General features: G+C 49.4%; 36 protein-coding genes and 1 riboswitch (1 of these 37 running past the window's edge). Of the genes, 3 read left to right on the top strand and 33 right to left on the bottom strand.

Annotation, left to right across the window (positions count from 1 at the left end):
- On the bottom strand, positions 1-212 hold the 5' end (the start) of the coding sequence (locus M3629_RS18710) for a GNAT family N-acetyltransferase (protein ID WP_090924180.1). It extends 286 nt beyond the left edge of the window; only the first 212 of its 498 coding nucleotides appear in the window; its start codon is at positions 210-212; the stop codon falls past the left edge of the window.
- A gap of 351 nt (positions 213-563) precedes the next feature.
- Between M3629_RS18710 and M3629_RS18705 the strand changes: the two genes are divergently transcribed.
- Positions 564-1,703, top strand: a complete 1,140-nt coding sequence (locus tag M3629_RS18705) for a methyltransferase domain-containing protein (protein ID WP_251509324.1) — start codon at positions 564-566, stop codon at positions 1,701-1,703.
- Between the two features lie 118 nt (positions 1,704-1,821).
- Here M3629_RS18705 and M3629_RS18700 read toward each other — a convergent pair whose 3' ends face one another.
- The 7 genes from M3629_RS18700 to M3629_RS18670 all read right to left on the bottom strand — a co-directional run bounded on the left by M3629_RS18700 (position 1,822) and on the right by M3629_RS18670 (position 14,752).
- A complete protein-coding gene (locus M3629_RS18700; RefSeq protein ID WP_251509323.1) occupies positions 1,822-5,220 on the bottom strand; it encodes a GH36-type glycosyl hydrolase domain-containing protein in 3,399 nt (1,132 codons plus the stop codon).
- A gap of 300 nt (positions 5,221-5,520) precedes the next feature.
- Positions 5,521-6,510: a LacI family DNA-binding transcriptional regulator gene (locus M3629_RS18695; RefSeq protein WP_251509321.1), complete on the bottom strand. Its 990-nt coding sequence runs from the start codon at positions 6,508-6,510 to the stop codon at positions 5,521-5,523.
- A gap of 654 nt (positions 6,511-7,164) precedes the next feature.
- Complete coding sequence (locus tag M3629_RS18690; protein ID WP_251509319.1) at positions 7,165-8,082, bottom strand: class I SAM-dependent methyltransferase; 918 nt, start codon at positions 8,080-8,082, stop codon at positions 7,165-7,167.
- A gap of 207 nt (positions 8,083-8,289) precedes the next feature.
- A complete protein-coding gene (locus M3629_RS18685) occupies positions 8,290-9,513 on the bottom strand; it encodes an MFS transporter (RefSeq protein ID WP_251509671.1) in 1,224 nt (407 codons plus the stop codon).
- Positions 9,514-9,679: 166 nt separating this feature from the next.
- A complete protein-coding gene (locus M3629_RS18680) occupies positions 9,680-11,743 on the bottom strand; it encodes a molybdopterin-containing oxidoreductase family protein (protein ID WP_251509670.1) in 2,064 nt (687 codons plus the stop codon).
- 535 nt (positions 11,744-12,278) lie between these two features.
- Complete coding sequence (locus tag M3629_RS18675; RefSeq protein ID WP_251509317.1) at positions 12,279-13,136, bottom strand: formate/nitrite transporter family protein; 858 nt, start codon at positions 13,134-13,136, stop codon at positions 12,279-12,281.
- A 254-nt stretch (positions 13,137-13,390) separates the two neighbouring features.
- The gene (locus M3629_RS18670) at positions 13,391-14,752 is read right to left on the bottom strand and encodes an FAD-dependent oxidoreductase (protein ID WP_251509315.1); all 1,362 of its coding nucleotides are present in this window, start codon (positions 14,750-14,752) and stop codon (positions 13,391-13,393) included.
- A 523-nt stretch (positions 14,753-15,275) separates the two neighbouring features.
- Between M3629_RS18670 and pelA the strand changes: the two genes are divergently transcribed.
- Positions 15,276-16,472 carry a pectate lyase gene (gene pelA, locus M3629_RS18665; protein WP_353056756.1) on the top strand — a complete coding sequence of 399 codons (1,197 nt, stop codon included), beginning with the start codon at positions 15,276-15,278 and terminating at the stop codon, positions 16,470-16,472.
- Between the two features lie 152 nt (positions 16,473-16,624).
- Here the strand turns inward: pelA and M3629_RS18660 are convergent, their stop codons facing one another.
- The 10 genes from M3629_RS18660 to M3629_RS18615 form a co-directional block, all read right to left on the bottom strand.
- Complete coding sequence (locus M3629_RS18660; RefSeq protein ID WP_251509313.1) at positions 16,625-17,104, bottom strand: glutathione peroxidase; 480 nt, start codon at positions 17,102-17,104, stop codon at positions 16,625-16,627.
- A 65-nt stretch (positions 17,105-17,169) separates the two neighbouring features.
- Positions 17,170-17,988 (bottom strand): ferric iron reductase, encoded by an 819-nt coding sequence (locus tag M3629_RS18655; protein WP_251509311.1) that lies wholly within the window; start codon positions 17,986-17,988, stop codon positions 17,170-17,172.
- 102 nt (positions 17,989-18,090) lie between these two features.
- Positions 18,091-18,975 (bottom strand): ABC transporter ATP-binding protein, encoded by an 885-nt coding sequence (locus tag M3629_RS18650; RefSeq protein WP_090924170.1) that lies wholly within the window; start codon positions 18,973-18,975, stop codon positions 18,091-18,093.
- Positions 18,976-19,520: 545 nt separating this feature from the next.
- Positions 19,521-22,766, bottom strand: coding sequence for a hypothetical protein (locus M3629_RS18645; protein WP_251509310.1), 3,246 nt, complete (start codon positions 22,764-22,766; stop codon positions 19,521-19,523).
- On the bottom strand, positions 22,763-24,022 hold the full coding sequence (locus M3629_RS18640; RefSeq protein WP_251509308.1) for a TRAFAC clade GTPase domain-containing protein: 1,260 nt from the start codon (positions 24,020-24,022) through the stop codon (positions 22,763-22,765). The genes M3629_RS18645 and M3629_RS18640 overlap by 4 nt, the downstream gene beginning before the upstream one ends.
- A gap of 126 nt (positions 24,023-24,148) precedes the next feature.
- A complete protein-coding gene (locus M3629_RS18635; RefSeq protein WP_090924167.1) occupies positions 24,149-24,841 on the bottom strand; it encodes a beta-mannanase in 693 nt (230 codons plus the stop codon).
- A 21-nt stretch (positions 24,842-24,862) separates the two neighbouring features.
- Positions 24,863-26,146, bottom strand: a complete 1,284-nt coding sequence (locus M3629_RS18630; RefSeq protein ID WP_251509306.1) for a vWA domain-containing protein — start codon at positions 26,144-26,146, stop codon at positions 24,863-24,865.
- A 178-nt stretch (positions 26,147-26,324) separates the two neighbouring features.
- Positions 26,325-28,898 carry a transcription initiation factor TFIID gene (locus M3629_RS18625; RefSeq protein ID WP_251509304.1) on the bottom strand — a complete coding sequence of 858 codons (2,574 nt, stop codon included), beginning with the start codon at positions 28,896-28,898 and terminating at the stop codon, positions 26,325-26,327.
- A gap of 13 nt (positions 28,899-28,911) precedes the next feature.
- Positions 28,912-32,301: a tubulin-like doman-containing protein gene (locus M3629_RS18620; protein ID WP_251509302.1), complete on the bottom strand. Its 3,390-nt coding sequence runs from the start codon at positions 32,299-32,301 to the stop codon at positions 28,912-28,914.
- A 239-nt stretch (positions 32,302-32,540) separates the two neighbouring features.
- Positions 32,541-34,334, bottom strand: a complete 1,794-nt coding sequence (locus tag M3629_RS18615) for a vWA domain-containing protein (protein ID WP_251509300.1) — start codon at positions 34,332-34,334, stop codon at positions 32,541-32,543.
- A gap of 409 nt (positions 34,335-34,743) precedes the next feature.
- Between M3629_RS18615 and M3629_RS18610 the strand changes: the two genes are divergently transcribed.
- Complete coding sequence (locus M3629_RS18610; protein ID WP_251509298.1) at positions 34,744-35,679, top strand: hypothetical protein; 936 nt, start codon at positions 34,744-34,746, stop codon at positions 35,677-35,679.
- A 903-nt stretch (positions 35,680-36,582) separates the two neighbouring features.
- Here the strand turns inward: M3629_RS18610 and M3629_RS18605 are convergent.
- The 15 genes from M3629_RS18605 to cobJ form a co-directional block, all read right to left on the bottom strand.
- Complete coding sequence (locus M3629_RS18605; protein ID WP_251509296.1) at positions 36,583-38,172, bottom strand: DEAD/DEAH box helicase; 1,590 nt, start codon at positions 38,170-38,172, stop codon at positions 36,583-36,585.
- Between the two features lie 991 nt (positions 38,173-39,163).
- Complete coding sequence (locus M3629_RS18600; protein ID WP_154984476.1) at positions 39,164-40,639, bottom strand: SulP family inorganic anion transporter; 1,476 nt, start codon at positions 40,637-40,639, stop codon at positions 39,164-39,166.
- A gap of 658 nt (positions 40,640-41,297) precedes the next feature.
- Entirely contained in the window at positions 41,298-42,968 is a 1,671-nt protein-coding gene (locus M3629_RS18595; RefSeq protein WP_251509295.1) for an ABC1 kinase family protein, read from the bottom strand.
- Positions 42,969-43,352 (bottom strand): phasin family protein, encoded by a 384-nt coding sequence (locus tag M3629_RS18590; protein WP_090924158.1) that lies wholly within the window; start codon positions 43,350-43,352, stop codon positions 42,969-42,971.
- Between the two features lie 72 nt (positions 43,353-43,424).
- Positions 43,425-44,063 (bottom strand): ThuA domain-containing protein, encoded by a 639-nt coding sequence (locus tag M3629_RS18585; RefSeq protein ID WP_090924157.1) that lies wholly within the window; start codon positions 44,061-44,063, stop codon positions 43,425-43,427.
- Between the two features lie 424 nt (positions 44,064-44,487).
- On the bottom strand, positions 44,488-46,122 hold the full coding sequence (locus M3629_RS18580; protein WP_251509293.1) for a cobyrinate a,c-diamide synthase: 1,635 nt from the start codon (positions 46,120-46,122) through the stop codon (positions 44,488-44,490).
- Positions 46,123-46,266: 144 nt separating this feature from the next.
- Positions 46,267-47,355, bottom strand: a complete 1,089-nt coding sequence (locus M3629_RS18575; RefSeq protein WP_251509292.1) for a cobalt-precorrin 5A hydrolase — start codon at positions 47,353-47,355, stop codon at positions 46,267-46,269.
- Complete coding sequence (gene cobM / locus M3629_RS18570) at positions 47,348-48,145, bottom strand: precorrin-4 C(11)-methyltransferase (protein WP_154890305.1); 798 nt, start codon at positions 48,143-48,145, stop codon at positions 47,348-47,350. Before cobM ends, M3629_RS18575 begins: the two co-directional genes overlap by 8 nt.
- Complete coding sequence (cobI, locus tag M3629_RS18565) at positions 48,145-48,867, bottom strand: precorrin-2 C(20)-methyltransferase (protein WP_251509290.1); 723 nt, start codon at positions 48,865-48,867, stop codon at positions 48,145-48,147. Before cobI ends, cobM begins: the two co-directional genes overlap by 1 nt.
- Positions 48,868-48,957: 90 nt before the next feature.
- Complete coding sequence (gene cbiE, locus M3629_RS18560) at positions 48,958-50,247, bottom strand: precorrin-6y C5,15-methyltransferase (decarboxylating) subunit CbiE (protein WP_251509288.1); 1,290 nt, start codon at positions 50,245-50,247, stop codon at positions 48,958-48,960.
- Positions 50,210-51,364 carry a cobalt-precorrin-5B (C(1))-methyltransferase gene (locus M3629_RS18555; RefSeq protein ID WP_251509286.1) on the bottom strand — a complete coding sequence of 385 codons (1,155 nt, stop codon included), beginning with the start codon at positions 51,362-51,364 and terminating at the stop codon, positions 50,210-50,212. The genes cbiE and M3629_RS18555 overlap by 38 nt, the downstream gene beginning before the upstream one ends.
- 623 nt (positions 51,365-51,987) lie before the next feature.
- Complete coding sequence (locus M3629_RS18550) at positions 51,988-52,635, bottom strand: precorrin-8X methylmutase (protein WP_090924152.1); 648 nt, start codon at positions 52,633-52,635, stop codon at positions 51,988-51,990.
- Between the two features lie 81 nt (positions 52,636-52,716).
- Entirely contained in the window at positions 52,717-53,487 is a 771-nt protein-coding gene (gene cobK, locus M3629_RS18545; RefSeq protein WP_251509284.1) for a precorrin-6A reductase, read from the bottom strand.
- Positions 53,484-54,710, bottom strand: coding sequence for a sirohydrochlorin chelatase (locus M3629_RS18540; RefSeq protein WP_251509283.1), 1,227 nt, complete (start codon positions 54,708-54,710; stop codon positions 53,484-53,486). Before M3629_RS18540 ends, cobK begins: the two co-directional genes overlap by 4 nt.
- Positions 54,711-54,980: 270 nt before the next feature.
- Complete coding sequence (gene cobJ / locus M3629_RS18535; protein WP_251509281.1) at positions 54,981-56,921, bottom strand: precorrin-3B C(17)-methyltransferase; 1,941 nt, start codon at positions 56,919-56,921, stop codon at positions 54,981-54,983.
- 338 nt (positions 56,922-57,259) lie between these two features.
- Positions 57,260-57,448: riboswitch (cobalamin riboswitch) on the bottom strand.
- Positions 57,449-57,671: the final 223 nt, after the last annotated feature.

Below are 57,671 nucleotides of genomic sequence, written 5' to 3'. Positions count from 1 at the left end.
GGATGGAAGCCCACGTATCCGCATACCTGATCCTCTTGTACCGCAATGAGCTGACTGCCAGGAGGACAATATTGCAAATACTGCTGTCTGGATCTCCATTGCATCGGTGCAGGCGAGGTGGATGCATTCCAGACCAGCATATCCAGCTCCATTAGCTGGTTTGCATCCTTCATCTCAGAAGCACGGATTTGATACGTATGACTGGTGAACATGCTGATTCAACCTTTCGATATCTTCATTCAATTTTTTGATTCGCTTCATTTAAATATCTTTTTCCTAGCTTGATTACGCTATCTTTATCATGTTCTTTGTTCTGTTATCTATTGTAGCATAGCCGCCGGGAGGACTAAAATTCCACCTTCGTTTGACCAAATCATGAAAGATTAGAGCACAAATAAAACGTATCTAATGCTCACAAATGGTACACACCAGAACCACAGATTAGAAGATGCGATGCCAGTGTATTGCAAAAAACACTTCACCTTGCCGTAACGTCATACTTTATACTGATTCCATGGTAACAATTATAGATACGGTTCAATAAGGTAAGGAGGTACATCCGATTGAATATCAAAGAAGCCGCATCTCGGCTTGGGATATCGGCAAGGGCCATTCGTTTTTATGAGGAAAAAGGGTTAATTCAGCCTGCCAAGCAGTCCGGCAATGGATACCGCACTTATACGGAGAATGATATATGGCGTTTGCAGACAATAGCGGCGTTGCGCGAGATTGGCATGTCTTTGCAGGACATTACTCAAGCTCTCGCCGAGATAGATCAAGGTAACCAGCAGGGGTTAGAGGAATATTTGGAACTGCAACAAGCAGTCATGTATGCCCAGTGGATAGAGCTGAAGCGAATGATGGATACGACCCAGCGTATGATCGACCTGAACCGTCAGGACGGTTCACTGGATGTCAGCCATTTGCATGATCTGGCTGGCAGTGCACGCCGTCTGCGGGAAGCAAGACAGAACTGGCATGACCGCTGGAATTATGATCAGCAAGCGGCCCTCCATGATCAGCGGGTTCAAACTATGACAGATACAGAGGATTACACTCCACAAGCAGATTCAACCCTATCCACGACTGCGTCCTCAGGCCACGTACAAATAACAGCAGACAAACCATTTAACCTATACCGTAATTACGACGAAGCATTAGAACAGACCTTGCAGTCTATTGCTCCTCAGCCTGGAGAAACTGGCTTGGACATTGGCACTGGGACAGGCAATTTGGCTGGCAGAATGCTGCGTCAGGGTGCTGTCATGACCGGGATCGATCAATCACGGGAAATGCTGCGAACATGCCGCCTCAAGTATCCTCAGATGCAGGTGAAGCTTGGTAATTTTCTGGCCTTGCCTTTTGCCGAGCAATCCTTCGACTTTGTTGTATCCAGCTTCGCCTTCCATCATCTGGGCCCGGATCAGCAACAGCTCGCTTTGGAAGAAATCCAGCGTGTGCTCAAAGCCTGCGGCACGAGCAGAATCTGCCTCACCGACCTGATGTTTACGGACTCTGCCCATCGTGACGCTTACCTACGACATGCCAAGGTCACAGGCGACAAGGAACAACAACGCGCTTTGCACGAGCGCCATTTCCCATTGCTGGACGAATTACACTGCCGTCTGACTCACCTGGGCTACGAGACCAAACATGTCCGTCATAATGAATTATTGCATACCGTACTTGCGGTTCCGCTATAATAGCAGGTATCTGACAACAACCTCCTGCAAAACACGAATGATATAGGAAAGAGCCAACTCTCCGAAAGGAGGTTGGCTCTTATTGCTGGTCTCGCTAGAGAGGACAGCAATGACTAGTTTACATATAAATATCAACAATCGTACGCTCAGCCGCGCCGCTTACTTCTTTGAACGCATCCAGTGAGATGCGCACCCCGCCTTGACGATAACGGTTCACTGTACGCTCACCAGCCACGTCTTTGCCATTCACCGTTACACGGCTGACAGCTTTCTCATTCAGGTGGTAGATAAAGGTTACCGGTGTGCCTGCATATTCAAATTCAAATTGCATGCCGTCCAGCTCAGCTGGCAGTACCGGGTCAATCACCAGATTACCACCTTCCTGACGAATACCCAGTGCATTCGAGATCAGCTGATTCATGTAGATTCCAGGACCGCTGGAGTAGATTCTCCATCCGCCTTTTACCTCAACCGTTCCTTTACGCAGCTGGTCAAAATGTTCCTGCGCCTCGTAGCGGGTGTTGAACTTGCCGTCCGAACTACTGAAGTACGCATTCGCTTGGCGAATCTCCGCGTTAGGTACAACCTCGCGGATACCCACCGGATTGATCATCGCCAAACCGTTCCACACTTGATTCGTTTTACCCAGCTTCGCCATCGCTTCCACGTAACGGATGTGGGCATGCACGTATTGCAAACCGATCTCACGTCCGAAGTTGGACGCTTGCTCTGCACGTTTGAAGTGTGTGCTCACACCGCCTGCATATTGCGCCGGACGGTTCATCAGACGTACGCCATCCGGGCAGAGGAACTGCTCACGAATGAGTGCATAGTGTGACTCAGCCTGTTCTGCGTTCAGCAGTTCACCGATCATGCTGCGTGTCATTGGCAACAGACGATATTGGATACCAGTCTCGGTGTCTGTCGGGTGTAGCATCAGCTTCGCCCGATCCGCCTCTTCCATGTACACAAAGCCTGGAATTACATCTGTGCCCAACATGTAACGGTTGAAATCCTCGCGGATGCCCTGTGCCAGTTCGGCAAGCTCCTGCGCAAAAGCTTCGTCTTTGGACTTCAACGCCTGTGACAACACGTTCACGGACTGATACGTCAAGGCAACCGTCCAGCTACTCACCATGTATTGCTTGAGTTGTGCATTAGCTGGTTGCAGGGTATCATCCCAGTCTCCATCTCCATAGGAGGACAGGAACGTATCGTGCAGGAAGTGTGCACGGATATACTCGATCTCTTTTTTCGCGTGATCCAGTACGGTTGCTGTCTCTTCTGTGAATCCAAAGCTGTGTTTAACCGTATAAGGCACTTTCTCATCCAGAATGGCATAATCGCGTGTCGCAGTAAGGTAATCTGCCAGCACTTTCAGCGGCCATACGATGATATCGCCATGGCTCTCTTCCTGTTGAATCGCAAAGTACTTGTCAAACATAAACCATTGCGGCCAGTTACCATCATCTTCGTATTGGTGTGTGTACACCATTTTGATGATATCGCGAACCTGCTCATATTTTTGAGTGGCCATGAAATACTCCACCGGACCTTGGCACACATCACGTGTACCCCATGCCGCACCGCCGTATTGCTCCAGACCATGAGGCACAGAGTAGTGAACCAGCATATTATGCGTGTACCACCAAGCAAGGGCATTAACTTTGAACAAATCTTCTGCATTCTGGCTCTCGCCGCGGGACAAGCGGAAACCATTCATGACACCTGCAAAGAACTCACGGTATGCCTGCACTTCTTCTTCAAAAGAAAGAGTAGAAGTTGCTGTGTCAGCACCACCAGTCACCTGACTTTCCAGCATGCCCTGAACCTTCAGCGTCCATTCCGCAGTCTCTTCTAAGCTTAACGTTACAAGTGAAGCAGCACCACTGCGAACACCGCTGGCGAGCAGTGTTTCGTCCCCGGCTTGTACAGAGGCACCTTCAACCGTCATGCGGTACTCCAGCTCAGGATACGTTCCTGCACTCAGGGACTTCGAATCCGCTTTGAAAATCAATGTGTTACCATCCTGCGTCATGTGCAGTGGATATTCGTACTCATTCACGTTCATCGTAATCTGGTTCGTCACCAGGTAACGATAAGCTTTGCCACTTGTAGAGCGCACATTCATGCGTACTTCTGTAGCATGCGTCGTGGTGTAATTCGTTACGATGAGTGTATCGGACTCCATTTTGTATATCCAGCGAGCATAGTTAAACCCAATCTCGAACAAAGACGGCATCGTCAGCAGACGATATTGTCCATCGATCTCAACATAGATGCGTTGTCCGGCCGTTTTTGGCACGTTCAGAGCATTGCGGGCATTACTGATCATTTTATTAAAATTGGTGTTACCAATGACAAGCTGTGAGTTAAACATTCCGTACATATACGAGGTGGTTGTAATAACCTGTGCTCCAAGTTTTACATTACCGCCGCTCATCAGAATATGTCCGTGTGGACGCTCCACCATCAGTTCTTTGGCTTTCAATACGATATGCTCGTAGGATTCGGTAAAGAAGGACAACAGTTGATCCCCGCTACGTTCTTCCTGATGACGGTCAGGGTACAGCTGGTTAATCTCTTCCTGCGTCAGATCCAGTGCCGCCAGTGGCTCACCCAGAGATGAGGAAAGTTTCACCTGTTCAAATACTTCACCTTGTTCTGCGTTCAAAGCCTGTACTTCGTTCCATGCTGCTGCAACTTCATCTCCATACTCCAGTGCGGTAATACCCGATGCATGGTTAGGCTTCGCCAGTCCGTAGAAAACAACCTGTGCCTCACCGTTCAATTCCAACAACTCGGATTGCAATGCAGTATAAGCGAACTCATACTGGTAAGTTTCGTTTGCCAGAGACGGGCGACTCAGGCTTTCAGGTTGATTGGTTTCTTTGTAAGATAGTCCGAAGAACTGGAATCCATCTGTTGAGTAACCCACCGCTTTGGTCAAAGAGCCTTGTTGCATGTAAGGGAACACGCCGCCCTGTGGCTGGTTTTGACGTGAACATACCACATAGCCTTTTGCATCATCTTCAAATACCGTATGGTCGATATATTGCGACAGATAGGCTTCATTACTACGTACTGCGCCCGGATCAGCAAGTCCCACATCTTGTCCATACACCACATCAACACGCTGCTGTTGTCCTGTAATTTTCACATCCCAGAACCAGATTCCTTGCGGGGCAAGCGTAAATACAACTTTATACTGGATCGCCTGTCCTGCAGGGTTCGGTTGCACACTGCCTGTCCAGATCAGCTGACGGTCTGCATGTAATTTGCTCGTAGATACTTGGCTACCGGAATGCACGCCGAGGAGAGGGAAGGAAAGAATCTCCCCATTTTCTCCGTATACACGCAGGTATAGATTATTCAAAGACCCATCAATCGGGTTGCTAAGTAGTTGATTCAGCATGGTTGAGCCGGAAGTGGCTTGATACAAATCTCCACTGTTCAAAAAAGTAAATGTGACTTCTCCGGCTGCCAGACGAATCGTTTCATTCATGGTTGTTGCCATCTCTCTATCACTCCTTAAATTAGTTTACGACTTAAAATCGAAACGTTTCGATACTTTTGAAAAAGAATAGGGCTCCCTTTGAACCGGTCGTTCCCGACCCGTTCCAACGATAACCCTCATGCTGTAATACAAGTAACACATTGTGTTCACTTACAGATCACACTTCTCGTCGTTATGTATCCATCTTAGCCAAGTCTTGCTGTGATGAATACTTGCTGCCTTTTGCATCTACTGCCCCAGTTGCCACCAATATTACATACCATGATGCAAACTCGGTAACCTTATTTCCTACTCTCGACCTTAAGGAGACCCCACGGACCCGCGCTCTACCAGATCAATCGTTAATGTATAGGATGGATTAACACTCTCTCCATTCAACATCTGGAACAGCAGATGCCCGGCCAGTGATCCCGCCTCATGCTTCGGCTGACGAATCGTGGTCAGCGGTGGTTGAATATATTCAGACAGCTGGATATCATCGAATCCAATAACGGAAACATCTCTCGGCACCGAAATACCACTCTCTTCAAATGCCTTCAGTCCACCAATAGCCATCTCGTCATTCCCGTAAAACACTGCTGACGGCAGCTCTCCCTGCATAATCATCATCTTGGTCGCGCTGAAACCGCCCTCGCGCACAAAATTGCCGTTCAAACGCCACTTGGATTTTTCGGTAAGTCCTGCTTCCCGCATCGCTCGGAGATACCCCTGGTAACGTAGCGCATTATCATAGGAATTGGACGGTCCGCTGATATAAGCAATATTCTCATGCCCCGCTCTTATTAGACGGCGAGTCGCCAGATATCCTCCCTGCTCTCCATCCACCAGTACGCTAACAAGATGATCGCCAGATAGCTGTCGATCCATGACAATAATGGGGAATCGCGACCCGGCAGACTGAACCAAGATATCATCATCGATGTTATGAGCCAGAACAACGGCTCCGTCCACTCTTTTTTCACGCAAAAAACGTACGGCCGTTGAATCCCCTCCACCCATCGAGCTGCACGCAATCAGGTCATACCCGTTCGCCAGCGCCACATCCTGCACACTACGAATCAACTCGGAGTAATAAGGTCCCGACAAGTCTGTCAAGATTAGCGCGATGGTATTGGTCCGGCTCCGTTTCAGATCCATGGCAAAGCCGTTTTTACGGTAATTCAGTTCCCGTGCTGCCTCAAGCACTTTGGCTTTGGTCTTGGCACTAACCTTGCTGTCCCCATTCAATGCATAGGAAGCAGTGGAGAGTGCTACACCCGCCAGCTTTGCCACATCCTTGATCGTTGCCATTCCTAGTTCGCCCCTTCTTGCTTCACTCGTCCATGACTATTTCGTCCTGTTCTCTGTTCCATTATAGTTACTATTCATTGTGATGCATATATTTTGAGATGAGTTTCAGGGTACCTCTAAAGTATGTTATGGTTGTACTATTATTATAAATCTTTAGTTGTTTCTAAACCATTTCAATTATGGATCGAAACGTTTCGAGGTATTTCCAAAAAAATAATTCATGCTCAACCTTCTTGTCTCTCTGCTGAAGTACAAACAAAACTGTAGTCACGATTCGTTCCTTCGTAATCAAATTCTTCTTAATCATATAAAAAGAAATATTGAGAAATCTGCTCTACACAACAGATTGAAACGTTTCGACATTTTCATTATAGTCGCTAGTGATAGCGATTTCAACCATTTTATTTGATTTTCGCAGAAAAGAAGAACATATTCAATACGTTCATATCTCACTTTGAACCTCACACTGCCTTCAACGCTTATGTTCAGCATCGATTGTAAAAAGAAGACTTGCTTTATAGGAAAGCCTATACCTCAAATTGTCCCAAGATCAGCCTTAAAAATCCAACCTAAGATCAAAATAAAGATTATAGATAAATACCCATATAAAGCAAGTCAAACGATCTAAACGAATGAGACTTACACAGGATCAGATTACTTTTTTACCGCATGAATAAAATGAATCGTCTCAAAAGCAGACAAGTCATCTGTTCGTTGACTGAAATACCGCTCCTGTACTTCTTCAGGGGATAGATGCTCATAGATGAGAAGACCTGCTTTTTCCAGCAGATGCTCCATGTCTTCATACGTGAAGCAGGATAACATCGGTTCGCCCCCCATCGCAGCCATTTTGACCATATTTTCGACACGGTTATATTTGCCCTTTTCCTGAAAGAAATGTTCATCCGCATAATCAAACACGATTGAACTTCCAGACGGAAGAGGTGCAAAAGCGTGATGAATTAAACGACAGAGGTCTTCTTTGGGCAAATAATACGAAACGCCAAGCAGTGTAAACATGGTTCTCGCATTTCGGAATAGGCCGCTCCAAGAATCCGTACGAACCATCTCACGGGTAAAGTCCATGGGTACAAAATGAAGATTGCGTGGAATAACCAGCTCTGCCTGCCTCAAACGCTCTTTCTTTAACTGCTGTTCCGATGGGAGATCTACCTCGAATATGTCCAACTCATCCCCCAATTCCGGGTGTCTAAACGCAAACGTGTCCATACCGGCACCAAGAACAATCATCTGTTTCACGCCCAGCGCAGCTTCCTGCAGCATCACCTGTTCACTATAGGCAGAGCGAGCCAGCGTGATCGGTGACAGCTGGACTTGGGTTATCCATTTTAATATCTGATTTGAATCACCCCTGAACTGATGATCCGCATCCGGGTGAAAGAAATGAATGCCTCGTATCATGTTTTCGCTAATTGTTGCGAACTCTTCTGAAGTGATCAGTTTTCGACTTACAAAATCATTAAAGATAAGTGGTTCATCATGCTCCATATGGTAGGCTCGGGCAAATGCTGAAATCAGAGACGTTATACTGGACTCCTTCTTCTCGCTCATCACATGTTCCTCCCGTATCAACAAAAATAAGGTCCCCCTGGCCAGGAGAACCTTAGTATATACGGAAAGTTTTTATATGTAAATTATAGCATATAAAAACTTTTTTGTCAATCTCATTTTGAGATAAGTTCATTAGAATCTATATTATTTCAGTCGTCTCTGTTGTTTAGATTCAGTATGTTCATTTTGTCCGTTTCACTTGGAATCCTATGCGTCCAAGCCGTATTCTCGAGTCTCCCGGTTACGGTTCAGCGCAGCATGTAATACAAATCCAAGCAGGGCTATTGCAGCCGTCCCGGTTGCCAGCCATGCTACAGGGATTAAGCCCTGTCTATCATACATAACCCCCATCGCATACGGCCCAATTACACGTCCAACCGCTCCAATTCCGCCCGAGACACCGATGTAAAAAGGGGCTGCCCTCCCCGCATGCTCCGATATAAATGCCGGTGTTGCCGGTGAGATTAACATCTCTCCGAAAGTAGCGAGCACCATCGCAAGTACCATGCCCGGATAATTGTACATCGTGATCATAACAATGTAGGCGAGCCCATAAAATATGGCACTTGCTGTCATCTGGGCGCTGGAGGTACGAGCCATCGTACGTTTTACCCAACTGGTGAATGGTTGCCCCACAAAGATCAGCACCCCGTTAAGTGTCCAGAGCAGACCGTACATTCTTTTCTCCAATCCTTCTGAAATAATATACGGGGATACGCCTGTATTCCAAATCGAGTTTCCAAATAAAAGGAACAACACGCCCAGACTCATAAACAGATACAGCCGGGTGTTCCCCAGCAGTGTCCAGATGCCCGGACCGTCTGGTACGGTTTTGCGTTTCGTCAGCTGCACTTCTCCCTGCTCCGGCTCCGCCCGGGATAGATAAAACCAGAAAAACACTGCAAATCCTGCTGAGGTCACCCCGTTTAACACAAAGCTCAGATGATATGAAAAGTCAGCGAGAAATCCGCTAAGTGCCGTTCCAATCGCCACACCGATGTTGTTCGCCACATAAATAATGTTAAACAGTTCTCCGCGCCGTTCTGCAAACCGGAAGCCGATAAACGCTTGAATTGCAGGCAACGATAATGAACTGAATAACCCAATCCAACCCATTGCACAGATAAAAACAACCCAGTACGCGCTAATCCAAGGCAATGCGAACAATCCTGCCGCGTTTAGTGCAAGCGAACCAATGATTAGTTTTTTCACACCTACACGATGGTATAGAGAGCCACCAAGCAACTGTCCAAAAATACCACCCAGAGATTGAATCAAAATAACAAAACCTGCGTTTGCCATCGTGCGCCCCAGCTCGTCGAATACATACATAGTCGTCAGCGGCCACATGAGAGCACTACCCGTGGCACTCACCATGCTTGCCAGCAAAAACACTTTCACTTCTTTTGGATAGTTATCCAGCCATCTCAACATTTTACCCATACTCCTTACATCTTCTAGCCTGACATACCCTTACCATTGTCCGCACAAAAGGCTCCCGCACACGTGGCACAACTCGCCACGGCGGAAGCCTGTAAGTTAAAGATTTTATAATATGAATCTATATTACATCAAAACTATCTGGCTGCAAGCACATTCATTGCCGCTTCACTTCAACAGTGGCCGAGAAAAAGGTAGCACCGTTCCCCATATCCGACAAGCGGCTGGATGTCAGTGAATTAGAACGCTGTTTTTTACCCTCGCCGTCCCACCACAGTCCTTGACTGATGACCGTTCCCGGAAGCATGGCATCCGTCACTTTGGCGGTCAGTTCAATACGTCCGCGTTCATTCCATACCACAACGGCATCGCCATCCTGTACTTCGCGGCGAGCCGCATCCTCTGGATGAATTTGCAGTAGCGGCATCTTCTCCAAACGTTGATGTTTAGCTGAATTGCCAAAGCTGGAGTTCAGGAAATTATGGTTTGGCGGCGACACATACATTAGTGGGTACGCATGCTCTGGACCAGCAGGATTCTCTCCATCAAAACCTTCAACTAGCGCGGCGTATGTCGGTAATGGCGGTAGTCCCTTCTGCTGCATCTGCTCGGAGTATAATTCAATCTTGCCTGATGGCGTAGGCAGATGTTCCAGGAAAGATTCGTGGGCCGACATGTCCAGCTTCACAAACCGCTGTTGCTTCAGACGATCCAGTGTAATCCCGTTCATATACGGGTTCTCCGTGCCCTGAAGTGCATTCTCAATCATTTGCTCCGGCTTCTCACCAAAGATGTCCGCATCATAACCCATGGCTTGTCCAAGTAACGAGAACAGCTCCACATTGCTTTTACTCTCGCCGATTGGTACGATCACCGGCTCTTGTAGCTGGACATACTGGTGCCAGTAGGACAGGTATAGGTCTGTTGCTTCAAAAGATGATGTCGCCGGCAGCACAATATCTGCATATTTTGCCGTATCCGTCATGAACAGGTCATGAACCACAGTAAACAGATCTTCCCGTGCAAAACCTCGCTCCACTCGTTCCGTATCCGGTGCTACCACCAGTGGATTGCTGCAGTAAACGAACATAGCCCGGATCGGCTGCTCCGCCTCCAGCAATGTTTCGCCAATCCGGTTCATGTTTACGACCCGCGGATTGGCATTTTGCCTTAGGTCAGGCCGCTCCAACGCGTCACCGTTGGTGCTCCCGTAGCTGTTCGTGCGAACTGCACCGCCGCCGCGCTTCAGCCACTGCCCTGTAATTGCAGGCAAGCAGGCGATGCTGCGCACGTTCATGCCCCCATTGTCATGATGCTGCAAGCCATTGCCAATGTGAATATGAGCGGCCTGCGCTCTTCCGTAGAGCTGTGCCAGCTCTACAATCGTTTCTTCCGGCACGCCTGTAATGCGTGCTACGCGCTCCGGTGTGTAACTACGGACATGCTCGCGTAGTGCTTCGTGTCCCACGGTATATTTTTGCATAAACGCTTCATTCGTCAGTCCTTGCTCAAACAGCACATGCATCATTCCCAGTGCCAGCGCACTGTCCGTACCCGGATAGAGCGGGATGAACCAGTCCGCCCATTGTGCCGTACGATTTCGGTGAACGTCAATGACAACGATTTTGGCACCGTTCTTACGAGCCTTCTCCGCCAGTACAACCTGATGCATATTGGTGCTGACAATGTTCCCACCCCACACCACAATCAGATCTGCATGCTCTGTATCCTCAGGCAACGTGCCGTGGTTGGCTCCCATCGTATATTTCCAGCCTGTGTTACCGGCAGCATTACATATCGTCTGCTCCAGCACGCTTGCGCCAAGCGCATTGAAGAAACGCCGATCCATGCCGTCGACACCTAGCACACCCATATTACCGTAAAAACTATAAGGTAGAATGCTCTCAGGTCCATACGTTGCAGACAAGTCTTTGAACTTTCCTGTGATTTCCTGAATCGCTTCGTCCCAACTGATACGCTCGAACTTGCCTTCACCTTTGGCGCCGACACGTCGCATCGGATATTGAAGTCGCTCGGGATGATACACCCGCTCCGTCATATTTCGAACTTTATTACAGATTGCACCCTTCGTAATCGGATGATCCGGATTACCGGTGACCTTCGTAATTTTACCGTTTTCTTTATGTAATAGCAGACCACATGTGTCTGGACAATCGAGCGGGCATACCGCTGGAAATACACCATTCTCCTGTTCAATCATCATTGGGCTCCCCCTCTTTCAATAGCTATCCCTATATCATATCCCGTTCAGGGTTATAACGTAAAGAGAACAGAATGAATCGGCCAAATCTTCATCATTGCTGGGTAGCATGTTATGTGTGCAAACTGGTCATTCCATTCGAAAATTTTAATTTCGAAAAAAGTTTTCTGCCTATGATTCATTCCCTGAAACCGGGGGTAAATTAAGAACAAGGCATTAGGCTGGTGTTTCCCCACTTCCTCCTCATGCCATATCATGGACCACTCCCGAAATTCGCCATGCTCAGGTTTCGTTCCCCCGAACCTTGTCATGGCGAATTTAATTTTGGGCAAAAAAAAGATAACCCTATCTCATCTCCCCACGACCTAGCCTGTCGTAAAGCGATAAGTTGCATCATCTCACTTCGTATTCCGTATTCTTATCTGATAACTCCCCGTCCCCAACTTAATTCCGCGAGCCATTTTTGCTTAGACTCTGACTATTCATGCTTGCGAATAAGATGCACGATGCTCCTAAGTGTCGACTCTGTCATCTGTTACGCCTGTTTACTCCACAACGCTCTGCTTTCTGCTTCTACAGGAGAAGCTATAGCAGAAACAACCGTATCCGGCTTGACCGCTGGCTCTGTTTTACGCAGATAGACCATCCAATATGCAGCCGCCACGAACAACGCTCCACCCGTCAGATTACCCAGCCAAACCGGGATAAAATTCATGACATACTGACCCCAGGAATAATGCCCCTCAAAGATCGCCGCTGGAATAAGAAACATGTTGGCCACAACGTGCTGAAAGCCAATGGCCACAAACGCCATCGTTGGAAACCAAATACCCAGAATTTTACCGCTCATCGTATCGGCTGCATAAGACAGCCAGACAGCTAGCGCTACCAGCCAGTTACAGCCTATGCCTGAGATAAAAGCTTGCAGGAAGCTATCATGCAATTTATGTCCTGCCATATCGACCACTTTAGTCAGGTATACACCATCTGCGGTAAGCCCAAGGACATGACCGAAGAAAAATGCCACAAACAGGGCACCAAGCAGGTTACCCACCGTAACGAGTAGCAGGTTCTTCAACATAGTGGCTGGAGAGATTTTACGCGTGATTGCAGCGAGCGGTACAGCCATCATATTACCCGTCAACAGTTCTCCGCCGCCAATCAAAACCAGAATCAGACCTACCGGGAATACTGCCGCTCCGATAAATGTTGCTATGCTCCCCCACTCCGGTGGTGCAGATGCAATTACGCGAATATCGAGCAGAAACCCGAGCGCGATAAAGGCTCCCGCCAGGAAACCAAGAATCAGCACAGAAGAAACCGGATTCTGTGCTTTCTTAACACCAGCCTGCGCCGTATATTGTGCAACCTCTAAAGGCGTTTTGGTCGCCATATGTCATCCTCTCCTTTGTCTTCAATCCGTTCGCAGATATTGAATTCATCTATGGTTTTATTGTATCTCGACCTAACCGAAAACTTTGTGCAATTAATCACAAAGTAGTGCAAAGTTAATCCCATTTCCCACCTTAAATAAAAAGAAGGAAGACTGACGATATAATCGCCAGCCTTCCTTCTGTCTTTATTTTAGTTGTATCCAATTTTAATATCGTAGCTTGGCCGCCTACATTCATGACTCACCTGACCGATTTACACCAGCGCTGGCGCTTTGACTTCTACCGGAGGCAAGGCTTGCAGCCCTGCTGTGTTCAGGAAGTTCCAAGGTTTGTTGTAGTGCGGTTGGAAGAAGAAGTCGATAAACGCCAGCTCATCCACCGTCATGTTGTTCTGAATACAAACCGAGATCGTATTGATCGACTGCGTCAGATCCACTTGTGACATCACCTGCGCACCGACAATCCGGCGAGTCGCTTGTTCGTAAACCACTTTAAGCAACAGTTTCTCAGCCGTTGGCATGAACTCAGGGCGGTAGCTGTCTTCCAGAACAACCGATTCGACAACAAGCCCCTCTTCTTTCGCGGACATCTCGGTCATTCCTGTTCCTGCAATATTTTGCTCATAAATTTTGATGCCCGATGTGCCCTGTGTTCCCATATAAGGTGTCGTTGGACGAACCAGGTTTCTCGCTACGAGTGTACCCATCCGCACGGCGTTTGTTGCCAGTGGAATGTAAGCCGCTTTGCCGGTTGGATTGTAGTGGATCGCACAGCTGTCACCTGCAGCAAAGACATCTTCCTGACTAGTTTGCATATATTTATCGACGATAATTGCACCGTTTGGCAACATATCCACTTGGCCTTTAAGCAGCTCTGTATTCGGGCGGAATCCGATACAGAGAATAACCAAGTCCGTTTCAAATTCCCCTTTGGATGTGATGACTTTGGATACCTTGCCGTTCTCGCCTGCAAATTTCTGTACGGTTTGACCGAGAGCCAGTTTAATGCCTTTATTCGTGAGCGTATCTTCAATGCCATCCGTAAATTCAGGATCAAGGTATTTGTTCAAAATACGATCCACGCTGTCGATCAGCGTCACTTCTTTACCGTTCATCTGGAATGCTTCGACCAGTTCCACACCGATGTATCCTGCGCCGACTACAGTAACACGTTTCGCATCTTTGGCTTTTTCGATAATAGTGTTGGAGTGATTGTAGTTTTTGCAAAGCAGGATGTTATCCATCTCGATGCCTTCCAGCTTCGGTATAACTGGCCATGAACCTGTAGTCACGATCAGTTTGTCAAATGTATCTTCAAATTCTTCCCCGGTTTGCAGATTTTTAGCCCGCAAAGTGTGGCCTTTGGCATCCACTGCTGTAACTTCGTGAAGCATCTTGGTCACTACCCCGAGATCTGCCAATTGATTCGGCGAAGAGTAGAACAGGCCGTCAGGGTCTTTGACCACTCCACCTACGTAGAGCGCAATACCACATGACAGGAAAGAGATATTATCATTGCGTTCATATACGGTAATGGTGGCATCCGGGTATAATTTGGCGGTATTTACGATGGCTGCTGTTCCTGCGTGTGTACATCCGATGACTGCGATTTTCATGAGAGTTCCTCCTTGGAGTATATAAAATAATGAGTTTAATAAACATGGTTAAGGTTGTGAAACATTTCACTATTTATTCGGTAGATCACTTGTGATTTATTTCACTTTATACACTCATTATAATGTGATCTTTTTCACAATGCAATAGGTTTTGCAAAAATAAATTCAATTTCCTCATAAAACATGCGACAGTTCTACTTTTGTCTTAAGTTCTCCATAGATTTTTATACGTTATAAGTACGGACCCAATCTTATTTTCACTGCTTACATTTTCCCCGAGTTGCCTATTGCTTATGCCCTCCAAATCATTCAAATTCCGTTTTAGCGCAGTGCCAGCTATCTTCTATCGAACACACAATAGGCAGGATGAATGAACAGTATGCGAAAATGGATGCCATTTAAAATTAAAGGTTGATTTCTTTATTAGTAAGCGCTTACAATATATAGAATCCTTTTATTGGATTATATGATATATATGTTCCATATTTAGCTTGAAAAAATAATAGCTTTAGGAGGCGTTCACTTGAGTAAACTTAAATTGTTAGCACCATTACGCATCATACCCCTTGCACTTTCTATGGCCATGATCACTGCCGCATTAGTCACTCCACATGCCGCTGCTGCCGATGTTAATGCTTCCTCCGCCCCAGTGACAATTAAAACCGAAGTGTTGCCGAGCCAGAAATCCAGTTCTACCCTTGTAGATGTGTCCTCTTTGTTGCAGAAATTCAGGGATATAAGCAACTTCGCGACTGGGGATCTCGCCAAAGATACGGCTTATGCACTGAATATCGTATCCTGGCAGATGCCACACGGCGGCTTTTACAAAGACATGGAGAAACAATATGCTGCCCCTTGGGATGGTGTAACCGAGCGTTCTGGCTGGAAAGACCCGAATGGTGTTGAGCTTGGCACCTTTGACAATGATGCTACAACATCGGAAATCCGCTTCCTGACTGAAATGTATGTCAAAACCGGTAATCCGATTTTTAAAGACAGTGTCCGCAAAGCCGTTGATTTTATTCTCATGTCACAGTACCCTTCGGGTGGCTGGCCTCAGGTCTATCCTAAACGCAGTAATTATTCGGATGCCGTAACGTACAATGACAATGCGATGGTGCAAACGATGATTCTACTAGATGATATCACCCAGCGCAAACACGGGTTTGATAATGATATTCTGACGAGCCAGGAACGCAGTAAACTAAAGCTTGCATTAGATAAAGGTATTGCTTATACGCTGAAAGCCCAGATTATAAATAAGGGAGTACCTACTGTCTGGGGTGCACAGCATGATCCTGTGACCTATGAACCGTTACCTGGCCGAGCCTATGAGCTGGCTTCCAAATCGGGATCAGAGTCAGTTGCCATTACCGCTTTCCTTATGTCTCTACCTCAGACACCTGAAATCGAACATGCTGCTAAAAGCGCATTGAAATGGTTTGATACCGTTCGTGAAGATGGCACCAAATACAATCGGCAAGGACCCGTTTATTTCGAACCTGATGCTAGCAGTGTCATTTGGTATCGTTTCTATAACGTCGATGAAGATGTTCCTTTTTACGCAGATCGGGACGGCAAAAAATATATGAACATTCTCGACATCAGCGAAGAACGCAGACATGGTTATTCATGGGCAGGAAGTTATGCTCGTAATCTGCTGAAGCTTGCCTCCGAGCAAGGATATTACCAAGTCCATAAGCCACTCCCCAAATCATAATAATTTTCACATAGATCTAACTCGTGACTTAAGTACTTAAGAGTATCCAATACAGATACAACGCTTTAAACAATAAAAAGAAGCCTGTCTCTGCAAAATAGCAGGACAGGCTTTTCATCATCATACGTTTACCTTACAGCAGATGTAGCACATTAATCGAGCAATTTCTCAATCGTTGCACTCATGGACTCTGGTGATTCCTTCGGTTCAACGCGGCCAACAACTTCACCTTCGCGGTTCACAAGGAACTTGGTAAAGTTCCATTGGATGTCGCTGGTTTCACCTGATCCAGGCTGTTGTTCTTTCAAATATTGAAAGAGGGGATGAGCCTCTTCTCCGTTCACATCTACTTTTGCAAAGACCGGGAAATTAACGCCGTAGTTAACCTGGCAAAAGGATTCGGCTTCTTCGCTTGTCCCTGGCTCCTGGCCCCCGAATTGGTTACAAGGGAAACCAAGTACGACGAGGCCTTGATCACGATAACGGTCATAGAGCTTCTGCAATTCACCGTATTGCGGGGTCAATCCACATTTACTCGCTGTGTTTGCAATAACGAGCACCTTGCCTTGATACATGTCCAGTGGCACTTCCTGATTTGCGGTGGTTACCGCCTTGTACGAATATACGGACATTGCTAATTCCTCCTATGAGATCGTAATATCCCAATTATAAACGTGTTCAAGTGTGAACTTCAAATTTACCGGGAAGCCACAATCGCCTCATATCGTGTTTGCCGCTCGGCTTTACTCAGTTTGGGACAGGTGTAACAATAATCTTGGCCTCCATCCACCTTATAATACAGGCAACATGTTGATTTCATTAACACCTTCTCCCCCGGTTGATACGGGCTGTCGATTTCTACCGGCTTGAATTTCAACAGGTTTTTACGTAATCCCAGCACTTCCGGTGGCATCGTAATCACATGCTCATATCCCTGAATAACAGCTTCTCGCTCCTGATCTGTAATCTCCATCTGGACAGCCAGCGTTTTGAACCATCTCAGGATCGACGCCAGCTGTGCCCACATCTGACCTGTATTCGCCCCACCAGCCAGTGCCACCCCTTCAATTAAAGGTCGAAGCTGTTCTCCATAATAAGCTGTGAGCATCGCCTGGCGCGTAGATGTAGAAGCTACGACTGAGTTAGGCTCGCCGTTAATGGGTGGTGCGGGATGAACCTGTTCAGTATCATTTAACAGTTGAAAATGAAATGCAGGATACCCATCTTTTACGATAAGCTGCACTTGGATATTATCCAGTGAGAGATCCAGCAGCGAGTCACACATCGCGTTTACATAGTGAATGCCTAACAGCAGTCCACGAACGGAATGCATGAAATATACCGCTGTGGTCTGCAAGCTATCTGCACGTAAATGTTCGTTGTATGCTGTCAGCATATCTCTTGCCTGCTCTGCATCGCATAACGAAGCCAAATTTATATTGTTAATGGGATTTGACGCAGGTTTAGTCGAAATACGTGCATATTGTTCAAGCCAGGTATAATTGATAGCGCCCATGAATAAAAACCTCCTGTGAATGCGAATGAGCCGCGTGCTAACAGCGCACAGCGGCTTCATTTCTATAATTCAGGATCGTACATCCGATCCGACTCGTTTATTTTAACTACCTGTTGCTTGCACACGATGTTCCGCACGACCTGCCGCATGAACCATCGCACTGTTCACTACCTTGGTCTCAGGAGCAACGGGTTTTGGACGTTCCCCAGCGAGCGCATATGGCAGGCAAAGCGGTACATTGGAGCGCGGGTCCATAACGATGTCGGCTTCAATGTTGAACACTTCACGCAGTACGTCTGAGGTCATTACTTCTACAGGTGAACCTTCAGCAATCGCTTTACCCTGCTTGATACCAATCATGTGCTGTGCATATCGGGATGCATGGTTCAGGTCATGGACGACCATCACAATGGTACGATTAGCGGTAGCATTCAGATGCTCCAGTAACTGTAATACTTCAAGCTGGTGAGCCATGTCGAGGAAGGTTGTCGGCTCGTCCAGGAACAGAATATCTGTTTCCTGTGCAAGTGCCATAGCGATCCAGGCACGTTGACGTTGTCCACCGGACAACTGATCGATCGGACGGTCATGGAACTCCGTCATGCCAGTCACTTCGATTGCCCACTCAATCATGCGTTTGTCTTCTGCACGCATGGAACCGAATCCTTTTTGATAAGGGAAACGACCATAGGAAACCAATTCTGTAACGGTCAGCCCTTCCGGTGCTGTAGGATTCTGAGGCAGAATCGCAAGTTGCTTGGCAACTTCACGCGTAGACTGCTTATGGATGGATTTGCCGTCGAGTAACACGCTGCCTGCCTTCGGAGACATAATACGCGCCATCGTCTTCAGTATCGTTGATTTCCCCGAACCGTTGGCTCCCACAAGTGCGGTAATTTTCCCTTGGGGAATCTGAATGTTCAGATCCTCAACAATAAGTCTTTCCTCATAAGCGATATCCAGCTTGGACGTCTCCAGACGAAACATGCGATCATCCCTCTCTCATTAATCCCGGTATGTATTCCGGCTATGATAACGACAACGAAATTGAAATTATATACTGATTCAATACTTCTGAATTTTCCGACGCTTTAACCTTTTAAAATAAAATGTTTAATCTGCTACACTAAAGATACTGATAATCATTATCACTTGTCAACCGAAAATCCCAATTTTTTTGATGGTATAAAGCATTTTTTGCTCAAATTACGTATCTCAATGGCTGCCATGACACTTATTATATGAGATCATTTCTCAATGATTCCGTGCTATTTTTCACCGCTCGCCTAATGACCTTAATTTGAATCAATCAAATTATGTCTAATTTGTGAACCGAACGGATTTTCTCACAATCCTCTGTATACACTCACCTGAAATGAAGACTTGCTCTTCACATAAAAAACGATCCTGAAACCTTCGTTTCAGGATCATCTCTCTGTTATTTTTATCGATTAATGAACGCGGTATATGGTGTGGGCTACTATTCAAATCATTTAATTTATTCGTAGATAGGTAGATAGCTCATCCTAACTTTAGTGTGGCTCCTGCATCAGAATGATCGTAATTTCCGACCCAGCAGCGCCCTGCTCTATGCTCACAACACGTTCGGGGTTGATTTCTTCCGGGAGCGTGAGCTGTATACCATAAGGATACAAACGGTCTGCATCCGCAGCAGACAATTGTTTTGGACTGGAGCTGTCCGTTTCAGTCGAACCCTCCGATGAGTTTACTTCAGATGAATTATCGGGTGGATTGCCTTGATTTTGTGACGGTGTCTCATTCGTTTTATCATCCGATGTACTTGAGGAATCTGAGTCGGTTTGATTCGTCTGGGTGTCCCCTTGCTGCTTGGCTCTGTCTGTCATGTTAGCCGTAGAGTCTTCTGATTTTTGACTCGTATCTGCTTCGGATTCATTTCCCGTTCCTGTTGAACCTGCTGTACCTAAAGATGGATCATCTGCTGTAGCTGTGTCTCCACTATCATCCAAGCTCGTCCACTGATCTGTTACACCCAGTTCCTTCGCGCTTCCGTCATCCATACGCAGCTGGAGGTTCCCCTTCTCAAAAGGAATTCCGCCCGTCTCGCTCCGGAAGCGGATGACTATTTGGGAGGTTGATTTAGACCCTTCCTTCTTATTGGCGGCAGCAATATATGAAATATAGTCTGCCGGCTTCTCCTCGGGATTCGAGGTAGCCGCTGGTTCCCGATCTACCGGTGGCTGTGCCTGAGGTTCAGATGAATGGTTCATCAGAGCATAAGCACCTCCTGCAACTCCAATAATCAGGATTAGTAACAGTAAGCTTAACCAGCGCTTTTTCTTTCTCCCCGTCAACATGCGCATGAGGGGAGAGGCCAGCTCTGCTTTGGCACGATCATAGACCGGCCTCAGCGCTTTTCCTGCTTTGGCATAGTACGGCTTAAAAGTTGACTTGGATCGGAACGCTTCCCGATCATGGGTTTTGAAATAAAGGATGATGGCATCCGCATACCCTTTATGCGCGTTAGAACCACGAACAAACATCCGCTGCGCACCAGACCATTCAAAAAACGTATAAATCTCTTCAGGGTGCCCTGTATGGCTGCGTACAAAATCGATCAGACCTGTATAATCGAGCCGATTACTGCCGCTTCCCCCGCGATAGAATGCCAAAGACAAAGCCTCGTACGCTGCCGTTCCCGGGTGATTATGCAGCTCAGCCGCGAGCCAGCGGCGGGTCCAGCGCTGAAGCTCATCCCGCTCAGCAAGAGATAGGGACTCCATGCTCTCTTCCGCATTATCATAACCGCTCAGCCATGCTCTGGCTGCCAGCATCATATTGGTCCTTGCAACGACATCGGAGCCTTGACGTACCGCCCAGTCCCGAACCTCACGCTCATGCTGCAAAATATCGATCTGCAACAACTGCTCCCGATTCACCCGTTCCAGATCAAGATCCTGGATCATAAATAGGTTGATGACATAAGCAAGCTTGTCAGCCAGCTTGGTTAAAGCCTCCTGATATGCAGTCTGTTGTCCACGAAGGGATGAGGCGGTTGGTTTGCTGGAAGAATGCATAGTCATAGCCTGCTGCCCTGAATCGGCTAAAAATTCTGTTTGCCCGATATATCCGGTAATCTCCGATTCCAGCTCACCATTCTCGGTGATAAGGTCCAAAACGCTAACCCGCTGAAGAGCTTCATTCGCCGATTGCACCGGATTGGGTGCAGAACACAGTCTTTCCCGTAGCTCGGTACAAGAGCGTTCCACCAAAAAAGCGGATTGGATCGCAGACGGATGGGCCGTAACCCATCGCTGAATAAGCTCAATTACGCCCGCTGCCGTCTCGGTACGTTTCAGCTGATTGTCCAGATATGGCTCAAACAGCAATTTCGTTAACGAAGCATTACCCAGCACCTTATCAAAGAAGGCCTGATTCAGCTGAGCATCCCGATCCAGAATGGTATACAGCTCTTGCACAGCACGCATCCGTTTCTGTGCTCGTGCGTTGTTCACGGCGTAGATAAAATAATCCACAATCCGGGCCTTCACCACAGGTGCAGCAATCCGGAAATATTCGCCGATGCGGGAGGCCACCGCTTCCTCGGGTACATTTTCCCGCCGTACACTGTCTAATTCCCGGCTGAGCAAGGTCAAGAACAGTTCGTTCAGACGTGAACGCTGCTGTAATCCGCCCTCCGGCTTCAGATACGTCAGCAAGCCGCTCAGGACTTCATGCTTGTTATTCAGATATAAATCCTCTACCCCTTGTTCAAGGCTGTAAAATACAGATAACTCGCCGTAGGCTTCGATGGAAAATTCCCGCCCAGGCTCCATACCTGCCAGCATTTCATCAGCAAATCCATAAAACTCTTCCGACCTTGCCTGATCCTGCATCAAAAACCAGGCGAATTCCGCATAAGGCAGCTTCGCGACTGAAGCGTCTGCGTGTGTGACACGTCCAGAGACGAGATCAAAGGTAAAATCCTTCTCTGTATTCCGGTCTTTGGGACGCAATGTGCCACGCTCCACAAATTGCACATGAATACCTTTCTTCGCCTGTGGCTCCTTAGCAAACGTCATAAAACCAAGCTGCCGTCGGAACGCATAGGGTAATGCCTTGTAAAGCAGACGCAGCAAAGCTTTTGCTCCCGCCGTTACTTCCTCTGCTGGTAAATCAAGCGCTATGTATACTTTGCGACGTGCCGCCACAGATTGCATCACGGCATACAGCATACGCTTGAACAATGTCTCGTCCATTTTCAGAGCACTTAGAATCTGGCTCGGTGACGTGTTTGCCTCAAAGCTACCACCGGGCAGTTCAGTTCCAAGTCCTGCTCCACCTTCTGTCGCTAAAGGCAATGCTGTCAGTGCAGGTAGCTCTGTACCCTGCTCGATATCATATGAGTTGGCGAACACGGCATCTAGCCAGTCGCCACGTTTCATATATTCTTCCGAGCTTGCCGGTGATAGAACATAATTGTGAGCGAAAAACGCGCTGCGCAGGCCGGTAAAATCCGCAGCCTGATACACATTTTGCCCGAGAATGGTCTCGCCGCTCTCCAGATGTAACAGGTGCATCGAAGCCGGATACTTGCTCTCATCCTTCTCACTTCGGCCTATCAACTCCGCAGGAGCATCATAGACACAGTAAGGATGAAGTACTTTTTTGATAAAAGAAGGGTCCAGCCCCGGTGATGCAGCCACCGTATCGAATCCCTCCGTCGTCCGGAATACCCCGCGCCGCTCTCTTGTGTACATCTGCTGTTCAATGGGCGGAGTGTTGGAAGAACGCATCATCCCACTCTCCCCTCAATGTACTTGAGTTTGTATAACAACCACAGGAAAGGCTCGTCCACACGAATGGGACTGACCACACCCTGAATTTTCATATCTACCGGATTACTTCCCAGCGCAGATACGGCGAAATAAGCAGTGTCCTTGAAGTACACATCCATCGTGCCTTTGAACGGACGATCTACTTTCTCGATAAAACGGCGAATCTCACCGTCAATATTCTCGAACTCGGTCAGGTCGAACCAATCACGGTGCAACATGTTGCGGAACACATTGCTGTTTGATTTGATGTAATCGCCCTCCTCATCCTTGAGGGAGTGCAGCATGTCACTTTTGGTGAGTACCACAGCGGTTGGAATGTTGGTCTTGGCCTTGTCCTGATAAGCGATAAAGTCACCGAAAAGGGTCAGCACCACGTCGCGCGGTTCATCATATTTCGGGGTCCATTCACCCGGTTCGTTGCCCAGGTTAATGCGGATTTTGTCCCGGATCGAACGAATCTGGAGCGGGTCAACCATAAACAGAATGCCTGCCGAGTTTTTGATATGCTGTCCGTGCAAGCCCAGATAATCCTGTTCCACCATACCTTCACCCGCTACGTCAAAAAACACCAGGGTCAGCGGCGCTTTATCCTCGTCCTTGAACACAAACTGAAAAATAAATGGCTCCTGCAGCTTTTCCTTCTGGGTGGAATCCAGCAGGTCGCCTCGTTCAAACAATGGTTCTTCATAATCCGCACGGAAACGGCGGCTAATCTCTGCGTTGAGCGGCATACAAGCGGCATCAAAATGATCCGCAGTATAATGCTGCAACGTATGAATTAAGGAAGTCATATACACGGATTTCCCGACCTGGGATGCACCAATAATCGAAATGATGTTGCTTGGCGCCTTCCCCGCTGTTACAGGCAACTCATTATGACAATGCGGGCACAGACGGCGGCGTGTCATCACACCGTAACGATCATTCAAGCCCATGACAATGTTATCCGAATAGATTCGGTGCTCCTCCGGTACATCATAAGGTGACAGTACAGCTTCCATATCAAATACCGTATCCAGCCCAAAGCGTTCACGATATCGGTTAAGCTTGGCATCTTCTCCGAGTGCATAATCCTCGTCATCATCACGATGGTGAGCCGCACGGAACACAACCTCTTCCGGTGAGAATTTGCTAAAGCAGTATGGACATACGATATCGTAGAACAACGGCCGTTCCTCCGGCTGCTGTCTCTTCAAAAACCGGCTAAAAAAACTCATAGACACTCCCCTCCCCTTATCTGTGTAAAATACATCCAAGTTAAATGGAGTTATTTACACGGTACACTTCGATGACAGAACAACCTTCCAATCGCTTGAAAGCTCAACTTCAGTCGTCATGTCTGTTTAATCTGATATCAGCCGATAGGCAGCTCCGTACTTGGGGCCGTCCGTGAAGAATAACCTGATATAGTCGTCTTTGGCCACTTCCACGGGCGGCATTTCATTTTTCCCCGGTACAAAATCACTCACAAATGGATATACCGTTCCATCGTCCTTGTTCAGCGGAACGCCACCTTGTTTACGAACATAACAAAGCGCTTCTTTAGGCACAGGTACCTCAGCAGTTACCGTGATCAACACCGTCTTGCGTTTCTGAAAAAAACCGCTCTTATAGCGAATGGCAAAGCGGATATCCGCCTTGCCTGCACTTGCAATGCCCTGATTATCTTCATCCTGCTGACGGATCAGTACAGGCCCATCCTCATGCATCTGGCATGCGTACACCGTGTACTGGATCGCACCAAAGCCGGTTATTCGATCCACATACCCGTTATTCGCCTTGTACTCCTCTCGCGTATACAGCTTCAGCTTGCCCTGTGTCGATCCGCCCGCATCGTCTCCATAATCAGTAACACTCCTGTGTTCTTCACCCACACGATCCGTATTCATAAGATTAAGTTCCAATCGTTCCACGTATACCGCCTCAAGTTGCTCCGGCCAGAGCCAGCGAAGTGTGCAACGACCTTCGTCTACTGCGAGCGTCAACTTTCGAATCCGGGGAGCCGAAGGATCTGCATCTGCATTCATAAACCGCATATTCCGTTGACCTCCCCGATGTTAGAATCCTTTGCTGCGTGTATCTCTTGGCCGCCTACCGAATCCTTCCGCAGAAGAAGTTCCACGGCCAGCATCCCGGCGCCCTTTGCTCTTGCGTGGTGTGTTCTCTTTGATCGGAACAATCCAGGAGAAAAGGGTAAGTATACCTGACAGGATCAGCATGGCTCCCAATCGAACGAAAGCATCACCCACACTAGAACCGTTTAACCCCCACTCCAGTAACAGTCCGGCTAGCAAACCAGACACTGCACCACCTACACCGAAGCTGAGTGCAAGATGACGGTTATCAAACACAAGTCCAAGGGATACGCCAAGCGCCACACCGATCAGCAGCAAAGCCACAACACGGAAAATGGCCAGATACATACTGTGTTCCATCGCACCTGTACGCTCCGTCACGAGAGTACGTTCATCAATCGTATCGTAAATCTGCTGAAACGCGACATTCAGCCCACCTGCGTCAGGTACATCATAGTACATCCCGCCGGTTTGCTGAGCAATGCTCTTAAGCAAATCCGTACCCGAAGGGTCTACCAGGCTCAGACCAACAGTATGGATAGCCACCTGTTCCTGTACATATTGCGGCAAAATGCCTGCGATATCAGCATCACTGAATCCATCCGATAACAGGATAACGACTGTTCCCCGTTTCGGATCTTGTTTGCCTTCGATCAGTTTCATGCCTTCCCGGAGTACCGCATCAAAATTCGTCCCCCCGGATGTGGTGACAATGCCGTCGATTTTGCTATTCACTTCGCTTTTGGCAGCTTCACTATCTACGGCAATAAACGGCTGCAACAGTTGAGGCTGATCATCAAACGTAATGACAGCCACCTGTTTGTCGCTCTCCATCTGATTAATGAGCGTCTTGGCTGCTTCAAACCGCCCGGTATTGGGATCAGTCTCGTTCATGCTGCCTGAATTATCGATCATCAATATGATGTCTTTGACCTGTTTTGCTCCGCCCGGATTGATCTGGTACAGCAATTGCAATCCCATCCCTACAACCAGTAGCAGTGCTAGCGTTGCAGGCACAAGCAGCTTCCAGGACAAGCTGAGATACCTGAGCTTCCACGAAGCACCGTTCAGTCTTGGTGAGATCATCTCTGCCAGCAGGCAGAACAGCCCCACGCTAAGTGCTAGCACACCGAAATATAACCCCATCAGCAGCAGGCGCGGCATTTCCCCAAGCCACTGATGCAGCATGATTTCTCCTGCCGCAAAACCGACTGCTCCGCCAATCAGGCTGAACAGCACCAGGAGAAGATTGATTTTTCGCTGCATGTCTGCATGCATCCTTTCTCAACGCCCGCCAGAAGCGGGCTGACTTAGTACCCAAGAAATATAAAAGGACACCTCTGCTTAATCTAAGCAAGTTGAACTTAAAGATGGTTTACCTCTACACTCCCTTAACAGGATGCCCCTTTCCAACGTGCATGGTGCTATATGTTCTTTCATTCCGCTACCGAAGCGGAGACAGTTTCTCTGCTAGCTCCGCAGGGTGAAGCTCATAACCATTTTCCGTATAAGAATCGTAGTACACCTTACCATTACGGTACACCATAAGATCCTCCAGATGGAAACCACCCATCAGATTAAGCTTCTCTACCCCGCTGCTACGTTCCTCATATACCACACCCAGCTTGTAGATGCGTGAGGTTTCCTCGGCATGTGCCGCGTAGTCCATAAAAGCACTGTCATGATCGCCAAAAAAGTACTTCTCTTCATACCGATGCTCTTGCGTATAGTCGAACACCCGTATCCGAACAACGGCCTGATCTTCCAATGTGCGATACAGCCTGCGGAATAGATCATCACGGGTCAACACATCCCGATCCCTGTACGTAATCGTCACATTAGCTCGTTGCAGTAGTTCCTCTTCAAACGACAAGCGTAGCGGTTCCGCGGAAAGCAACAAGTCACGGCAAACTTCCATTAAGCGTGCAAGCAAACGGTCACTGCCTTTGATCGCAAGCTCATTCATATCTCCCATGTAGCGATCCTCGAACCATACTTCCCGCCCCCGTCTTGCCTCCAGATCGGCGATCAGTTCTTCCGTTACTTTGCCGTAATACTCCATGACGTTCTGACCAATGTATTCGTCAGCAGCGGCAATGCTCTCTTCCGCTACTTCATTCAATGTACGCTCCAGCGCTTCAAGTGAGGTTGTAACTTGACGGCTGTAGCGATGCAGTTCTTCCATTTCCGTATCGTAGATACGAAGCAAATGCAGTTCATTTTCCAACCGTAGCAGGTCTACCTTGGGTTCGTATACTCGTTCCAGTAAACAATCGATTAGATTGCGCACGTTCTGCTTGTCGCGGAAGAGCGCACGTTTGATCGGTTGATCCTCCACCCGCTCTTGCTGACGCTGTTCCATCAGTGCCCGTGCGGATTCGAGTTGCATCGATTTGTCGCGAATCAGGGCGAGCAGAGCTTCACGAACACTCCCTGGCTCACCGTCGCTCCAGGCAGCCCACTGAAAGTATCCTATTTCGGGATATTCCATATGAGACTGCTCGGCTTGACGGCGAAGCAACCCCGAAGAACTGCGCTCGCGTACACGTTCCTGCACCGGACGGACAACATTTTCACGGAAGTAGGCTTCCGCTCCTTCTCCATATAGCGCTCGCTCAGCCTCTCTTAAAGAGAGCGGCTTGAGTTCAGCAAAGCTGCGATTATGCGTCATGATGCCGCTCATGCCACTAACGAGGTCTTCGCTTGGCAATAGCCCCTCCACCTTACGTTCCACGGAGGAGGCATCCAGTCCGAAAAAGGCCATTTTGTCCTTGATGCTCCAGTCTGGCTCCTGTTGCATCCGGCTGAGCAGATAACGGTACAGATGGTACAGCACGGTCAGCGCAATCGGTTTGTTCGGCCGCCTGATCTCGGCAAAACCTGCACTGGCATACCCATGCTGATCCGAGGTGGTACGGATATTATTTTTAAACGACGTATTATTGTAGGTATTCGCGCCCGTGCTGGCGATGGCAGCCCGGTCTTCATAGCTTTCCTCCTGCTTTCGGTTCTTCAGCAGGCAGATGCGGCAGATGATCTCGGCATTTTCAATCCAGCCGCCAGGTACACCGGTGCCACGTTCGTTTTTGTCCGAAAGTACATAGACCAGATCAAACAAGGGCGCTGCAGGATGGGTTACGGGAATGGATATCCCGTCCTCCGTCACCAGCAACTTGCCGCTGAACATGTAATCCAACGATTGCATGTAATCGAGCTCACGCAGAAAAGCAAGTCCCGCTGCGCTGGCATATCCAAAGGAATCGACCTGCTCCATCTCGCTAACCAGCACATGAAGATCCGTCTGTACCGACTTGAAAGACTGTGCCAGAATGGTCTCGGCCAGCTTCGTTATCTCCGGCAACAGTACATTCAGCGGATCATCGGCCCGGGTAATGACGGTTACGTAAATTCGATCAAAGGACGAATACAGCCGTCCATATTCAGCAATACGGTTGCTTACCCGCCGCATCATTCGATTTAATCCAAAAAGCGCCGCTGCCGACTCGTGAAAGCGACGGTGTACATCCTTGCGCAGCGTTTTGGAAGAACTCCGCTGTGAATGCGAGGTGGAGATTGGTAAACGGTGGTACGTGACCTGAGCGTTTTCATAGGATGACTCGGCCCCATAACCTAATCTTGCTTTCTCGTGATTGTGAGACGAATTCATTTCATTCACTGCATCTACTGGATGCAATGCGTTCGAATCACTTGAAGCACTCGATGCATTTCCCGCATCGGCTTCATTCGATGTATCATCTGTCCCAATGTGTACGTATACTACACCGTCTTCGTTATCCCACTTCAACTGGTTAATATCATGCACAGCGGACACCGCAGGTTTCACCAGATCACCAACAAAAAGGAACAGCGCCGGGTAATGGATGCTGCTGCGTCCATCCCCTTGGCTTCCATGGCGTTCCTGTTCTAAGGCATACCGGGCAGCGTACTTGTAAAGCTCACGCTTTAAGGCGTGCTGCATCCCGTTTTCTTTTTGCTGCATATTCATTGGTACATTCATACCATCAGCCACCTTATTTCAGCCTTCTGCGAATATCGTTCAGCTTCGACGACATCGTTCTGTAGAACTGGTAGATGTCTTCTCCGTTCGCGAGTTCTACCCGTTCATACTCCAGACGATCACGCGACTCCATAAACAGTGCCGCCAGATCATCCAGCTTGCTCAGGAGCGGTGTAATATCCTCGGATGCGGTCAGGTCGTTGTCGCGACGGGAGGATTTGCGTAGCAATGTACTGCGATCCTTCTCGGACAGGCCGCGGAAGTTGCCAAACACTTCGTATTCAGCGAAATTACGGCTTTTCATCAGGTTAGCGAACGGTTCCCATGCGTCTTCCTCCGGATCACGGTCATAGACGTATAGTGCACCCTTTTTAACAATCGTATCTGTATAGAGTGCTTCGATGAAGCGATCATACCACTGCTCTTCATCCTGATACTGTGCGAGAATGCCTTCCAGTTCAGCCACTTTCGCAGTGATTGCATTCATCTTCGCCAGTTCCTCACGTACCCGCGCGATAAGCTGTGGAGAGCGTACAAGGTTTTCTTTCGCCATATCTTCATTAATACTTCCGAAAATATCCTTCACATCCACCCGCGGCAGTCCTTCGGATTGCAGGCGTTTCAGCTCCATAACAGCTCGTTTCACCTCACCCAGATTCGGTGCGTTCGATGTGAGGCGCATGTCGTAAGCAGCCAGCTTGGCAGACAGGTCAAACGGTCCCGTTGTGACAATCGCATATCGGTTACTTGTATTTTCATCCTGCGATTTGGCAGTGACAATGTTATAACCGAGCGCTTGCTCGAATTCATTGCGAACCCGTGCATTATAGTGCTTCACGCGGGCATTCTCGTACACATCTCCCCAAGACTTTTCCGGGATTGGAGAAGGCAGGTACGTCCAGTTATTTTTCTCCGTCTGCACCAGATGGCGTCCAATGCCCTCTTTGTCCAAAATCGTGCGTTCGTAGCTCTCTTCATACACTTTGAGCGGTGTATATACAAAGAGCGGTACCCCGTTGCGTGTATTCAGCCAGAAAATACGGTTCCGCACTTCGCTTTCTTTAACAGTAAAGTGAGATTTGCCTACGGCATTGTTCTGGTAGTTACGAATCCCTTTCAAGATACCCGGAGCCTGTGCTGGCACGGACACAAACCCCCAAGAAGGGAAATGTAGACTGCCTGTGCTATTGCTCAGATTAAACACTGGCACGGCCTCGTCATCCAGCTTGCCTGCGATGAAACGTTCCACGAATTTCTCAACGGACTCGTCTTTCCCGTATTTGATCACCAGGAAATCTTCCATGGAGCGAGTAATGAGATCACCGAATTTTTCACTCAGGAAATCAGAGATGGAGCTGACGATATCAATCTCGTTTTCCTTCACCCACTGGCTGGAATTCTCCAGCAACTCACGCGAGAAGTCGCGGATCAGATCATCCGTGTCGCGTTTGTCCAGCAACCCGTCCACCACGCTCACGATATCCGGTACACTTACCACGTTCCAATAATAGGTTTTGTTGCCTTTATGATCCGTTTGCTCTTCGCCGCGTGTCAGCAGATCGCCGTTCTTGGCAAAGATGGAGCTGAGTGCATTCAGCGTCTCGGAAAATACGTTATAAATGCGACTGTTCTCTTGATTCAGCAGCTCATACAGATCTTCATAGAACTCGATCATCTGGTCGTTGCGTTCCACATCGGCGTGCAACCAGTATTCATGAATCTTCGCTTCGATATAAGCATTCTTTTTCTTCTCTTTGGAGACAAAAGCACTCTTCGCATCACCCAGCTTCTCTTCGGATTGCTCCTGAGCCGCTTCAATATCACGTGGAATGCGGAACGCATTTTCCCGTAGCGTTTCGATGTACGACTGAATCATTTTTAGTACACAGAATCCTTTTTCGGTATAAATCAAACGAGAGACATAGAACGGCCCCTGCTCAGGATGCAAAAACATGCGCCGAATCTGCTCTGTAAACTGACCCGCAATCTCGCCCGGAAGCTGTTTCTTCGCCTTGATATATTCCTCACGGGCACGTGCCAGGAAGTTCTGTTCCAGCTCCGTATCCATGTTGACGACCTGTGATTTCACCACGTTGCCATAGGACAGGCGTTCGCTGTTCTGGTAACCCGGAAGCGGTTCGGGTACGCGGGATTCGAAGGATTTGACGACACTTTCGAGATCAATGCCCAGCTTACGCGCAAACTTCTCGGTATCTTCCTGATTCGGTGCCTTCGAGAACATCGTGCTCATTTTGTCGAACATCCGGTATGCCAGATATGTTGTCATCTCTTCGATCGGCAGTACAGCCGAAGATGCGCCGATGATGTTGTAATCGTAGTTGGCCGGGTACACTTTGTTCATCTGTGCGATGTTGGTGCGAATGTTGCTAATATAGTCATGGATCGCAAATTCCTCACCCGATTGCTTCTCTTCACTTGAGATAAAGTTGGTGATGTTCTCCGCCGTAACGTTCATGCAGTAGTCGTAGGCATTCTCCAGTAACTTGCCTTCCGTATTCGTCGCCGAGATCAGATGACACAGGTTAAATGGCGGCAACGGTGAGTTCACGGCCAAAATGTTGCCGTACTTTTGTGTAAACCGCTCACCGCGGCTGTCCACGTTCATCCAGTAATCCAGCTCTTTGAGCGCTGCATATCCATTCTTGCGAATATATTCGCGTGTATGCTCGCTCAGGCTTTTGTTAGACAGGTTCACGTCAGGCGTGAACAGGTAACCGAGCGTGTTGACGCGGTCAATCCCGGCAGAGCCGTGATCCCGCTCAATGATGCCGCGCACGATATAGGAAATATCGAGGAAGCAGCCGCTGCCTGTACCACCGGACAGACCGGTGAGCAGGAATACCATCAGTTTTTTGTTCGTACCAACGGATAATGTTTTGATCTTTTTATCGATGGCCTGTACGACTTGATTGATCTTCGTAAACAGCAGCAAACGTCCAGCCTGACGCACCCCTGCGGCTCCGTTCATACCGTCCGTGATGCTCAGTTCAGGAGACAGCCAGTCTGTAATATACGGCTCCAGCACGCTGCGGTTCTGCAAAAGGCCACCAATCTCGGCATTCGAAAGCAGTACAAATTCGTTGATCGGATCAAGTCCGATGCCTCTGTATTTCTTCGCGCGATCCTGTTCGTTTGTCTCAAACGCCAGAAATTCGACATTGTCCGGCTTCTCCATCTTTTTCTTGGACACCGGGTCTTGTGGCAGCTTGAAACGACGATTGATCTGATATTTCAGACGCAGTAGCGCGTCAATTCCCGTTCCGCCCAGACCGATAATCAGAATAGGGTTGTCAATCGTATCGACCCTGATTTTCTCACTGACGATACCTCCGCCCAGTGATACATCCAGTTGTTGAATATGTTCTCTCACGATCGGTTTCATTCAATATCCTCCCTGTATTTCAATTAAAAAGACTAGAAATATCATTTACACTTGCCACTCCGATGACAGAATAATCTTACGATCGCTGTTATCCCCGGATATCTTTGAATATGTTTTTCAAGGTTGATATCCGGTGATAAAGGCGAACGCTTCGCTTCTCCAGCTTTTTTCTGTCCTCTCCGTTAACGTGTAAATTGAAATCTGTCTTTTAAAGCTCTCATTCAATGAGCTCCAACACGTCACACCAAATACTCAATCAAAATCGTTTTATCCGCCTGTTGCAGCGGGATGCTCAGTCGATCACCGTTCTTCAGTTCAACGCCTGAGCTTGCATCTACCGCACGACCTGATTTCTCCAGCGTACCTCCTGCGGTATTGCGGATGATCAATCGGTCTCCATTGCCAGGAGTGAATATATATTTCTCGGTTTCCTTCAGTTCAGGGTCAAGCTGCAGCAATTGATGCAGGTGGAATTTGCCCCGGAAGGATGCCAGTTTTTTGTATTGCGGATAAGACTTATCTCCAGTGTTCTCATCCCGAATCTCCACGATGATCTGACCGACAAAGCCGCGGTTTTTGCGTTTCAGCCAGCCCATCAGGAACCAACCGCAGGCCGCCACCACGATCAGGGCAATCACACCCAGGATGACGGGCAACCAAGGGAACGGCTTATCATTCGCAGCAGGTGGCGTTGTCGGTTGTGCCTGACTTCCGCCTGTGCCCCCTGCATTAATGACAATCGGTGCACTTTCACGGTAAAAGCTGTCTTCCTCTGCACGGATGATCAGTTCATAGTTGTGATTGTCCGGCACTTCAAAGGTTCCGGCAAAACCGGAGCCGGTGTTCTTCAGCGCTTGCTCCTCACTCTTGCCTGCGTCCTTGTCATTCACGATCAACGTGGCTTTCATGTCCGCGTACAGATCTTTATCTTGTAGCGGTTGACCGCCATTTTCCAGCCTCGCTGACAGGTCGATCTTGTCGCCCTTCGTATAGGACTTGGTCTTAATTGGGTCCGCAACGAGTTGAAGATCGTAGTTAAACAGCAAGTTGATATCGATGCTGTCTTTGGGAGCCCCTTTTACCCGAAGTTTCCAGTCGCCCTCCTGAGGTTTCAAGAGCTTCACCAGCGAATAACTTTTGGAGGTAGATAGCTTGGCCTCATTCGAATTCAGGTTTACGTTCTTGCCAGAAGGATCGGTTAACTGTACCTGTACTGGCTTCGAAGACATGATGGAAATATTGGCTTCGAGCACGCTGTCATTCGGCACGTTCACGGTAACTTCCTGATAACTGCCGTTTCCGGTTATAGAAGGTAGCTTCACAACATTCAGCTTGGCATGATCGGCGAAAATTTCACTCAAAATCTGCGGCAGATCATCCGGTGTATCGGTAATAAACGACTTGCCTCCCGTTTGTTTAGCAAGGTCTGCAAGTGCATTTTTGTTCAGCTTGCCATCGGCATTGAGTCCGATGGTGTATACTGGAATGCCTTTCGTTTGCGCATCCTTGACGGCTTTTGCCAGATCCGCATCCGACTCGGCTTGGGTGCGTCCTTTGCTTTTGTTGAAATCGTTATTGCCATCCGCCAACAGTACAATCATGGGCGAGTGTGATGCGTCAGCCCCATGATTCAAAATATTCATAGCCTCCGCAACACCAACGGATATATCGGTGTATGGGCCTCTGCCAAGCTGGTCGATAAAGTCTTTCAGATTACTTTTATCTGCGTCAGACTGAATCTCAAGCATTGCCTTTTCTCGCTCCACCTGATCGGTATAAGCCACGATACCTACTTTATCGCCGACGGTGGGCAGCATATCTATAAACATTTTCATCGCTTCGTTACTGATCTTGTCGCGATCACTTGTATTCATCGAGTTGCTGACATCGGCTACAAGCACCGCGTCGATTCCACTCGTTTGTGCCTGGGCAGCTTCCGCTTGGGGGAGCAATGCCGAAGGCAGCAGCAGGGTTAGTAATGCCAGCAGAACCAGAGTTCCGCTAAGCCAGCGTTTTTTGCGTATCCGCAGCATGGGCTGTACTCCTTCACGTTTGAGATTAAAATGCGAATAGTTTATTATAGGCGTCAAGCCTTAAGGAAATCTTAACAGTCTTCTAATAAAATCTGAAAAGCACCCCTATTCTGAGTTACAATTTTGTAATGTCTGACAAAAATCGACGATTTTAGCGCTTTTGTTGGAATTCAAATTCCAACTATGGAAATATGATATAGCTATTACCAACAAACCGCAATATAACAGCGCTTGATCTTCAAGCCTTAGAAAGGGACGGAATTATGGTTACATACGTATGCCTCGCCATAGTGTTTCTTTTTGTTGTGATCAAGGTGATCACGTTTCAGGTTCATCGGCGAAAGCCCGTCTCCCGTGAAGACACGGATCGTACCCTGTACAATATTCTAAATGGTGGGCGTGATGGAGCATGAGTAGTACGAAAAAAGTAGTATCCATCCGGCCTTTCTATCGAACGACATATGCCTACCAAAAGTTGCATATCTGCAAACGCTGCGGGCAATATACCTGCCTCTGGGAAGATCAGTGCACTTCCTGCGGACGTAGCACCCTTGTCACCGTAGAGGAAAAAGCAAGTTCACGAGTAAAACGCAGGATGGTCCGTGATGCTTTCTTTGTTCTTTTGATCGGCGCCGCAGCTACTTATTTCGGTGAAACGCTGGACCAGTCTATGATCGCTGCTACGGTGACGCTGTTACTGTTCGGCGGCCTGATCTTCTTGCAGCAGCGTTCATTCCAGATTGAACAGCAGCGCGAAATGAGACAGTTGCTACGATTGGACGAAGAGATCATTCGCCAAGGGATCAATCGGAACTGGGCCCTTGTTGCCGAAGCGCGAAAAGAGGACGAGGCACTCGCCTACGAGATGTTGCGCGAGATCGGCTCCCTGATCTATAACGACCGGATTCGTCTGCAACAGATCGCGTTACTGCAATCCTTCCTGTTACGCAGCGATATGGACTTGCAACTTAAACCGCTACTGCTCCAGAACTTCGAGCGGCTGCTCGCCGAGTATATTGGTGAAATTGCCCGGCTGAAGCCGGAACTGATCCGTGAAGACGCGATTCGGTATATCGCCACGTATGAGGTTCACATTTTACAGTTGCATAATGGCATCCAGATTCTGACCGCCGTGGCGGCCGCGGCCGTGCGTAAGAGCAAATATATTGAACTGTTTCCCAGTCTGATCACCCGCTATGCTCGCTTCATGCCTAAAGACCGGTTCATGCGTCTCTATCATACAATTGAACGTTATCCAACCAAGGCACGCGGTGGACTCGCGGAGTCCGTCGGCCGGGTATATAACGAGAAATACCGCGACCAGTATGCTGATGTCCATGGGTGACCGTCTGTGCAACAAGCCGGTCTATATCGTATCAAGACTGGCTTACGTTCAGAGTCGGATTCATAAAAAGTGGGCAAACCGCGTGTAATAACCAGTTAACCCGTAAGTAAAATAATGCAAATCAGCTCCTTAATTATAGACGAACGGTACACCGAGCTTCCCTGCATTGTTGTGATCTAGTAAGCAAGATATCGTGCCATCTTTTAATCATATAAGTTTTAAACCAAAAACACCCCGTCCTTAGGTCTAGGATGAGGTGTTTTGTCGTTCTGGTTCATATTGTGCGAATTCTAACGATCACAGGGGAGCTTATTTCGACTAAATTGCCACTCTAGAAATTCTAACGATCTCCAGGAAGCTTATTTCGCTGAAATCACCACAATTCACGCTTCATTTGCGACTTTTTCTCCAAATAGCTTCTCTCCTGAGCGTTAGATTTTTTCAATCCCCAAAAAAAGCTAAATAAGGTTTCTCGTGATCGTTAGCGCTTGGGAATGAAATAAAACGTTAGTTTGGTGAGGTTAAAAGCTGACTAATATGAAACGTGATAGAAGGCGAAGTTTCGCGGCAGTTGAATGCAATCATGTGACAACATTGAGGTATAAATGGACTAACTGGCGACTATCTCACAACAAAACTAGCAGTATTGGAGCCATCATAGCGTGGTGACTGTATAACGAGTGAAGGCTGGAGTGCGGTTCACATCGTGTGAATAAGTGCATGTGCATCCTGATTGTAAAAAAGGGCCGCGACGTGCTTCCGTCGCGACCCTTGGTTCGAGCGTTCGGTACGATGACGTACCCGAACGCTCTCGATATGAGCCATGCGGCATCCGCTTCTGCGGTGCATGGCTATGATGCCTCTAGCACAACATGCGGCTGCATCGCCGCTTGCGCCAGTGTATTACCGCCCGCGACGAGAATCGCGGCGGTCGCCCCTGCTCGGACCGCGTCCAGCGGAGTCCGAGCGGCCCGAACCAGCGCCGCCGCGCCCAGCGGTGCGCTTGTCGGCGCTGCGGCCGGCCCAGCCGCCGCTGCTGCGCTCTTCGCCGCGGCCTGCTCCACCGCGGCCGCCTTGGCTTGTGCCGCGGCTACTGCTGCTGCGGCCTTGGCTTGCTGCACCGCGACTGCTGTCGCTGCTGCGCGCCGATCCGCGGCCTGCGCTGCGCTCGTCACCGCTACGGCCGCCACTGCGTCCACCGCTACGGCCACCTTCGCCTCCGCGCGAACCACGACCGCCACGGCCACCATCTCGGCGGTCGTTACGACCTGCACCGCGACGGGCACTGCCTGTCCCGGCAGTACGCCCACCACGCTCATCATTGCCCTCGCTATTAATTACGCGGCGAGAAGCTCCCGTAGAAGCGACTGGTCCTTCGCTTGTCCATTGGATGCGATTCAGCTTCTGATTCGTACCTTCCTCGATCCGAGCAAGCTCCGGTCTGTCGTGCTGGGTTGCAAACGTCACGGCAAGACCCGTTCCACCTGCACGGCCTGTACGACCGATACGGTGAATATAACTTTCCGCATCATGCGGAATATCGTAGTTGAATACGTGGGTAACCCCTTCAACATCCAAACCGCGTGCGGCGACATCGGTAGCCACAAGAATTTGCAGCTTCGCATCACGGAATGCTTTCATGACATTCTCTCGCTTCGATTGGGACAAGTCCCCGTGAAGCTCGTCGCTCTCATATCCTGCTTCTCTCAGATCTTCGTTCAGCTTCGAAGCCCGGCGCTTCGTCCGGCAGAAAATAATCGCCAAATACGGGCGATACGTGTCAATCATGCCACGAAGAGCATCAAATTTGCCGCGATCTGTACATTCCAGCACCTGCTGGCGAATTTGATGAATCGGGATCACGGACTTGGAGGAAACTTTCACGTCCTCCGGGTCTTTCATGTAGTTTTTCGCCAGAACACGAATGCCCTTAGGCATCGTTGCCGAGAACAGCATCGTTTGACGTCTATGCGGCAATTCTTTCAAAATCGTTTCTACATCGTCCAGGAAGCCCATGTGTAACATCTGATCTGCTTCGTCCAGCACCAGCTTTTTCACATTATCGAGCTTCAAGGTACCACGGCGCAAGTGATCCAGAAGACGCCCTGGTGTTCCTACAACGATCTGCGTTCCGTTTTGCAGTTTGCGCAACTGCTTTTCTACATCCTGTCCACCATATACCGCAAGCACATGCAGCTTGTCATCGTTCGCGGTCAGTTTCTTCGCTTCTTCCGTAATCTGCAATGCCAGCTCACGCGTAGGCGCAATAATCAGGGCCTGCGGAGAGCGGTCGGATACGTTAATTTTCTGAATAATCGGCAGCAAAAAAGCCAGCGTTTTCCCTGTGCCCGTCTGCGCCTCGGCGATGATATCACGTCCACCCAGCAGTACGGGAATGGAACGCTCCTGTACTGGAGTTGGCACGGCGATGCCCTGATGTTTCAGCACCTCGCACCATTCCGGGCGAATGCCCAGTTGTTCAAAGTTTGCCAATCGTTACACCTCTGTATATTCATTTAGATAAGTTCATTTCATAAGAAGAACCTAGCCCCTTGGAAATGCATAGGCATCTCCGTCTGAACTTGATTGAGTCTATGTCATTGTCTGAGTCGGCATACGAGCCTGCTATTGGCGTCCTTGTGCCCGAGTTCTGCATCTGAACCTGATTCTCTACTCCAATCACACCCGTAACTGCAGTACACATCCTGTGAGTCCAAACTAGTTTTCCTGAATTCAACTCTGATTATGAAATGAATTTTTAAAAAGCAATCATTCCATTGCTCTTCTTCTCCATACCCTGTAGTTTACACGTTCATCCAGTAAAACAAAAGCGAAACTGAACTACCGCGCCAACTTGTAGCATGAATGTAGCGTAAAAAGCAGACGTTTTGTTCATATGTCACACCTGGTGCATGCAAGCCGAACATAGGGATGAAGGAACGCGAGATTCGTTTTTTCATAAATCAAGCGACACCAACTACTGTGACACCAACCACGAAATTTGCTAACGATCACCACAGAGCTTATTTGCTCGAATTATGCCTTGGCTGAATTCTAACGATCACCAGGAAGCTTATTTCGTCAAAAATCACGAGAATTCTCACAAAAAGTAGTGAAATCAGTAAAATAGCGTCTCTGGTGATCGTTAGAAATGAAAATGGCCCAAATTGGGCTAAATAAGCTCTCTCCTGATCGTTAGCGCTCACAGCTACAAAAAAAGCGGCTCCCCCGGCACACACCGCAAGGAGACCGCTGCATATCAATACTGTCTAGCGTTATCTATAGCCTATATTCGTTCGCATCGCAGTCCGCTATTTTTAGCTTACTTGCCGCCTGTTGATGTTGTAACGTTCAGATACCAATACCATTTTGGAACAAGTTACTTAAACGTTACGCCTTACTTGAACTTTACACTTCGCTTTAACTTTACGCCTTACCCGAGCCTTACATGAGCCTTACATGAGCTTTAAGCTTTACTTCAGCCTTATGCTCCGTGTCCGCCCGTCCCCGGGACGGTACCCGCATCAGAAGCCTTAAATCCGCTTCGCTCCAGCAATCGGGAGCTTTCCTCGTTTAATCCACGCAAGTGCACGGTTTTACCAAGCTTCGCGTATTTGAATTTTACTTTGCCAATCGCCACAACCGCGGTGTTGTCCCAGATATGCGAGCCGCCAAAGTCAATGGTGATGTCCTGCGGATCGGCTTCCGCATCGAATTTGTCCACGAAATGGGACGAGGAACCGAAGAAGAACGGCCCATGTACACGATACACTTTCTGTCCTTGCTCCTCGCTAGACTGGACGCGAATTTTGGTCTGTTTCCAGCCGAAGTGCAGCACACTGAGCACGACGCCAACCATTACACCAAGCGACAGATCATGCGTGTAAACAACGATCGCTACCGTCACCACCATAACAATCGCTTCAGCGCGTGGGACGCGGGCTATATTTTTCACAGAACTCCAGTCAAACGTACCAATACACACCATAAACATCACGCCAACCAGCGCCCCCATCGGTACCTGCTTCACCACACCGCTTAGAAGCAATAACAAAATCGCCAGGAACGCACCTGCCGTAAATGTGGACAGCCTTCCACGGCCGCCTGACTTCACATTAATCACCGACTGTCCGATCATCGCACAGCCACCCATGCCGCCGAACAATCCATTCACAAAGTTTGCAATCCCCTGACCACGCACCTCGCGGTTTTTGCTGCTTTTGGTCTCGGTCATCTCATCCACAATGGTTGCGGTCAAAAGGGACTCCAGCAAACCGACAAGTGCCATCGTAAACGAATAAGGCAACAGGATCATCAGTGTATCCCATGTCCACGCAATATTCGGCAAATGGAACATCGGCAATGTACTTGTCAGATTGCCCATCTGACCTACCGTTTTGACATCAAGATGAAAGACCACCGTAATAATAGTCATGATAATAATCGCTACAAGCGGAGCCGGAGCCCCTTTGAAAAAACGCGGTAAAATATAGATGATTGCCAGTGTTCCCGCCACCATCACGTACATGATCCAGTTCGCTCCCGTAAAGTGGGTGAGCTGCGCCATAAAGATCAGAATCGCTAGTGCGTTCACAAATCCGGTCAACACCGAATGAGGCACAAACGTAATAAATCGTCCCACTTTGAATATGCCTAAAATAAACTGAATGATGCCCGTCAGGATGGTCGCCGCAAAAAGATATTCCACGCCATAATCCTTGACCAGCCCTACCATCAATACCGCCATAGCTCCTGTTGCTGCCGAGATCATGCCCGGTCTGCCGCCCGCAATCGAAATGACGATTGCAATCGTAATCGACGCATACAGGCCGACCATCGGATCGACACCAGCGATAATCGAGAAGGCAATAGCTTCCGGAATAAGCGCGAGTGCTACGGTGATGCCTGCGAGCACATCTCCACGGATATTGCCAAACCACTGTTGTTTTAACGTATTCATATGTTGTTGCGTTGCCTCCTAGATGTGTCCCTCAAATTAACGAACCTGCTGAAGAATAACGGGAGTCGTACACGTCCAATTTCTCACCTTGGGACCCATAAAAATGACAGTGGTGTGTAAAAGCAAACCGCTTCCTTAACCTGTCTATCGCTAGTCTACTTGTCCCTAAGTGCATGATGATCTAATGCCTTGATTCAACTGCAAACACCGTCTCATAATCATCATGTCGTTGCCGTTCCAGCATGCACTGACCACTTCCGTTACCATTCAACTGTCTTTCTTGCTTACGGCATCTCTTCTCACCAACTAATCTCAACTATATTTGCTGGATAAACAGAGCAATGCCTGTTGTTAGTTTTCCTCTCTCAGAAAAACCGGGGCCGTTAATCTACTGACCTATTATTATAGTTACAGACTTACATATGTACGAACACTGTAATATCGCAAAAACAGGTGTTTATCTCCTATTATCTTCATTCTTCTAGATTTAACTCTCTGTATCTCTACTCATCAAAAAAAACCGCAAAGACCTTTCATAAAAGGCCTTGCAGTCTATTTTAGCATTTACAGGTTATGGTGAGTTATACCTATTGTCAAGCAATCACTTTTTGGCGTTCGTTTGCTAACTGCATTAATTATAAAAGCTTGAACTTCCGCCCTAGAACCTGCCCGATTTAAAAATCGAGTACAGCAGAAATGCCACCATGAGGATCGCCACGAGAAAACCAATCTCAATCACTGGAATATCCCACAGCATCGTGGATTGGTGACTAATCGAAGAACCGATAATGAGTCCTACCATGATGATACAGAAGGCGAGCAGCACAATGCTGAACGATAAACGATTGCTGATCTGATCCAATCTGCGCATGAGCGACTCTAATTCGGGAACGCTGATCTCCAGTCGTAGCTTACCTTTGCTGATGATGGAGGACAACTGCCGCAGCTGTCCCGGCAAACCAATGACACTTTCGGCCATATCTGCCGCACTGCGAAACAGCCGATTTTTGATCCGACCCGCACTAAAACGTTCCTTGAGCAGCTTTCGCCCGAACGGCTCTGCCATATCCACAATGCTCAAGGTAGGATCAAGATGTTCAATGACCCCCTCCATCGTCAGCAAGGATTTGCCCATCAACAGTATATCTGCGGGCATGACAACTCTATGTTTCTGGGCAATGCCAAACAGATCATTGAGCGCCTGTCCTACACTGATTTTGGAAAAAGGAATATCGTAATATTTCGTTCGAAGTTTGTCCAAATCCACATGAAGGGCGCGCGCGTCCATGTCATCCGGCATCATACCGAGCTTCTCAATCGCACGGATCATACTATCCGTATCCTTACGCATCAGCCCGATAATAAGCGAGGCAAGCTGCTGCTTCATCTCATCACTCAGACTGCCCACCATACCGAAGTCGATGAAAGCCAGTCTCCCGTCCTTCAGCACCATCAGATTACCAGGATGCGGATCGGCATGGAAGAAGCCATGCATAAAAATCTGATTGAGCAACGCATCCACCAGCCGCTCGGCAATATTGTTCAGATCATGACCACGCTTCACCAGTTCATCCCGATTATTCAGCTTAATGCCCTCGATATACTCCATGGTCAATACACGTGATGAGGTCTGATCCCAGTAGATTACCGGAATTTTCACTTTAGGGTCCTGCTGATATTGCTGTGCAATCTTCTCCGTATTGCGACCTTCCACCGTATAATCGAGCTCAGCCATCAGAGCTTGGGCATACTCTTCTACCATCTGCGGAATCTGGTATTGTTTTACCCAATCCCAACGTTTCTCCGCCATCGCAGTCAGTTCACGCAGAATATCCAGATCACGTTGCACAATCCGTGATATGCTGGGGCGCTGGATTTTGATCGCTACCGCCTCTCCGCTCTGAAGTTTGCCCAGATGCACCTGACCAATACTGGCCGCGGCCACCGGGGTATCCTCGAACCGGGAAAAGATCTCTTCCAGCGGTGTATCCAATTCCTGTTCCAAAATACCCCGTGCCGTCTCTGACGAGAACGGCGGAACCTGATCCTGTAATTTGACCAATTCCCGAATCACCGATTCAGGTAACAGATCTGCCCTTGTGCTTGCAAGTTGCCCCAGCTTCACAAAAGCCGGCCCCAGCTCCTGCAACACCAGCCTGATCCGTTCACTTAACGTTTTGGTAGGTTGCGCTTCACGCGACATCCACCGTCTGGGCAGCGCGAGTAGCTGGAATAAACCCAGCTCCTCGACCATATAACCGAAGCCATGACGCACCAACGCCATGGCAATTTCCCGGTATCTGCCGACATGTTTGATCCGCACAGCCATCTATTCGATCTCGTTTCCTTTGAGAGGAGGAGAATCTTCGACAACCGGAGCCGGGGATTCATCAAGTTGAAGTTGAGGTGTCTGATTCTGCTCGGCCAGCTTTTTTTCCAAAACGGCAACACGCTGTTCCAAACTGGTTACGTCACTTTCGGATGCCACGCCAGCTTCCTGAAGCACACGTTTGACCTGCTCCTGAATGACACGTTTCAGCTGGCCTTGCTCTTCTTCCCCGCGCTCCAACAATCGTTCAACAAACGCTTTGGATTCTCCAGGTGCAAGCTTCCCGCGCTCTACCAGATCATCCACGGTTTTCTCAATCTTTTCTTTGCTAACTAACGTAAGACCAAGCCCTAACGAGAACGCCTTCTTGAACAAATCGCTCATCTTATTCATCCTCCTCTTCGGTTGTCTATATATTACACCTGTTAAACCTCGACATGCAAAAAGAGAGCTTCCTTACACGTACCGCGCTGCCCATTTTCCCGCTTGCAAAACTAATCGACGATATGTTTCATTCGCAAAGGATGGAACTGAATGCCCAGGCATCAGATAAACAATCCGCCCGAGTCCATACTTATGTGCCCAAGCTGCCGGTTTCGGCCCCTCTTTAGACTGATAGTGTAGCAAAATTTTAGTCTCGGTAAATGATCCAAACTCAAATTCATATGGTTCTTCTTCCATCGTAAAACCGGAAATGCCCTCCGTCACGGGATGGCTCTCTTCCGTCACCGTGAACTCGAGCGGCGCATACGGCGGGTGATGAAGAAATTTGGCGCCAATCATCTGTTTGATCTCATTTCGATTCTGAAGCGAGATTCCATTATGTAAGATGACCAGACCGCCCCCGTTACTTACGTAAGACAACAGACCCGCTGTCTGCTGCGGGGAGACTTTGCCTCTCCAATCGTCCATGTATGAGATACATACATCAAATCCCGAAATATTTTCATGAAGCAACATGTTGCGATTTTCACTACATTGAACTGTAATCGTATCTTGAAAAATCCGGCTAATCTCCCCGTCTACCCCCTGTAGCGGATGCCAGTCCGGATGTGTATAATCTCCAATTAAAAGTGCCTTTTTGCGATGATCCATTATAATCATCTCCTTTCTTCTGATGTTATTCGTTTAGATTCGTCTGCACACTCCATATCCTATAAATTAACCACGCTTTATAAAATCGACTACCGTGGTGTTTCTTCATCTCTTCCACTTAGGTTTCGAATAAGATGTTTCCATCTCACAATACTTCCTAGTATAGCCGTATAACGGATTGGCATATCCATATCATGCAGATCCAGCTTGGACTCACCGTCTCCCTGTCACAACACACCCCATTCCTAACACATTCCACATGTTTCACTAAAAACCTTTAATTGTGCAGTCCAACACCCAACTTCACGACCAAAGTCTCAGGAGGTTCAAAACGAATTCAAGCCCTTCCGCATATGGATAAGTTAAGCACGTTCGTTCTGAGCACTTCTTAGCACGTTCATTGCATACGGATGCTACACTTGAACTAAGCTTGGTGCTCGCGGTACAGTCGACAATGCTCCACCCATCGCTGTGCGGCTTGCGGATCAGAACCGAGGTGTACATGTGTGTATCCAGCTACGATACTGCCCGCCGCGTATCCCTCCTGCTTCGAACCCCTTAACCCCCTCGTCTCATACGCGTATGGAATGGCTCCTTCTTCGCGGTACGTCATCATGGAGTAATGGAATTCATGCCCCCGTAGAACTTCACCCTGTTTTAGCAAAAAGGAATCCTGAACCGCACTCGCCTCCCGATATCCCAGTGCAGCTCGTTTCTTCTGCATCTGTACCTGCGCAGGAATAATACCTGCCATGGGATATGTCCACCCTTCACGATCCGTGAGCGTTTCGGCCAGTACCATATAGCCGCCGCACTCCGCAAACAGCGGCATCTGGGAACGGGCTGCTTCGCGGAGCCCTTCCAGAAAGCGCTTGTTTCCGGCAATCACCGCGGCAAACTCTTCAGGGAAACCACCACCCAGATAAATACTATCCGCCTCAGCCGGGATGCCTTCACCAGCAAGTGGACTGAAATACTTCAGCCTTGCCCCAGCCGCTTCAAGCAGTTCCAGGTTATCGGGATAATAGAAATTAAATGCCGCATCACGAGCGACGGCAATAACAGGCTGGTACGTATCCGGCTTGCTATGGATGTGAAGAGCCGCGTGTTGGGCTACATGCTCCGCGTCTTTTACGCTGGCTAAACGGGCAATGTTAGTGATATCGGTTGCGTTAGCCATATCGTTAGTATTGGTTTTGTCGCTAATGAGAGCCATTTCTGTATCACTAGATATATTCAATGTATCGCTAGTACGAGCAGTATCAGCCACATGAGCTGTGTTGCTCGGGATGACATTGGTTGAGCCAGCTAGATTCGTGGAATGCACCGAGAGCGGGAGAGCACTTGTTGCCAGTTCCAGCAAAAGATCCAGATCCGTGCCCTCTAGCAACACATCGGCTGCCCGCTGGAATAACGGCTCCAGTTCTCCACGCTCAATGGCAGGAACGAGGCCAAGATGTCTCTCGGGGATAGACATGTCTTCATCTCGCTTTAGCCAACCAACGACCGGAATGTTGCACATTTGTTCAATGGCTTTTTTCACAATTGTATAATGACCCGCACTTCCGCACCGATTTACAATCACACCAGCAATGTTTAATTCAGGCTCCAGATGCTGAAAGCCCAATACGATAGCGGCTGCACTGCGCGCCATACTCCGTACATCGACAACCAAAATCACCGGTGTCTGCGTAATCATCGCAATCTCGGCGGTAGAGCCGATGTTGCTGAGCGGATCTTTGCCATCGTAGAGGCCCATCACGCCTTCAATGATGGAAATATCATGTCCTGCGGAAGCCCGCTGAAATGTCTGCTTCACATATGCAGGCGAAGTCATCCATGCATCCAGATTACGCGAAGGTCTGCCCGTCACTGCCGTATGATACGTTGGATCAATATAATCCGGACCGCATTTGAACCCCTGAACACTCAATCCTCGCTGGGCAAGTGCCTTCATTAGACCGAGCGTTACCGTTGTTTTGCCAGCCCCACTCCCCGTACCTGCGATGATCAGCCGAGGTGCACTTTGGTTATTGGACGTTACATTTTTTGAGTTCATCGTTCATCCCGCCTTTGCTGTACATATAACAAATAGACCATCCCATATCGGTTTCAACGGCTGGGACGGTCCTTTACATGAGGTTGTAACAACTACTTTTTATGTGTGAATCCATAAGATGCTTCCAATCACACGAACCCTAGCTTAATCAAACGCAACCCGTGCGACAGAGATCGTCAAGTTGCCGCTCTTTTTCTTTTCCAGCAGCCAATGATCCGCTCCCGAAGAGAGCAGCGCCGCCGGTTCACTTACGCCATAGGCTCCGGTGTATTTAAATACCGTCTCGGACGGATTGGCAAGTTGCACCGTATTCAGTTCCTCTGGAGTGTAAGTGACGAGTTCCCAGCCGTACTTAGCGCATAGAGCCAGCAGGCCTTCCTCATCTTTTTTCAGATCAATCGTAGCCACATTGCGCACGCTCTTCACAGACAGGGATAGCTCTTCCAGCGTGGCAAGCACTTCCTGCTCCAACTCCTCCATCGCCGTTCCGCGATTGCAGCCCATGCCGAGCACGAGACTTTTGGGACGATACAACACACCATTGGTTAGAAAACGCTCCTCTTCCACTGATGAAAGCAGACGGTCACTGACCACCAGTGCAGCGTTAAACGCAAACGTTTCCGTCTCCTGCATACTGCCGAAGACCCGAATGTGATCAGGTACAGGTTTGTTATACCGCCACCAGTTGCGTTCGCCTGTCTCTTGAATCAGTGCCACCGGCTCTTCGTTAACCACCGCCGCACTTACCGGGGTTGCTTTATCAAAGCTGTCCACGATCCAGCCCAGTTCACGACCAAACATATCCACCGGAATCGTGCCCTGCACATCCGAAGCTGTCGTAATGACTGCACGTGCACCAAGCACTTCTGCCACTTGACGCGTGAGTTCATTGGCACCGCCAAGATGACCGGATAACACGCTGATCACGTTCTCGCCGCGGTCATCGATGACCAACACGGCAGGATCGACTTTTTTGTCCACCAGTAGCGGAGCAATCATACGGACGACGGCACCCAGCGAGATAAACAGAATGATGCCGTTGTAACGTTTGAACAGGTCTGGCAGAATAAGCTTCACCGAACCTTCAAACAGGGTATATCCAAGTTGTTCCTCATCGCCACGGGCAAATTTGCTCATATAATAGACGTCTGTACCCTGAAACTGTCCTTCGAGGTTACGCACCATCTCCACGCCGTGCTTCGTAATGGCTACAGCAGCAAACGGATTACTCACCGGACTTCACTCCCTTGCGATAGCCGTGGGTGAAGGATTTGTCGTACAGTTTGGAACGGTGAGCATCCCGGTTCACCAGATCAGGATCAAGCGCCCAGCCTGCCAGAATCATCGCATGCATCGTAATGCCTGCGGCACGCAGATCCGCAGCCAGATTAGCCAGCGTGGTGCGCACGATTTTCTGATCCGGCCATGTTGCTCGCTGCACTACCGCCACTGGTGTATCTTCGCTCCAGCCTGCGGCAAGGAATTCCACCACGACTTTTTTCGCCAGTGTTGCACTTAGGAAGAGCGCCACCGTACAGTGATGGGAGGCCAAATCGCGCAGCTTCTCCCGCTCAGGCACAGGGGTGCGTCCTTCCGCACGTGTCAGGATGACGGTCTGCGTCAGTTCCGGCACAGTCAGCTCCGCTCCCAGCGCCGCTGCCGAAGCAAATACCGAGCTAACGCCTGGAATAATCTCGTACTCCACGCCTTGTTGTTTCAACAGAACCATCTGTTCCAAAATGGCACCATACATTGCCGGATCACCCGTATGTACACGTGCTACACTGCGTCCTGCACGAACCGCTGTGCACATCAGTTCGACCTGTTGTTCCAAATCCATGCCGGAGCTTTGCAACACCTCGGCTTCGGGTTTGGCAGTCGCAATCAGTTCATCATTCACGAGGGAATCCGTGTACAGAACGAGGTCGGCATTTTTCAAAATATTCGAACCTTTTACCGTAATCAGCTCGGGATCTCCCGGGCCAGCACCAACGATGTACACTTTCGGTTCCAATGTTTTCATTATTTGCTCACCACCATCAGGCTTAAATATTCCAGCTCCTGCCCTTTCAGTTCACGGGCGTCACGCCAGACCAACTCATAAGGAGAAGTGACTTTGGTGACCACCGACGCTTTGCCGCCAAGTCCCATCTCCTCCAACAGCTCCAGCATCGGGTCCAGCACCTTCGCTACTTTGATAAACACAATCGTATCGTGATGCTCAATCGCCTGCCTCATCGCTTCTTTATCCGCTGTAGCCGGAATAATACCAACCTGCTCATCTCCATCTGCCAGATGGATATCCAGCGCTGCCGCCGCACCAAGCACGGAGGATATGCCCGGAATCGAGCTAATCGGCACTTCAGGATGCAATTCACGCATCAGACGTGCAAGGTGGATAAATGTACTGTATAAGTTCGGATCACCTTCCGTCACGAACGCTACATCTTTGCCATCCTTTAAAGCTTCCCAGCACGCTTCCACGGTTTTTCCCCACTCCCGCTCTAGTACGACCGGATCTTTGGTCATCGGAAAGATCAGCCCCAGCATCTCTTTCTCCTCTGGATTCACATATAATTCAACAATTTCGTGGGCGTAGGATTTACCACCCTTGCGTTTCTTCGGGTAGGCGACCACCGGGCATTCGCGAATCATCCGGTATGCTTTGACCGTAATCAGCTCCGGGTCTCCCGGACCGACACCGACGCCATATAATGTGCCAACGGTAACTCCGGCTCCTGTCATGCTCTTTGAACTTTCCGTGTGAATTCCGGTACTGTTGATGTTTCCTGTTGTTGTGCTGATGCTGCTCTCCCCCTTTTCATTCTCTGCAAACTATTCCGCTCCGTTCGCTGTTTCGGCTTCCGCTTCTGCTCCTGCAATAAATTGACCTGTAATGACATAGATCGGGTTCAGTCCGTCAAAACGGGTCATGTTCAGGATCGGCTTGCTCCGCGCCGTCTGCAGCAAAGTCACGGAGGCATCCATGCCCGCATCGCGCATCGCCTTCATGCTGTCATGCAGCGTTTCGATGGTCGCTGCATTCACCACGATACGTCCCTCGGGGCGCAGCCGGGACGCACACAAGGCGATCAGCTGCGCGAGTTCACCGCCGCTGCCGCCTATGAACACCGCATCCGGACCCGGTAGTTCGTCCAGCCCCGCTGGCGCTTTGGCATGAAGGACGGTAAAATCGGTCCGGAATTTGACACGGTTGGCCTCGATGTTCACGAGGTCACCTTCGTTCTTTTCGATGGCGAAGACCTGGCCTCGCGGCGCCAGCCGCGTACACTCCACCGCCACCGAACCGGAACCTGCGCCGATATCCCACACGATGCTGTCCTCGCCCAGTTTCAGCTCGGATAAGCTGAACGCGCGGACTTCACGCTTGGTGATGAGGCCCTTCTCGGGTTTGCGCTGATGGAATTCTTCATCTGCAAACCCGAAGCCTTTGCGCGGCGCCGGTGCATCCTTGCGGCGCAACAAAATGACGACGTTCAGCGGGCTGCACTCAGCCGCTGCCAGCTCGTCCAAGGTGTAGTGGCGGGCACGCTCGTCTGCCGCGCCCAGGTTTTCCGCAACGTAGGCATCGTACTCCGTCATGCCGAATTGTTGCAGATACGCCCCGATCGCAGCGGGGCTGTTATGCTCGTCCGTGAGCAGCGCGACTTTGGCTTTGCCATCGATGCGCTGGGCTAGACCTTTGAGGGGGCGACCGTGCACGCTTTCAAGCACGGCGTCGTGCCAGCTCTCGCCAAGCCTTGCGAATGCCAGCTGCAGCGAACTGAGATTAGGCCGGATATCCAGCTGATCCGGGCCGAGTTTGCGCGCGAAATATCCGGCGATGCCGTAAAACAGCGGGTCTCCTGAGGCAAGCACAACGATGGTGTGCGAGTCCTGCAACGCTTTTATTTTCGCAACGAGGTCATTCAAACTGCTCTTGATCACAATCTTCTCTCCCGCAAACGCCGGGAAAAATTGCAACAGACGTTCGCCGCCTACCAGCACATCGGCCTCCTGAATGAGTTGTAGACTGTCTGCCGTCAGCCCCGCCGCGCCTTCTTCGCCTATGCCAATAATGCGGATATTACGATTCTTTGCTCCAGTTGTTATGTTCGAGTTCACTGATTTCCGCCCTCCCCAGTTCCATTCCTTTCATGGTGACGAGCACCACTTCCACCGTTACGCCGCCCCCCGCATGTTCCAGACAGTGCTGACAGGCGTATAAGCATAACTTTTCAAAATAAGGCAAATACCCCGCTTCGGTCATCATATCTGCTACCTGAGTCGCCGTGTTGGCTTCCTCGATCGCTTGCGCCAGTTCATCGCCAGCCCCGGTCTCGCGAGCCACGGACGCAAGAAATCCAAAATCCACCGGCGCACTTTTGGAGTGCACCATCATGACCCCTTGAGCCACTTTAGCGAATTTGCCCGGCATCCCGACCAGACTGATGCGTTTCATACCCAATCGTTTCCCGTGTTTGATCGCAAAGCCGACAAAGTCACCCATCTGAATAAAGGCTTCCTCCGGCAGTTCGGGCATCATTTTCATGGCATACTTCTCACTGCTGCCTCCTGTTGTCAGTACAATATGCTCACAACCGGAAGCCTGAGCAACGGAAATCGCCTGTACCACACTGGCTTTGTACGCCGAAGTAGAGAACGGAACGACCACACCGCGTGTGCCCAAAATGGAGATACCGCCAAGAATGCCAAGCCGCGCATTGAGCGTTTTCTTCGCAATCTCTTCGCCGTCCGGTACGCTGATAACCACTCGTACCCCTCTTGCAGTACCATATTCCGCAAGTACTTGGGTGACTGCTTCGGTAATCATACGGCGCGGCACGGGATTAATGGCCGCCTCCCCAACAGGCACGGGCAGTCCAGGCTTCGTAACACGCCCCACACCAATGCCGCCATCCAGCTCTACCCCCGGCTCGTCCCGCCAAGACACATGCGCAATGATTTTCGCCAAATGTGTGGCGTCCGGGTCATCCCCGGCGTCCTTGATCGTGGCACAGGTCGCCGTACCGTCCGTCATCAGTTCCTGCTCGATCAGCTCGAACGATTGGTCAAAGCCGGCGGGCAAGGAAACCACAGCTTGCGCAGGGATATGACCCGTTAACAGCAGCTGTGTCGCTCCTTTGGCAACGGCTGTCGCACACGCCCCGGTCGTAAAGCCGGAACGCATCGGTTTATCCGGGTCCGGTGCTTCTCCGCTTTTCATGCGTTTCTTTTCCATGGCTTTGAACCTCCCGTCCTTCTATATGCTAGTTTGTTCGTGCGCTTATGTTGATTGTTGGTTGATGTTGATTGTTCATTGTTGTTTGGTCTTGTATGGATTGTTGATACATTGATATTTAGTTTTACTCAACAACTGCGGTGCTAGTAACTGTACACTAACCCCCGGTGATCGTTAGAAGTTACCGGAGCGGAATCCCCATCTCTGGTGACTCGCACGCTAAGCGTCTCATTTACTTAACACCCACACACTCACGACTGAGCGCTAACGATCACAGATAACGTTATTTGGCCTAATATGCCCTCGCTGGAATTCTAACGATCTCGGGAGACGCTATTTCACTAAAACAGTGCGATTTTCAGCGCTTTTGGGTGGTTTTGGGCGAAATAACGTTCCTCAGGATCGTTAGAATTTCAAAAGGGTGATTTCACGCAAAATAAGCTTCCTGGTGATCGTTAGAAGTTACTGGACTTTAACAGATTCGGACATGGCCCTTAGCGAAGACTCTTCCAGTTCTCATTAGGATTCGGCACGGCTCGCTAACCAGACTTAAATCAGATCAGGTAGATTTCGTTTGACCTCACTGGTCGAGCGAGGCAAACCGCCTTAGTACTCCCGCCGCTCTATGCCTTTACAGCCATCAACGAGATTGCGTTAAGTGCTGCCACAACGATGGTGCTGCCGCCTTTGCGACCAATGTTGGTGATAAAAGGAATGTCCAGCTTGCGTAGCTCGTCCTTGGACTCGGCCGCAGATACAAAACCTACCGGCATGCCGATGATCAGCCCCGGCTTGGCCTCTCCCTCTTTGACAAGACGAATCAATTCCAGCAGCGCCGTTGGCGCGTTACCGATGGCGTAAATGCCCCCGTCATACATTTGGGTTGCTTTGCGTGTCGAGATGATGGCACGAGTGGTGTTGAGTCGCTTGGCCTCTTCCATCACATCCGGATCGGATATATGTACATGAACATCGCCGCCAAAACCGCGAATACGATCCTTGCTCACACCCGCCTGAATCATCTGCACATCGGCAATGACTGACTGACCTGCACGTAGAGCCGCAATCCCCGCCTGGATCGCATCCGGGTGAAACACCATACTACGGCCCAGTTCAAAATCAGCCGAGGCATGAATGACACGCTGTACGACCGGGTACTGCTCATCCGTAAACGGGTGCTCCCCCAGTTCCTCCGTAATCATCTCAAAGCTCTTACCTTCAATTTCCTGAGGTTGCACGGTCAGCGGTTTAAATTCCGTCTTAAAATCCACCCGAATCACTCCATTCTTCTTTCGATATTTACAATCAAGCCATTCAAACTTGCGTTATTCAAATTAAGCCTATCGGGGAGATTACTTCCCCAAAATACTTTTCAGCTCGTCCAGTACACCATCAAAATGATCAAACACCGTGCCAAACTCCGCCTCTGGACGTGAGATCAGCACAACATGAATGCCCAGCTCCAGTGCAGACTGGATTTTCTCATCCACGGCTCCGGTTTTACCGCTTTCCTTGGTGACCATCACCGTTGTTGCATAGTGCTTGTAAAGTGCCTCATTCATTTCTCGGGAAAAAGGTCCTTGCATCGCAATAATATTGCGTTGCTCTACGCCCAGCTCACTGCATTTCTCCATATTGTCGAGACGGGGGAGCATGCGTGCAACAAGTCGTATATCCGGATCACCGAGCAGGTGCTTGGTGAAGATTTGCAGCGTTTTGCTGCCTGTCGTCAGCATAACGGAGCCTTTCAGCTCTTTGGCTTTGAGTGCTGCTTCATCATAAGATGACACGACATGCAATAGTTCATGGTCATCATAAGCAAGCCCGGTTCGTTCGTAACGAATGTAAGGGATGCCCGCTTGTTTCGCGGCTTCCATAGCATTCGCATGGGCTTCTTCGGCAAAAGGATGGCTCGCATCCAGAAGGACAGGGGTATTATTTTCAAGAATCAGCTTCACCATCGCCTCTACGGTCAATCGGCCTGTCCGCACAGGTAAACCGGCTTCGGTCAGACTTTGGGCTGCACTCTCGGTCACAACCGAGGTCAGGACATTATGTCCTTGTTGCTGGATTTGGATCGCAAGTTCGCGTGCATCGCTTGTACCGCATAACATAAGAATCATGAACGCTTCACCTGCTCGGAAGTTGATGCCACTTGTGCCTGAGAAGAAGATGCGTGCTGCTGTATATCTCCTGCTGTTGCTTCTAAATCGTGTTGCTGGCTGCTCCGATGTCCTTCGTGCTCATGGTGCGAGTGATGCAACTCTTCGTCATGGTCATGATGGAAATCAAGTGTTGCCTCACGAGTAGATGCAGCCTCCGCAGCGTGCTCGGAATGCTCGTGGTCATGACTATGATCGTGATGATCGTGCTCATGATGGTGGTGATCGTGCCCGTGGTCATGTCCGTGATCGTGATGATCATGGTGATGGTGGTCATGGTGATGATCATGGTCGTGATCGTGGTCGTGATGGTGATGATGGTGTTTGGCCGCTTCGAGGCGGAACTGGCAGTTGTCACAGTTGGCTGTAACCCTTCCATATAGCCCCTCGTGCGCACGTTCCAACACCAGCTCGACAAGCTTCGGATGGAAGCCGAAATAACCACCGATTTCGACTTGAATATCTGGATGCGCGGCTGCAAATTCGGCTGTCATCTCATCAATGCGTTTAATCAGTACACCGGTAAAGAGGAAATACGGCATGACGATAATTTTTTTCGCACCAAGCAAGAGACAACGTTCCAATCCATCCGGGAAAGAAGGCTGGGTTACGCCGATAAAGCTGCTTTCTGCCCATCTGTACGGCAACTTCTCCCACAGCATACGGGTCATTTTGAAAAAGTCACTGTTGGCATCCGGGTCACTGCTTCCACGTCCAAGTACAAGTACAGCGGTCTCTTCATCGGTCACCGTAGCAGGCGGAGCGGCCACTGCAACTGCTGTATCTGTTCCACCTTCACCTTGAGCTGCGATGCGTACAGGCTGCGCCTCTTGCAGACGAGTTTGCATAATTTGCACGACTTTTTCATGCACACCAATCGGACGACCATAGATAAACTGTACTTGCGGATAACGCGCTTTGGCACGATCAATCGCATTCGGAATATCAATTTTCGCATGACCGGCCGCAAATAAAATAATCGGTACGAGTACGACACGGGTTGCGCCTCGATCTACACAAGCGGTAACTCCATCCGCAATACTCGGTCTGGTTAATTCGAGAAAACAGGTTTCGACCAGTGTGTTCTCCGGTGCTTGCTCCGCGACTTCACGTGCAAACTCCTTTAACTCGCGGTTCCCCTCGGGATCACGGCTCCCGTGTCCCACCAACAAAATTGCATCCATCTTCGTATTTCCTCCTCTGTCCGATCCACAGATCAGATTTCTCATATTCGTAAGGCTCTCCACTCGGTTCCAAGGAAGAAAGGTATAATCTATGTCTAAGTCTGTATTGATGCAGCTGTAGATGTTGTATCTATCTCAATCAGTTGGGTTTCAGCCGAGTTGTGTCTGGGTTAACTTTTGGCTTTGTGGCCTCTTATCTTCCGTAGACCACTCTGCCGCTGATGCTTAAGTGGACTTCAAGCCCGTAACCCAAACTACGCACTTCCACTCTTAGTCACCACATACCGGATTCACTTCAACAGTAACTGGCGCATCCACATGGCGGAAGCCTTGAATAACTCCAACGCGTTTAAAAAACTTGTGGAAGCGTTCGTTCGGATGGCCTTTTTCCTTGTACTCCGCGACAATGCGTTCCACAATACCTCCGATCTGATCACCTGGAATGCCCTCTGCTACAGGCTGAGCCGGGTGGGCATTGCGGCCAAACTTTTTCCCGCCAAGGAACAGATCGTATCCTCCTTTGCGGTACACGATACCGATATCCTCCAGCACTGCCCCGTAACAAGCCATACCGCAGCCGTTTAACGCTACGCTCGTTTCCTTCGGAGCAGACAATCCACCGATCACGTCCTGCAAATGGTTAGCCATCGGCACTGCGTCGTCCTTCTCCAGGTTGCAGAAGTCACAAGCTTTGACTTTGATCACATCCCCGATCGGCACCACGATAAAGTTTGCTGCGCGCAGCTCATCTACCAGCGCATCCGGTTCAAACGTCGGCACTCTCAGAATAATCTGGTGCTCTGGCGTATACTCGAGTTCCCCATCCTCGCTTGCGCACTGCGCCAGCAGGGCCATCTGAGCGGCAGTGAACTTTTTGTTGCCCACGCCAGGCGATACGCCGATCTCAAAGAGCGGCGCCTTGCGCCCCGGCACGGGCACAGCAGCGGCTGCGCCAAGCACCGCTGCGCTGCTCGCGCCCTGCGCGGCCGCTGCGGCTGCCGGGCCTGACGCCGATGCGTCCAGCCAGCGGCTTGCCGCTTCGCCCGCGAGCGCACCGCCTGCCGCGAGCCGTGTCAGCGCCTCGGCGGCGAGCTCGGCTGCGCCGGCGCTTGGCGCCACAGCGGCAGCGCGCGGTGCGGCCTCTGCCGCCGCGGACGCGGGCCGCTCTGCGGCAAGCACGGCGGTGCCAGCACCGCTCGCCGGGCTTGCCGCAGGCGGGGTTGCCGCCCATGCGCTTGCGGGCGGCTGCCCTTGCGGAGCCGTGCCCGCTCCGGCGCTGGCGCCGCGCAGGGCTGGCTCCGCCGTTGGCACGGCCTGCGCATCGCGGGCCGTGCCATTGCCCGCTACCTCGCCGGAGGCGGCAGCGCGGGCTTCTTGCGCGCCGAGCGACCATGGCTCGGCTTCGGTGCGTAGCCGCTCATGGGGCCTGAGCGGCTGTTCCGCGGAGTTCAGCGTATATTTCCGCTGATATCCGCGCGGGGTGACCATGAGCCCTTCGTACATCATGGTCGAGGAATTGCCGATGATCACGGTCGTTAACATACCGATATCGTGATTCAGCATATCTTCCAGCGTCGTCATGACCACGTCTTGACGCTCCCGATATGCACTTTTGACCAGGCCAACCGGTGTCTTCGGATCACGGTAACGCAGCAACATCTCTTGCGTTTCTACAATCTGGCGTGTCCGTCGTCCACTGCGGGGATTATACAGAGCAATAACAAAATCAGCGGAAGCCGCTGCCTCAACCCGCCGAATAATCGTTTCCCATGGTGTCAGATGATCGCTAAGACTGATCGTGCAAGCATCGTGCATGACAGGCGCACCAAGCAAGGACGCACACGATTGAATAGCCGACACGCCAGGAATAACCTCGACAGCTACGCCAGTATCCGGCTTCCAGCCTTGCTCGATCAGCACCTCATATACAAGTCCTGCCATACCGTATACCCCGGCATCCCCACTGGAGATTACGGCAACAATGTGGCCTGCTTCCGCTTGCCTAACCGCTTCCTGTGCCCGGCTGACTTCCTCCGTCATGCCTGTACGCACAATGGCTTGTCCATTCAACAAAGGCCGGATCAGATCCACATAGGTGTTATATCCAATGATGACCTCGCTTTCCTGCAATGCATCCAGTGCCCGTTTCGTTATGTGCTCCATCGCACCTGGACCGAAACCGATGATCAGCAACTTGCCTTGCTTTTGCATCCCTTTTTCCCCCTCACTCCACTTGTCATACAATTAATGCCCCAACCTTGTTTATCCAAAAGGTTCCCCGATACAGATGTGTCTCTATCGCTTATAGCCCTGTAACACATCATTTCTTCTACTTAACTCGGCAATGTCGTTCCTGTCCGAAAAAACAAAAAAATCCCATCCTAATCACGGATGAGATACGCATGTACTTACACTCAGGAAACCTGACCTGTAATATTCCATAATAAGGAATTACAAGCAGCCAGAATAGCCCATATAGAGCCTCACAGGACAAACCACGGTTTGTCCCTTTCCCGAACTTATCGTACACCACTCCTTTCCGCGAAGGGTTTGGTGACACATGCAAGGTAGGTCTCCTGGCTCTGGATCATTAGCGTTCTTTCCTGTCTTCCCCGGTATACCGAGTGACTTTCATGGAAAACGCTTCACCATTACAGTGGCGGGACCGCTCGGGACTTGCACCCGATTCCCTGTTACCTCTTGCTTTATGCAAGAGCACCTTGCTGCTTTCATATTGTCTTCATCATACCATCGGTCAGGAAATAATGTCCACGCTTCTCAAGATTGTCCTAAACATTAATTTTGGATAAAAATGAAAAAAAGGTCCCGATCCGATATAAAATGTACCCCTTGTAAAGGACAAATTAAAAAAGGTTAGGCTGCTTCAAGCTGTCGTCTGTATCTTGCAGGCGGCAGCTTGTTTAAGTTCCATTGACCTCGATAATGATTGTAATAGATCAT

The organism is Paenibacillus polysaccharolyticus, assembly GCF_023714295.1.
GTDB lineage: Bacteria > Bacillota > Bacilli > Paenibacillales > Paenibacillaceae > Paenibacillus > Paenibacillus polysaccharolyticus_A.
The sequence above is the reverse complement of the archived record's forward strand: the minus strand, read 5'-3'. Positions and strand labels throughout refer to the sequence as shown.

Bases quoted from the DNA above. Each gene is read 5' to 3' on its own strand.
- M3629_RS18630 (WP_251509306.1), bottom strand. From the start codon at position 26,146: ATGCAGCGAAAAATCAATCTTCTCCTGGTGCTGTTCAGCCTGATTGGC.
- M3629_RS18540 (WP_251509283.1), bottom strand. From the start codon at position 54,710: ATGGATGCAATTTTGTTGGTGGGACACGGGAGCCGTGATCCCGAGGGG.
- M3629_RS18680 (WP_251509670.1), bottom strand. From the start codon at position 11,743: ATGATTGAACAGGAGAATGGTGTATTTCCAGCGGTATGCCCGCTCGAT.
- cobM (WP_154890305.1), bottom strand. From the start codon at position 48,145: ATGAAAACATTGGAACCGAAAGTGTACATCGTTGGTGCTGGCCCGGGA.
- cobI (WP_251509290.1), bottom strand. From the start codon at position 48,867: ATGACAGGAGCCGGAGTTACCGTTGGCACATTATATGGCGTCGGTGTC.
- M3629_RS18620 (WP_251509302.1), bottom strand. From the start codon at position 32,301: ATGAAACCGATCGTGAGAGAACATATTCAACAACTGGATGTATCACTG.
- M3629_RS18675 (WP_251509317.1), bottom strand. From the start codon at position 13,136: ATGGCGACCAAAACGCCTTTAGAGGTTGCACAATATACGGCGCAGGCT.
- M3629_RS18670 (WP_251509315.1), bottom strand. From the start codon at position 14,752: ATGAAAATCGCAGTCATCGGATGTACACACGCAGGAACAGCAGCCATC.
- M3629_RS18700 (WP_251509323.1), bottom strand. From the start codon at position 5,220: ATGGCAACAACCATGAATGAAACGATTCGTCTGGCAGCCGGAGAAGTC.
- M3629_RS18580 (WP_251509293.1), bottom strand. From the start codon at position 46,122: ATGAACTCAAAAAATGTAACGTCCAATAACCAAAGTGCACCTCGGCTG.
- M3629_RS18585 (WP_090924157.1), bottom strand. From the start codon at position 44,063: ATGGATCATCGCAAAAAGGCACTTTTAATTGGAGATTATACACATCCG.
- M3629_RS18635 (WP_090924167.1), bottom strand. From the start codon at position 24,841: ATGCGGTTTATGAATGCAGATGCAGATCCTTCGGCTCCCCGGATTCGA.
- M3629_RS18610 (WP_251509298.1), top strand. From the start codon at position 34,744: ATGAGTAGTACGAAAAAAGTAGTATCCATCCGGCCTTTCTATCGAACG.
- M3629_RS18600 (WP_154984476.1), bottom strand. From the start codon at position 40,639: ATGAATACGTTAAAACAACAGTGGTTTGGCAATATCCGTGGAGATGTG.
- cobK (WP_251509284.1), bottom strand. From the start codon at position 53,487: ATGATTCTTATGTTATGCGGTACAAGCGATGCACGCGAACTTGCGATC.
- M3629_RS18615 (WP_251509300.1), bottom strand. From the start codon at position 34,334: ATGCTGCGGATACGCAAAAAACGCTGGCTTAGCGGAACTCTGGTTCTG.
- M3629_RS18660 (WP_251509313.1), bottom strand. From the start codon at position 17,104: ATGTCCGTATATTCGTACAAGGCGGTAACCACCGCAAATCAGGAAGTG.
- M3629_RS18690 (WP_251509319.1), bottom strand. From the start codon at position 8,082: ATGAGCGAGAAGAAGGAGTCCAGTATAACGTCTCTGATTTCAGCATTT.
- M3629_RS18640 (WP_251509308.1), bottom strand. From the start codon at position 24,022: ATGAGTTTTTTTAGCCGGTTTTTGAAGAGACAGCAGCCGGAGGAACGG.
- M3629_RS18555 (WP_251509286.1), bottom strand. From the start codon at position 51,364: ATGGAAAAGAAACGCATGAAAAGCGGAGAAGCACCGGACCCGGATAAA.
- M3629_RS18590 (WP_090924158.1), bottom strand. From the start codon at position 43,352: ATGAGCGATTTGTTCAAGAAGGCGTTCTCGTTAGGGCTTGGTCTTACG.
- M3629_RS18650 (WP_090924170.1), bottom strand. From the start codon at position 18,975: ATGTTTCGTCTGGAGACGTCCAAGCTGGATATCGCTTATGAGGAAAGA.
- M3629_RS18625 (WP_251509304.1), bottom strand. From the start codon at position 28,898: ATGAATGTACCAATGAATATGCAGCAAAAAGAAAACGGGATGCAGCAC.
- M3629_RS18695 (WP_251509321.1), bottom strand. From the start codon at position 6,510: ATGGCAACGATCAAGGATGTGGCAAAGCTGGCGGGTGTAGCACTCTCC.
- cobJ (WP_251509281.1), bottom strand. From the start codon at position 56,921: ATGCAAAAGCAAGGCAAGTTGCTGATCATCGGTTTCGGTCCAGGTGCG.
- M3629_RS18595 (WP_251509295.1), bottom strand. From the start codon at position 42,968: ATGGCTGTGCGGATCAAACATGTCGGCAGATACCGGGAAATTGCCATG.
- M3629_RS18645 (WP_251509310.1), bottom strand. From the start codon at position 22,766: ATGATGCGTTCTTCCAACACTCCGCCCATTGAACAGCAGATGTACACA.
- M3629_RS18655 (WP_251509311.1), bottom strand. From the start codon at position 17,988: ATGGGCGCTATCAATTATACCTGGCTTGAACAATATGCACGTATTTCG.